Annotated in this window: 40 protein-coding genes and 1 tRNA gene (1 of these 41 running past the window's edge); 28 read left to right on the plus strand and 13 right to left on the minus strand. The window is 35.2% G+C overall.

Features of this window, described 5'->3' with window-relative positions; translation table 11 throughout:
* On the minus strand, positions 1 to 1812 hold the 5' portion of the coding sequence (locus RGRSB_RS01945) for a transglycosylase domain-containing protein (RefSeq protein ID WP_119259603.1). It extends 132 nt beyond the left edge of the window; only the first 1812 of its 1944 coding nucleotides appear in the window; its start codon is at positions 1810 to 1812; its stop codon lies beyond the left edge, outside the window.
* A gap of 217 nt (positions 1813 to 2029) precedes the next feature.
* Here RGRSB_RS01945 and thrB point away from each other — a divergent pair, with 217 nt between their 5' ends.
* The gene (gene thrB, locus RGRSB_RS01950; RefSeq protein ID WP_119259604.1) at positions 2030 to 2944 is read left to right on the plus strand and encodes a homoserine kinase; all 915 of its coding nucleotides are present in this window, start codon (positions 2030 to 2032) and stop codon (positions 2942 to 2944) included.
* A gap of 1 nt (position 2945) precedes the next feature.
* On the opposite strand, the gene RGRSB_RS01955 is transcribed toward thrB, so the two are convergent.
* Positions 2946 to 3027, minus strand: a tRNA-Leu gene (locus tag RGRSB_RS01955).
* 222 nt (positions 3028 to 3249) lie between these two features.
* Here RGRSB_RS01955 and RGRSB_RS01960 point away from each other — a divergent pair.
* Positions 3250 to 4452: an HhoA/HhoB/HtrA family serine endopeptidase gene (locus RGRSB_RS01960; RefSeq protein ID WP_119259605.1), complete on the plus strand. Its 1203-nt coding sequence runs from the start codon at positions 3250 to 3252 to the stop codon at positions 4450 to 4452.
* A gap of 1342 nt (positions 4453 to 5794) precedes the next feature.
* On the opposite strand, the gene RGRSB_RS01965 is transcribed toward RGRSB_RS01960, so the two are convergent.
* Positions 5795 to 7849 carry a DICT sensory domain-containing protein gene (locus tag RGRSB_RS01965; protein WP_119259606.1) on the minus strand — a complete coding sequence of 685 codons (2055 nt, stop codon included), beginning with the start codon at positions 7847 to 7849 and terminating at the stop codon, positions 5795 to 5797.
* Positions 7850 to 8621: 772 nt separating this feature from the next.
* Here RGRSB_RS01965 and RGRSB_RS01970 point away from each other — a divergent pair.
* The 7 genes from RGRSB_RS01970 (at position 8622) to RGRSB_RS10395 (ending at position 15114) form a co-directional block, all read left to right on the plus strand.
* Entirely contained in the window at positions 8622 to 9917 is a 1296-nt protein-coding gene (locus tag RGRSB_RS01970) for a DUF4912 domain-containing protein (protein WP_119259607.1), read from the plus strand.
* Positions 9918 to 10108: 191 nt separating this feature from the next.
* On the plus strand, positions 10109 to 10300 hold the full coding sequence (locus RGRSB_RS01975) for a hypothetical protein (RefSeq protein ID WP_119259608.1): 192 nt from the start codon (positions 10109 to 10111) through the stop codon (positions 10298 to 10300).
* 293 nt (positions 10301 to 10593) lie between these two features.
* On the plus strand, positions 10594 to 12564 hold the full coding sequence (gene recJ, locus RGRSB_RS01980) for a single-stranded-DNA-specific exonuclease RecJ (protein ID WP_119259609.1): 1971 nt from the start codon (positions 10594 to 10596) through the stop codon (positions 12562 to 12564).
* Positions 12565 to 12951: 387 nt separating this feature from the next.
* Positions 12952 to 13920: a tetratricopeptide repeat protein gene (locus RGRSB_RS01985; protein WP_119259610.1), complete on the plus strand. Its 969-nt coding sequence runs from the start codon at positions 12952 to 12954 to the stop codon at positions 13918 to 13920.
* A 31-nt stretch (positions 13921 to 13951) separates the two neighbouring features.
* Positions 13952 to 14221 (plus strand): asr0689 family protein, encoded by a 270-nt coding sequence (locus RGRSB_RS01990; RefSeq protein WP_119259611.1) that lies wholly within the window; start codon positions 13952 to 13954, stop codon positions 14219 to 14221.
* 12 nt (positions 14222 to 14233) lie between these two features.
* The gene (locus RGRSB_RS01995) at positions 14234 to 14458 is read left to right on the plus strand and encodes a hypothetical protein (RefSeq protein WP_119259612.1); all 225 of its coding nucleotides are present in this window, start codon (positions 14234 to 14236) and stop codon (positions 14456 to 14458) included.
* Between the two features lie 434 nt (positions 14459 to 14892).
* Positions 14893 to 15114, plus strand: coding sequence for a NifU family protein (locus RGRSB_RS10395; RefSeq protein ID WP_232014552.1), 222 nt, complete (start codon positions 14893 to 14895; stop codon positions 15112 to 15114).
* A gap of 2172 nt (positions 15115 to 17286) precedes the next feature.
* On the opposite strand, the gene RGRSB_RS09960 is transcribed toward RGRSB_RS10395, so the two are convergent.
* Positions 17287 to 17457, minus strand: a complete 171-nt coding sequence (locus RGRSB_RS09960) for a hypothetical protein (protein ID WP_172582013.1) — start codon at positions 17455 to 17457, stop codon at positions 17287 to 17289.
* 251 nt (positions 17458 to 17708) lie between these two features.
* On the opposite strand from RGRSB_RS09960, the gene RGRSB_RS02005 reads away from it, so the two are divergent.
* The 4 genes from RGRSB_RS02005 to RGRSB_RS11250 all read left to right on the plus strand — a co-directional run bounded on the left by RGRSB_RS02005 (position 17709) and on the right by RGRSB_RS11250 (position 20693).
* Complete coding sequence (locus RGRSB_RS02005) at positions 17709 to 18041, plus strand: hypothetical protein (protein ID WP_119260915.1); 333 nt, start codon at positions 17709 to 17711, stop codon at positions 18039 to 18041.
* Positions 18042 to 18185: 144 nt separating this feature from the next.
* Positions 18186 to 18923: a photosystem II biogenesis protein Psp29 gene (gene psb29, locus RGRSB_RS02010; RefSeq protein WP_119259613.1), complete on the plus strand. Its 738-nt coding sequence runs from the start codon at positions 18186 to 18188 to the stop codon at positions 18921 to 18923.
* A gap of 775 nt (positions 18924 to 19698) precedes the next feature.
* Positions 19699 to 20310 (plus strand): hypothetical protein, encoded by a 612-nt coding sequence (locus RGRSB_RS02015; protein WP_119259614.1) that lies wholly within the window; start codon positions 19699 to 19701, stop codon positions 20308 to 20310.
* A 290-nt stretch (positions 20311 to 20600) separates the two neighbouring features.
* The gene (locus RGRSB_RS11250; protein ID WP_476723609.1) at positions 20601 to 20693 is read left to right on the plus strand and encodes a hypothetical protein; all 93 of its coding nucleotides are present in this window, start codon (positions 20601 to 20603) and stop codon (positions 20691 to 20693) included.
* A 176-nt stretch (positions 20694 to 20869) separates the two neighbouring features.
* On the opposite strand, the gene RGRSB_RS02020 is transcribed toward RGRSB_RS11250, so the two are convergent.
* Together RGRSB_RS02020 and RGRSB_RS02025 are read right to left on the minus strand one after the other, a co-directional pair.
* Complete coding sequence (locus RGRSB_RS02020; protein ID WP_119259615.1) at positions 20870 to 21769, minus strand: 3'(2'),5'-bisphosphate nucleotidase CysQ family protein; 900 nt, start codon at positions 21767 to 21769, stop codon at positions 20870 to 20872.
* Positions 21756 to 22175, minus strand: a complete 420-nt coding sequence (locus RGRSB_RS02025) for a tetratricopeptide repeat protein (RefSeq protein WP_232014554.1) — start codon at positions 22173 to 22175, stop codon at positions 21756 to 21758. The genes RGRSB_RS02020 and RGRSB_RS02025 overlap by 14 nt, the downstream gene beginning before the upstream one ends.
* A gap of 1986 nt (positions 22176 to 24161) precedes the next feature.
* Here RGRSB_RS02025 and gcvH point away from each other — a divergent pair.
* Positions 24162 to 24557, plus strand: coding sequence for a glycine cleavage system protein GcvH (gene gcvH, locus RGRSB_RS02030; RefSeq protein ID WP_119259617.1), 396 nt, complete (start codon positions 24162 to 24164; stop codon positions 24555 to 24557).
* A gap of 1429 nt (positions 24558 to 25986) precedes the next feature.
* On the opposite strand, the gene RGRSB_RS02040 is transcribed toward gcvH, so the two are convergent.
* Positions 25987 to 27156 carry an S-layer homology domain-containing protein gene (locus RGRSB_RS02040; RefSeq protein WP_119259618.1) on the minus strand — a complete coding sequence of 390 codons (1170 nt, stop codon included), beginning with the start codon at positions 27154 to 27156 and terminating at the stop codon, positions 25987 to 25989.
* A 4251-nt stretch (positions 27157 to 31407) separates the two neighbouring features.
* Between RGRSB_RS02040 and RGRSB_RS02045 the strand changes: the two genes are divergently transcribed.
* Both RGRSB_RS02045 and rpiA read left to right on the plus strand, forming a co-directional pair.
* A complete protein-coding gene (locus RGRSB_RS02045) occupies positions 31408 to 31872 on the plus strand; it encodes an RNA recognition motif domain-containing protein (protein WP_119259619.1) in 465 nt (154 codons plus the stop codon).
* Between the two features lie 122 nt (positions 31873 to 31994).
* Positions 31995 to 32705, plus strand: coding sequence for a ribose-5-phosphate isomerase RpiA (rpiA, locus tag RGRSB_RS02050; RefSeq protein ID WP_119259620.1), 711 nt, complete (start codon positions 31995 to 31997; stop codon positions 32703 to 32705).
* Positions 32706 to 33765: 1060 nt separating this feature from the next.
* On the opposite strand, the gene RGRSB_RS10400 is transcribed toward rpiA, so the two are convergent.
* The 4 genes from RGRSB_RS10400 to RGRSB_RS02065 all read right to left on the minus strand — a co-directional run bounded on the left by RGRSB_RS10400 (position 33766) and on the right by RGRSB_RS02065 (position 38663).
* A complete protein-coding gene (locus RGRSB_RS10400) occupies positions 33766 to 34116 on the minus strand; it encodes a DUF3370 family protein (RefSeq protein WP_269460805.1) in 351 nt (116 codons plus the stop codon).
* Complete coding sequence (locus RGRSB_RS10685) at positions 34113 to 34184, minus strand: hypothetical protein (RefSeq protein WP_269460806.1); 72 nt, start codon at positions 34182 to 34184, stop codon at positions 34113 to 34115. Before RGRSB_RS10685 ends, RGRSB_RS10400 begins: the two co-directional genes overlap by 4 nt.
* A gap of 1879 nt (positions 34185 to 36063) precedes the next feature.
* Positions 36064 to 37404, minus strand: coding sequence for a tRNA (N6-isopentenyl adenosine(37)-C2)-methylthiotransferase MiaB (miaB, locus tag RGRSB_RS02060; RefSeq protein ID WP_119259621.1), 1341 nt, complete (start codon positions 37402 to 37404; stop codon positions 36064 to 36066).
* Positions 37405 to 37967: 563 nt separating this feature from the next.
* Positions 37968 to 38663, minus strand: a complete 696-nt coding sequence (locus RGRSB_RS02065; RefSeq protein WP_119259622.1) for a COP23 domain-containing protein — start codon at positions 38661 to 38663, stop codon at positions 37968 to 37970.
* Between the two features lie 430 nt (positions 38664 to 39093).
* Here RGRSB_RS02065 and RGRSB_RS02070 point away from each other — a divergent pair, with 430 nt between their 5' ends.
* A complete protein-coding gene (locus RGRSB_RS02070) occupies positions 39094 to 39756 on the plus strand; it encodes a DUF2301 domain-containing membrane protein (RefSeq protein ID WP_119259623.1) in 663 nt (220 codons plus the stop codon).
* A gap of 661 nt (positions 39757 to 40417) precedes the next feature.
* On the opposite strand, the gene RGRSB_RS02075 is transcribed toward RGRSB_RS02070, so the two are convergent.
* Entirely contained in the window at positions 40418 to 41266 is an 849-nt protein-coding gene (locus tag RGRSB_RS02075) for a DNA-formamidopyrimidine glycosylase (protein ID WP_119259624.1), read from the minus strand.
* A gap of 1156 nt (positions 41267 to 42422) precedes the next feature.
* On the opposite strand from RGRSB_RS02075, the gene RGRSB_RS02080 reads away from it, so the two are divergent.
* From RGRSB_RS02080 to RGRSB_RS02130, 11 genes are all read left to right on the plus strand, one after another.
* Positions 42423 to 42845, plus strand: coding sequence for an ATP synthase subunit I (locus RGRSB_RS02080; protein WP_119259625.1), 423 nt, complete (start codon positions 42423 to 42425; stop codon positions 42843 to 42845).
* 56 nt (positions 42846 to 42901) lie between these two features.
* Positions 42902 to 43648, plus strand: coding sequence for a F0F1 ATP synthase subunit A (gene atpB, locus RGRSB_RS02085; protein ID WP_119259626.1), 747 nt, complete (start codon positions 42902 to 42904; stop codon positions 43646 to 43648).
* A 327-nt stretch (positions 43649 to 43975) separates the two neighbouring features.
* The gene (atpE, locus tag RGRSB_RS02090) at positions 43976 to 44221 is read left to right on the plus strand and encodes an ATP synthase F0 subunit C (protein ID WP_085435268.1); all 246 of its coding nucleotides are present in this window, start codon (positions 43976 to 43978) and stop codon (positions 44219 to 44221) included.
* A gap of 258 nt (positions 44222 to 44479) precedes the next feature.
* Positions 44480 to 44911 carry a F0F1 ATP synthase subunit B' gene (locus RGRSB_RS02095; protein ID WP_119259627.1) on the plus strand — a complete coding sequence of 144 codons (432 nt, stop codon included), beginning with the start codon at positions 44480 to 44482 and terminating at the stop codon, positions 44909 to 44911.
* A gap of 37 nt (positions 44912 to 44948) precedes the next feature.
* Positions 44949 to 45485: a F0F1 ATP synthase subunit B gene (locus RGRSB_RS02100; protein ID WP_119259628.1), complete on the plus strand. Its 537-nt coding sequence runs from the start codon at positions 44949 to 44951 to the stop codon at positions 45483 to 45485.
* Between the two features lie 3 nt (positions 45486 to 45488).
* Positions 45489 to 46046, plus strand: coding sequence for an ATP synthase F1 subunit delta (atpH, locus tag RGRSB_RS02105; protein ID WP_119259629.1), 558 nt, complete (start codon positions 45489 to 45491; stop codon positions 46044 to 46046).
* Positions 46047 to 46094: 48 nt separating this feature from the next.
* Complete coding sequence (atpA, locus tag RGRSB_RS02110) at positions 46095 to 47606, plus strand: F0F1 ATP synthase subunit alpha (RefSeq protein ID WP_119259630.1); 1512 nt, start codon at positions 46095 to 46097, stop codon at positions 47604 to 47606.
* Positions 47607 to 47700: 94 nt separating this feature from the next.
* Positions 47701 to 48645: a F0F1 ATP synthase subunit gamma gene (locus tag RGRSB_RS02115; protein WP_119259631.1), complete on the plus strand. Its 945-nt coding sequence runs from the start codon at positions 47701 to 47703 to the stop codon at positions 48643 to 48645.
* A gap of 1070 nt (positions 48646 to 49715) precedes the next feature.
* On the plus strand, positions 49716 to 50396 hold the full coding sequence (deoC, locus tag RGRSB_RS02120) for a deoxyribose-phosphate aldolase (RefSeq protein ID WP_119259632.1): 681 nt from the start codon (positions 49716 to 49718) through the stop codon (positions 50394 to 50396).
* Between the two features lie 19 nt (positions 50397 to 50415).
* On the plus strand, positions 50416 to 51261 hold the full coding sequence (recO, locus tag RGRSB_RS02125) for a DNA repair protein RecO (protein WP_119259633.1): 846 nt from the start codon (positions 50416 to 50418) through the stop codon (positions 51259 to 51261).
* 127 nt (positions 51262 to 51388) lie between these two features.
* Entirely contained in the window at positions 51389 to 52786 is a 1398-nt protein-coding gene (locus RGRSB_RS02130; RefSeq protein WP_119259634.1) for an MFS transporter, read from the plus strand.
* Between the two features lie 691 nt (positions 52787 to 53477).
* On the opposite strand, the gene RGRSB_RS02135 is transcribed toward RGRSB_RS02130, so the two are convergent.
* Positions 53478 to 57467, minus strand: a complete 3990-nt coding sequence (locus RGRSB_RS02135; protein ID WP_119259635.1) for a magnesium chelatase subunit H — start codon at positions 57465 to 57467, stop codon at positions 53478 to 53480.
* Positions 57468 to 57671 lie beyond the last annotated feature (204 nt).

Here is a 57671-nt window from a genome sequence, read left to right on the forward strand (position 1 = left end):
CCCTCGCCCTAAAGCGCGGTTAGCATCATCCCCTACCCAAACTGCTGTGGCTAATTGAGGAACATAACCCACAAACCAAACATCACGTTCTGAATCCGTGGTTCCTGTTTTACCCGCGGCAGGACGGTCAATATTAGCTGCTCTCCCTGTTCCACTCGTAATAACTCCCTGTAAAACTGCCGTTAAGTTAGCCGTTGCCCAGGGATCTAAAACTAATTGGGGTTCTGGAGTATTGTCTAATAAAACATTGCCAAGACTGTCTGTGATTCGAACGATAGCTGTTGGTTTAGAGTACCAACCATTACTAGCAAAGGTAGCATAGGCTCCCGCTATTTCTAGAGGAGTGACATCTCCAGCTCCTAAGGGAAGGGAAGTGACCGCTTGTAACGGACTTTTAATTCCTATACGACGACAGATCTCAATAACTTTACTAACTCCAACCTTACTCCCGATAATCACTGCCGGAACGTTACGCGATTGTATCAAAGCAGTACGAATAGGCATTGGACCTCTATAATTACCTCCATAGTTTTTAGGACTATAGATATTTTTCCCATCGCGGAAACTTACAGGATTATCATTGACAATGGAGTCGGGGGTAAATTTGCCACTAGCAAAGGCAGCATAGTAAACAAATGGCTTAAAGGAAGATCCAGGCTGGCGACGAGATTGGGTAACACGATTTAGCTGACTTTTATTGTAATCAACTCCTCCTACGATTGCTTTAATAAAGTGAGTGCGAGGATCAACGGACACTAAAGCGATCTGTAAATCTTTAGCAGAAATTCCCCATCGCCGTAAGTTACGATAACCTTTTTCCACACTTTCTTTAGCTTTAAGCTGAAGATAATAGTCAACGCTGGTTTGAATCCGCATTCCCCCTTTTAGAGTAACTTCTTCGCCGAATTTATCCTCCAACTCTTCCATAACAGTGTCGGTCACATAAGGAAGTTTACTATTCTGCCATGCTGTAGGTTTACCCATTCTTAAAGGTTCTTTTTTTGCTGCTTCAGCCTCTTGAGCAGAAATCCATCCCAAACCCCGCATCCTGTCTAAAACCATTGCTTGTCTTTGTTTAGATTTGGAATAATTAATAAAAGGGCTATAGGTTTCTGGAGCTTGGATGAGTCCGGCCATCAAAGCCGATTCAGCTAAGTTTAATTCGGATGCCGGTTTATTAAAATAACTTTCTGCTGCAGTTTGCGCCCCATAGTTATTATGACCCCAATAGATATTATTTAGGTACATTTCCAGGATTTTATCCTTCTCAAAAACCTGTTCTACCCGGAGAGAAAGAACCGCCTCAGAAAGTTTGCGGTTAAAGGTTCGATCTGTCGACAAAAAGATATTTTTGACTAATTGCATGGTAATGGTAGACGCGCCTTCTACCACACCACCACTTTTATAGTTTACCCAAAGCGCGCGACCAATACTTGTGAGGTTGATCCCGTGGTGATGATAAAAGTGACTATCTTCAATCGCTAGTACCGCCCTTTTGAGTTCAGGAGACATATAGTTTAGAGTTGTCACTTCTCGGTTGGCTTCTTCATGAAGTCTCGATAAGAGCCGTCCTTTGATATCGTAGATATAAGTGGTTTCTGGTGGGGCGTAGTTATTTAGACTCCGAACGTCTGGGAGGTTGCGAAAGCTAATGGCAAGTCCAACGAGTCCCCCTGCAATAATGGAACTGGCCAACAAGGAGAGACTAAGTACAGTTCCCCCAGCTACTTTGACTACACCTTGCCTAAAGGAGGCTTTAGGAGAGGGGGGCTTGTTTGGATTAGTTTGTTGTCGAATAGTGCTAGACGACACGATAGTTTTACTTTCTCACTCCAAGTATAGGTTTATGAATTAGCGGGAGACCTGGCATAAATAAAGTTTTTTACAGGTAGCTTATAGGAATTTGGCCGAGATTCAATCCCCTAGTCTCATTTATTATGCCCTATACCCGAAATAAATTCCTAGCATTATGTCTATACACAAAATTTTCCATCATGTTAAGTAAGTTTTTTTTGATGAGGATTTGATTATGTCTACTGTTAAAGTTTCAGTTCCAGCGACAACAGCTAATTTAGGACCAGGTTTCGACTGCATTGGAGTTGCTTTAAACCAATATAACCACTTTAAGTTTAGTCCCATTGAATCGGAAAGCCCTAACCTAACTATTGCTATAACAGGAAAAGAAGCCCCAAAAGTAAATTGTGATAGCACTAATTTGGTTTATCAGTCTTTTCTTAGACTATATCAATACTTGGGACAAACGCCTCCTAACGTCGCCATTAATATTGAACTAGGAGTTCCTTTAGCTAGAGGGTTAGGAAGTTCAGCTACCGCTATTATTGGTGGTTTAATGGGAGGAAATCAACTGGCTGGCGAACCTCTTTCCTTATCCGAGATTATGGAATTGGCAATCACTATTGAAGGTCATCCTGATAATGTAGTTCCTGCTTTATTAGGAAATTGTCAATTATCTGTAGGAGAAGCAGGAAATTGGCAAATCTGCCCTATTGTTTGGCATCCAGATTTAGTTCCTGTAGTTGCTATTCCTAATTTTGAACTGTCTACTCAAGAGGCGCGAGCCGTTTTACCTACTAATCTAAGTCGCCATGATGCTATCTTCAATATTGCTCGTCTGGGATTATTAATTAAAGCATTAGAAACAGGCAATCGAGACTGGTTAATAATGGCGTTGGATGATAGGCTCCATCAGCCTTATCGTCAGACATTGATCAAGGGCTTTAATTCTTTGAAGAAAGCCTCCTTATCCGTGGGGGCTTATGGGGTGGTCATTAGTGGGGCGGGGCCTACAGTACTCGCCTTAACTTCTTCTGAGCATGCCAAGCAAGTATCACTTGCTATGACTAATGCATGGATGCATGCAGGAGTTGAAGCAGAAGCGCTATTACTATCGATTGATTTCGATGGTGCTAGGGTTGTCACTTAAATGCGGACGGCGAGACTTGAACTCGCATGGCACAAGCCACACGCCCCTCAAGCGTGCGTGTCTACCGATTCCACCACATCCGCATCGTAATCGTTAGCATATACTATCATAATCAAAGGCTAAAATACAAGGAAGATTTTAAACTATTCTTCAAGTTTTCTAATGAGTTGCCAGGAATTACCAGGGTAAAAAAGAAAAACACAGAAAAAAATATTAAAACAAGAGGCTAAGATCGAGCCTCCACCAGAAAACCCTGTAATAATTTTTAGACAGGGAACCCTGTATTTACCTCAAACTAAATAATCATGAGTATTTCCATCAAACAATTATGTGTCTACGTTGCACTCCTAGCTGTAGGTAGCAGTTTTGGATTGTGGAGAAGTCACTACACAAATCAACCATTGGTCACTCAGACGGTTCAAAACCCTCCAGTGGTTCCCACAAATCTGAATCCTTTATATTTTCCTTCTAGATCTTCGGGTGTAAATAATCTTAATTTTATTGCCAAAGCTGCTCAAAAAGTTGGGCCAGCAGTCGTTCGCATTGATGCAGCCAGACAAGTATCTAGTAATCGTCCCGACTCGTTTGAAAATCCTTTTTTTCGTCGTTTTTTTGGTAAGGAAATTCCGATTCCCAAGGAACATATTGAACGGGGAACGGGCTCAGGATTTATTCTTAGTGAAGATGGCCAATTATTGACAAATGCCCATGTGGTTGATGGAACAAAACAAGTTAAAGTGACTTTGAAAAATGGACAAATCTATCGAGGACAAGTATTAGGAATTGATAAAATGACTGATGTGGCTGTGGTCAAAATTGGAGCTACGGATCTGCCCACAGTTAAATTAGGGGCGGCTGAGAATTTACAACCTGGAGAATGGGCAATTGCTATTGGGAATCCTTTAGGGTTAGATAATACTGTAACGGTAGGAATTATCAGTGCTTTGGGGCGGTCAAGTTCAGAAGTTGGGGTTCCCGACAAGCGATTAAGGTTTATTCAAACCGACGCAGCTATTAATCCAGGAAATTCAGGAGGTCCTCTTCTCAATTCTAATGGAGAAGTGGTGGGTATCAATACAGCGATTCGTGCAGATGCTCAAGGATTAGGGTTTGCTATTCCTATTGAAACAGCCCAACGGGTAGCCCAACAATTGTTTATTAAGGGAAAAGCCGATCATCCTTATTTAGGTATTCACATGGTTACATTGGACGGAGAGTTACAAAAAGAACTTAATCAAGAGAATAAATTAGATTTTGAAGTGACTGAAACTAAAGGAGTTTTAGTAGTTAGTGTAGTGAATAATTCTCCTGCTGCTGAGGCTGGTTTTAAACCTGGAGATGTAATTTTAAAAGTTGGGGGCAAATCAGTAAAAACTGCGACGGATGTACAAGAACAAGTAGAGTTAAGTTCTATTGGAAAAATTCTTGATGTAGAGGTAATTCGTCAAGGAAATCCTAATTCTAAGACTTTAGCAGTATGTCCAGAATCTTTCCCAATTAATAATTAATATTCAATAGTTTCAATATTATTTAATAGTGGGTTGCCTTAGCTTAAAATTTTTTAATTGATTCTAATATCTATCGCCATTCAGCCCACCTTACACCGTCAATATTTAAAATAAACTATGAAAGAATAAGTAATTTTGTATCGCTATATTTAACTTATTAAAGTTAGGTTAATACTGCTTTAATTAGTGTTTTTTATAGGTTTCTTTAGCAAGAGATATTAGTTTGACAAAATTCAAAAATACGGTTGTAATTTTTAACAACTAAGTCAAAATACAATGAGGGTTAAGAATTATATAAAACGATAACCGCCAACGATCAAAACTAAAATAATTGAGCGAAAAACAGCATAACATAATACCAACCTACTTTTTGAGTCTAAATCAAGAGAGAGTTTTTTGGATAAATAAGTATGAGCAATTAATCAATTAACTAGGTAAACAACAAAATTTTAAACCACCTAATTTCTCGAATGCTTAATATAAAAAATCTCTTTGAGTGGTCGTTAACCATTTTAATCAAAAACATTTATCAAGTTAAACTTTATTGATCAATCTCACTAACTTTTACTCTATTTTCTATAGATAACGAATAATTAATTAAAATCCTTGCTTATAGCGCTTTTCAAATAGTTCTTGGGTGACATATCCTCGGTTCTATAATAATCAGTCAATCAAATCTTGCTTGAACCCAGAGAAAAGTTTACAGTCATTTACAAAGCTAATAATTTATCGCAGTCGTTTTTAGTTAAATAAAGTTCAAGTCTATAATACTATTCCATATAATTCTGGATAGATCCGACTAAGTCTTCAAAACTCGGTGCACTCTACTGCAAGATTGATAACAGACTTATATTGGAGTTTAATTAATAAAACTAATTTCTGTGTTTTCTCTCTTGCAAGTCTGTAAAAAATAGTGCAGTGACATCATTGTACAGGGCACAAATTCTACCAAATGATGATATTTGATTAGATTAGAAAATACCTTTCTGCAATGGGAAAGAACTTGCAATATATAAAATTTTTTTCATGGTTTAGAATAAAAAATCATAAAAAGTAATTACCATAGTTATGGCTTTATCTGTTCTCAACAGAATGATGGTACTGTTCAAATCTTTAATGAGGGTTATCTAGATTACAAAATACTTCAACGAGATTGGGACGAGATTTTATATTCATAGTAAAAATCTCGATAAATGCTGCTTCCTTTTCCACAAAACTTATACTTTAAATTAATAAAAATATTTTAGTAGTCCATACAGTAAATTAAATTTAGTAGATTTAAAAATCTCTAAAACACCGAGTTTTTAATAAAAAATCTCAAATTCTTTTAAGAGTCTTAGATTTAACTCGAACGATTACTGTCCATTGTTTTTTTAGTCCTTTTACAAGGAATAGTGTTGAGAAAAATAGGAACAGTAAAATGAAATTGACTTCCGAGATCTTTCCCATCTGATTCTGCCCAGATCTCACCGCCCCACCCCTGAACAATCTGACGACAAATAGCTAAACCTAACCCCGTTCCCCCTGTACTACGCCGTAATGCCCCTTCTTCTTGATAAAATCGATCAAAAACTGTTTCTAAACAATTGGGCTCAATACCTCGTCCCGTATCAGCTACCGTAACTTCTAAACTACCAGGATGAGTACTACTAACTTCAATGGTTACGCTTCCTTTAGAACTGGTAAACTTACATGCGTTGTCGAGTAATTTGGCTAACACTTCCACTAACCATTCCCCATCAGCTTGAATTAAGGGAAGTTCAAAAGTCACTAAGTTTTTAATGTTGGGTAAATTGCTATCTCGGTTACGGGACCTAACATTACTCAGAGATAGTTCAACACATTCAGCTAAATCTAAGGGTTCAGGATGCCATTCCACTCGTCCACTTTCTAACCGAGAAAGAGTCAGAAAATCTTGGACTAGCTTACGCATGCGTTCAGCATCTTGCAAGGCGGTATTAAGCATCACTTGACGCAATTTGGGAGACATGTCAGGTTCAGTGGCCAAACTTTCTAAACAAATTTGAATAGTAGACAGAGGGGTGCGTAATTCATGTCCGGTAATAGCAACTAAATTGGAACGGGTGCGATCGAGAGCTTCAAGTTGTTCATTAAGATCTTGTAGATTAGCATAAGCTTCAGCTTGAATTAAGGCCACACCAATTTGAGTGGTAATGGCATTAACTAAAGCCACATCTTCATCTTTCCAGTCCACAGGATTAGGACCACAGTGATGTAACTCTAACATCCCCAAAAGTCTTCCACGATATAGAATGGGGACTAGTAGCCAAGATAGGATCGAACACTTAATAACAAGACTTTGAAGAGATTTTGAATCTGAATCGGACTTTGTTCGGTTGAAAATGCGAGGATCATTATTTGCATCTTCAATCATCAAAGAATCACGCAACTCCATCACTTCCTGGAATAAGGGATTGTCGTGTAACGGCCAAGTCTCTCCTTTAATTGAAGCAATACCGGCACTTAAAAATTCATGTTGAATTGTAGCTGTGGTATCGGTTTCCCGACAGCGATAGACAAGACAACGACAGACTCCCAACCCTTCCCCTAATTTCTGAACAGCCAAGTGTAAAATTTCTTCAGGATCTAGTGAGCGTCGAATAGCAATGGTGACCGAGTTAATCAGACGTTCTTTATGTTCTTTGGAGGCTAGGGAACGGTTGGCCTTAAGCAGTTTATATTGACCAGCTTGTAGATAACTAACGAGGCGTTGCACAAAGGGATCAGGGTGTCTGTTGGGACAATCCCACGTTAAATTATTAACTTCTTTTTGTTTAAGATTTACTCCTTTTTGTTTTAAAGTGGTCACCGGTAAATATTTCTGGCGAGCTTGCTTGATTTTTGTCTTTAATTCCGGTCGATAAGCGAGAATCCGTCGTAACAAGGTATCCGCAGCCTGTTGACTTACTTGACGATCAAATGTCCAAATTCCTTCAAAACGTCGGCTATTGTCCATAGCTGAGCCAACACGGTCATTAGTATCATCATGGTTTATCCCAATGCGTTCTTGACATACTAAGCAACTCGCATAATCTTGAGCAATAACAATTAAGTTCCATTCTTGAGCCAAGCTGTCTGTTGATTCAAAGGCGATCTTTTCATAAACTTCAGAACTATTTTCAAAATCGGCTTCTGGAGCAGCCAATACATAAACCTGATCTGTTTTTTGGGCGATTCGCTGATATCGTTGAGCTTCTTGCCGATAAAACCGTTCTCGTTGAAAACTGGCAATAACTAGAGGATAACCTGAACCGGCTAAGACTTGATCTTCCATAGCATGAGATAAAGCTGTCAAGGAAGCCTTGAAATACATTTGAGGCCGCCAATAGGGGAAAATTTGCAACAGTCTTGTTAAAACCGATATTGAGTTGCTCATCGACGTCTTTTTGATATCTCCTGGCAAAATCGATGTCATATCGCCTTTATAGCCTTCATATTGCAATTATGTCCCCTTAAAGAGGGGTGTTGAACTATAAACAGAAAGTCTATGTTTAGAGTTACCCCTCATTGTAACGGGATTGCTATAGTGGCTAACGATAATGTTATTAGGATTCACTTAATTCTATGGACATAGCTTAGATAAGTTATTTTGTCCTTAAACTCCATTCTATTAGAAAAACTTGATGTATTCTTGTCATTAAATCTGTGCACATCCTCTATCTAGCCTAAAAGATCAATAATCACTCTTCAATCAACAAAAAGTTTTTGGATGTCTTTCTAGAGTTTCGATTCCAAGAATTTTTTCTGTACACTTTTACTCCTAATACGCTATTAAAATCACTAAATCTTCCCAAAATCCTTTTCGAGACAATGATGCTTTTTGAATCGGTCTTTTCATAACCTTATTATTGAGGGATTACAAAATTTGTCATTATTTTCTGATCTTTTAGGAAAAATTGGAGATCTTATCAGTAGTTGTAAATATCAAGAAAAATTGACAAAATAATCTCTCAAAGTCTGATAAATTCGTCAATGATCTTGTAAGTTAACGATCTCACTTCTTGACCATTTCCCCTATTTTTTTGTTACATAAAATTAAGCAAACGATCCCCACAATCCAAATTCTATGAGTTAACCATAATTCACATGAAACTCTTAAGACCTTACCAAGAGCTATTTGTTACCTACATCATCGGAGAGTGTATCTCATGGCGCAAGAGCAACCATTGTTAGAGGAAATGACCCTCAGACAGCTACGCAGAGTAGCTAGTGAATATAATGTCTCACGTTACAGCAGAATGCGTAAAGCACAATTGTTGTCTGCTATAAAACAACTTATTCAGGAACAAATTATTCAACAACCAAAAATAAAAAAAATGACAATAAGTCCAACATTCGTTCAGGAGGAACAGGAAATGGAAGCATCTAAATTTAAAATAGGTCAAGACGATATCGTAGAGGGACTTTCATCCTCTGTTGATGACGGGCTTGGTGATCTCCCCGATGGCTACGGAGAAAGCCGCATTGTTATTTTGCCTCGTGATCCGCAATGGTCTTATGCTTATTGGGATGTTCCCAATGATGCTAAAGAAGAATTACGTCGCCAAGGAGGACAACAGTTAGCCCTACGTCTTTATGATGTAACTGATATTGAGCTTAATTGCCAAAGTCCCCACAGTATCCAAGAGTACCTCTGTGATGAGTTAGCACGGGAATGGTATTTACCGATCCCGGTGAGTGATCGTGATTATGTTCTTGACATCGGTTATCGTTGTTTCGATGGACGTTGGTTGGTTCTCGCCCGTTCAGCTTCTGTTCATATTCCCCCTGTCTATCCTTCTGACTGGGTGGAGGACATCTTTGTTACTGTCGACTCAAACCAAGAACTCCAAGGTAAGACTGTTTACAATTTTGTTCCTCCCACTCACAGTCAAGCAATCCCCGGCGACAATTCTGTCTACGACGAAATTTTTGGTATGGCTCAGGGAGTTGAAGCTCAGCGCACGGCAGGTTCTGTGTTCGGTTCTGTACAACACCTCACAGGTTCAGTGGTTAATCCCTACGTTCATCAAGAAGTGGTTAGTCCCTACGTTCATCAAGAAGTGGTTAGTTCTTATGTCCTTCCTTCTGGTGTTGGAATGTGGGCAATTCCTACTATTTCTGGGGCGAATGTCTCCACTATGTCTGGTGTGTGGTCAGGAGTTCCTATTTCTACACTGCCCGGGTATCCCCGTAAGTTCTGGTTAGTGGCTGATGCTGAGTTAATTGTTTATGGGGCTACTGATCCTGATGCTACTGTTACCATTGGGGGTCACCCTATTGAACTTAATCCTGATGGTACTTTCCGCTTCCAGATGTCTTTCCAAGATGGTTTGATTGATTATCCTATAGTAGCCGTAGCTGTTGATGGAGAACAAACCCGTTCTATCCATATGAAGTTTAGTCGTAAAACCTCTGAGTCTCATGCTAATTCTAAGGAAGAAACAGTTTTGGAGTGGACTTGAACTTAGTCTATAACTCAAGACGATAGTTGCTTTTTTTAAGCATTCTTAAAAATTCGCCAACTTGATTGCTCCCGATGGATTCGTCGGGGGCTTATTTTCAAAAAATAGAGAAATTCTTAATTTCTGTAAGAGAACGTTAACCTCCCAAAATTCTATATTAAAATATAATAAATATTAACTTTCCTTAAGAGATGTTGAGCCCAATTTTAATATTTGATCTGGCTTTAGTTGCCTGGTCACTTCACTTAATGCAAGAAGCGGTTGACCAACAAGAATTCTCCTTAATGCTAGCAGGAACTTTAGTAGCTATGTCTGCTGCAGCAATGCTAGTGGTTTATTTTCTGATGGGGAACTGTTTAAGCTATCTAATTCAACTCCATTAGGTTTTCTAAAAATAGGTAGGAAGAATCCATAAATCTGAATGTGACAAACGACATACAAACAGAATAAAAAAATATTTATTTTCTCTTCTTCTATTCTCACAAAAGTTGATTGCGTAACATGTACTTTATGTTTGATTATAGTGTTGCACTTTCATTAAGTAATCAAAAAAAATCTCTAAAATTTTCTCTAGTATGGTATTGTCGTTAAAATTAAATCCCAAGAATTTTGAATAGGCTCTAAACTAATAATCTCCGATAATCAAGTAATCTCCAATAATTAAGATTTGATCCCGATGAAATTGCCCCATCAACGATGGCAAGTTGCTATTCCTAATCCCGAACAAGTCGAGCAACTGATCAAAACAACTGAACTACTACCTTTAATTGCCCAAGTTATCATTAATCGGGGTATTGAGACTCCTAATGATACCGCAATCTACCTCAATCCTGAAGCCCAAACTCTTCCTTTACCTTTAGAGGAATTTCCTGATTTAGAGATTAGTGTGAAATTATTAAAAGATGCGATTACCACAGAGAAAAAAATTGCTATTTGTGGGGACTATGATGCTGATGGTATGACTAGTACTGCCTTATTATTGCGTGCTCTCAGTCACTTGGGTGCTGATGTTTGCTATAAAATTCCCAGTCGGATGAAAGATGGTTATGGCATTAATGAACGTATTGTAGAATCTTGTGCTAATGAAGGAGTAGGGTTAATTTTAACAGTTGACAATGGCATTACAGCTTATGAACCGATTCAACGAGCGGTACAGTTGGGGTTAAATGTTATTATCACCGATCATCATAATCTTCCTAAAGAATTACCTCCAGCAGATGCGATTCTTAATCCCAAATTACTTCGAGAAACTTCTCCCTATCGTGGATTAGCAGGAGTTGGAGTAGCATATATTTTAGCAGTAACAACGGCTCAACATTTTGGGTTACTCAAGGGTTTAGTCGACCCATTATTAGAACTATTTACATTAGGAACTATAGCAGATTTAGTCCCTCTCGTTGGGGTCAACCGACGTTGGTTAAAACGGGGTTTACGGAAACTTCCTCACTCAAAATTAGCAGGAGTTCAAGCCCTCATGCAAGTTACCGGAATCAGTGAAGAACAAAAACAACTCAAACCTGATGATATTGGCTTTCGGTTAGGACCAAGAATTAACGCAGTAGGACGCATTGGTGAGCCTCAAATAGCTATTGAATTATTAACTACTGATGACTCTAAAATTGCATTAGAAAGAGCGATGCAATGTGAACAAATTAACAGTAAACGTAAGGACATGTGTGAACAAATTGAATTAGAAGCTATTCATTTAATAGAAGATACTCCAATTTGTTGGAAACGTGATCGAGTTTTGGTGGTGATTCAATCTCAATGGCATCATGGGGTTATTGGCATTGTGGCTTCCCGTTTAGTGGAGCGTTACGGAGTTCCTGTTTTTATCGGAACCTATGAAGAAAACTCTAGTCAAATTAGAGGATCTGCACGAGGAATTAAAGAATTTAATGTAGTTGAGGGATTGGATTTTTGTCAAGATATTTTGGAAAAATATGGAGGACATAAAGCAGCAGGTGGATTCAGTTTATCAGCTAGTAAATTAGAGGCTTTCAAACAAAGATTAAGCATCTTCGCCCATAAATGTTTAAAAACTCAACACCTCAAACCTTTAGTGATGATTGACGCTCAGGTTGATTTCGAACAATTGACCCCTAATTTATATCAGTCCATTGATCAACTTCAACCTTGGGGAATTGGCAATTCTCATCCAATTTTTTGGACTCCTAATATTTATATTGTTCAGCAAAAAATAGTAGGAAAAAATCATCTTAAGTTGGGAATTTCTCAAAATGATTATAATCAAGCAGAGATAGAGGCAATTGCTTGGCGTTGGGGTGAGTATTTTCCCTTACCTAAACGAGTTGATATTGCCTATAAACTAACAGAAAATTGCTGGAATAGTAATTATAAAATTGAACTAGACATTGTAGGAATACGATTACCATTGTTTTCTTTGTCCGATTCTGATCATAAGCCAGAAATCTTTCAATATCAAGGGCGAAACTATCAATGTAGTTTTTCTAAAACCGAGAAAGAATTAAGAATTAAAAATGATCGAGGAAAGGTATTAACAGTTAAAAGAGGACAACGACAAGGGTTCTTAGGAACAACGCGAGAAAATTTTCATAAAGTCGATATTACTCAGCCCCGCTACTTTAACTTGATTAAAACAGCCATGGTGGTTTTAGAGTTATGAATCCTCGATCTACCTAAATCTATTGAGTCAAATCGCTCAATCTTCATTTCCTATTATTCAGATGGCAGAAGAAAAATACATAGATAATTAATTGTTAATAAATAAAGTAGTTTTTTAGATTAAAATTTAGCATTTGCTTTAAAAATTGGTAAAAAAAAGCCTTAAAATATAAAGTTGCAGCCTACCATCACCTATGGTAGATTGTATTTAAATTTGCAAAAAAGCTAGTTTCTTTAGGAATAAAAACATAAAAAAGCTAAATTTTAAGGGTAAGTAAAGTCATCTGAACTAGAATTATTAATTAACTACTCTAAACCAGTTATTGTCTTTAGAAGTTGACTTAAGAATATTGCGATCTTTTGAATCCTACTAAGAGAGGTTAACTCTGTGATCATAACCTTAAGTGATGCCAACGTAAAAGCTGCTTTAGCTGCCATTGAATCTGATGGAGCTACCCTAGACGAAAAAATCGAGATGTTAATTGAAATAGCTATGGGGCTGCAAAAAAAGCCGAAGAATTCCCAACAATTCGAAGACGCGGTTTTTCTTTATCGTAGGGGATTAGAACTATGTCCTCCTGACTATCCCTTGTTACGAGCAAGATGTTTATCGGGAATGGGAACTGCATTGCGAACAATTCCTGCAGAAGGAGAGAGCTTACTCTTAGAAGCAAAAACTGCTTACGAAACCGCCCTTCCCATACTTGAAAAATATGCGTCTCCCGAAGAAGTCGCTGAGGTATACATGAACATAGGGGTTGTGCTACAAGGGTTGGTTCCCTTTCAAAAAGCAGCCATGCAAGATGCTATAAAGGCTTATCAAAAAGCGGCAAGAATATTTACTGGAGAGAATTACCCTCAAGAATTCTCCATATTACAAAATAACATCGCGATCGCTTATCTTTCAATGCCTCTAGCTCTGAACGGGGAAGAAATGTGTCAAGCCATTGCAGTTCAGTCTTTTGAAGCGGCTTTGAAATGGGTGACGCTAACCGATCATCCTAGCGAATATGCTATGCTGAATAATAATTTCGCTAACGCTCTACAATCTCTTCCGAGTGCTCATCCGATAGAAAATAACTTAAAAGCTCTAGCTGCATACAATGAGGCGTTAAAGGTTCGTACTCCTCAAGATACTCCCCTTGAATGGGCCAACACTATCTCAAATAAGGCGAACGTTTTGTTCAATTTACCTGATGATATTGAGCACCCTGAAAGGGGTAATCAAAGTAATCTTATAGAAGCTAAAACTTACTATCAAAAAGCTCAAGGAGTATTTAGTCAATACGGACAATGGGAACAAGTAGAGGTTGTGAAAAAAGCTTTACAAGATATAGAGGTACAATTAAGGAGTTAGTAATTTAATTTGTCTAAGGAGCGTAATTAAAATGACTGAAATTCTAGATAACTTAGGGACAAATCCAACCATTCATAATTTTTTTACAAATCTAATGATGGGAGAGATAACCTTAGTAACAGGCTTACTCTGGTTAGTAGTGGCTGCTATCATTTCTGTTATCAGTGGAGCTATCGGTGGAGTGTTATTGGCAGGTAAGGATATTGGCTATCAACTGTCTATCATGATGGGTAGTTTGTTGGGTCCCGCGGGGGTTATTCCAGTTGTTGTTATTGGACTTATTCTGTTGAGATTAGTGTAGGAGTTACAGATAATGTTAAGACTGACCTGGTATTCTGCAAAATTGTTTTTCAAAGGCAAATTAATCCGTAATCCTGGATATTTTTACAAACAATTTGCTTTGGGGTTTCTTATCGGATTGTTATTATTAGTTGGACTAGGTAAAATGGAAATTAATTTAGCTTTAGCTATTGCAGTATCTAGTCTAGTGACAGGAATGCTTATGCCTTTTTTGCTTAAAGATATAAAAATGCAGTGATTATTCGCATTTAGCTCTTCAGACTTTATAGTGGCTAGTCGTTAACTATTTACTATAGAGTCTCTGCTGTTAATCTATAAATCAATCTACCTTCACATTAAGACAAGTGAAGACTTTAGAAAGCCTAGTAGAAGAAGTTAGTCTCTGTAAACTAATAACATTCTAATGAAATGAGAATCAAAAGGTGATTGTTGAAGGGTTGAAAGGAACAGTTGAGGAATTACATAAGGAAGGGTTAACTCGTCTAAATTCGTGGTATTAAACGATAACTAATGGGTATATTGCCCCATGCAGTTGAAGATAAAATTGTTTATATATTATTACGTTATCATCAATTAATTAAACCTCCAACTCCGCCCCTAAAATAATATTTTTAAAAAGCATTAGGAGCTGTTCGATCAGGATTGGAAAGTCATAATGAGGATGTAGAATTAGTGGCGCTTGAACTACCTGAGAGTGTCGCAGTTCAACTGATGAGGACTTGTAAGAATTGTCCAGTTTCTGCCCTAACCTTAAAACGAGAAATTGAACAGGTGATAAAAGCCTATTGTCCTGAAATTACGAAGATCTTATCAGTTAACAACTCTGCAATAGTTAGTTATAAAGATAACAGCTATTTTAGTGGTTCATTTTCTTTATTCCAAAAGATAGGTTAAATATCTTTAACAACCATTGATGAGATATTCAATGAAGGAATTTCCCCGCTGGAAATTAAAAAATTAAAGTTTCTTTAAACAAGACAAGATGAGCAAGTAATTAGGTATGGCAATAGTTATAATCATTGAGCAATATCCTTAGACACTAGAGAAGTTGAAGATGATATTTTAAATTGCCCATATTATTGGTTTAAATATCGCTTAGCCACGGGATAATGTTTAACGGTACCTAGAATATCTCTGGAAGCTTATTCTGTTAAATGATATGGAGATCGCGTGTTGTTCCAAGTTTTTTCGGAAAAATGATATAAGCTATCCAGAAAACGATTAGTTTTAACTTTATATAAGAAAAGTTAATTGTTTAATAACAACTAATGTCTTAAATTATGCTAAACTGATAACGTAAAGCTAACCAGTAAACTGTTAAGTTTAGAAGTTTTTGAGACTGAGAATTGACATAATTTCTGAAGCTATAAGCTTTTCTTTGATTTATATTTAATATTTTCTACTTTTCCTTAATTTGTTCCTCCGTATAAGTAAACAATAATTCTTTTGAATATAACGCTTGATTATTCTTCATTTTTTTAGTTCGATGGATAAGCGTCTAAAAACTTATTTTTATAAATTTAATCGTTTTGAAACTAGTCTAATCTTTTTAGATAAATATTCTAAATATTTCTTTTAATTGGTATATTTTTAGTTGTCTTATGTTTAAAATTGCCAGAACAGTTTTTGACTAGTCTTTTAAGTCTTTTAACTTCACATTATAGGATTTTTATTTAGTTATCTAATTAAGATAAAACCCGTTTTATTATATCAAATTTATTTGCTATTTTTTTAGTCTGTGGCATTAATTTACTTAGTAAAAAACTTTTATAAAAAGTCTCTAATTATGCCGCATTTTTTTAAAATTCTTATTTCTATCCTTTCTGTACTAACTCTTTTACCTAAATCAACTAGCACTACATAACAACTCACTTGTTATTTAATCACATTAATTTTATTAATTACCAACCGTTTCAATATCTAAAGTTTGTTTATCTATAAATCTTAGATCAAATTATTAATTTTTTATCTATATTTTTACCGTTACTGTTTAGTGCTTTTTCAATATTTTTTTTTGCATTGATTATATCTCATATGACGACGATTAAATTTTAAATAGACCACTTTCTTTATAAGAAAAATTTATCTAACAGTTAATTTATGATTTTAATGAAGTTTTTTAGTATGTAAAATACAATAAATACAAGTTTTTGTTGTATTTATTGTTCTGATAAATTAAACTATTTCTAGTTTAATTTAAATCTAAATAATAGAAAATTATAATTTTTGATAAATTTAAAATTTATTTAACTTAGTTAAATAGTTGACGATATAAATCTAAAATAGATAGTAGTCCTTGTATTTATAAGATAAAATTTAGACACAAAAAAATAAAAAATAATCAATAATTATGTTTTTAAATTAAAAATATTTTATATTTTTACTATGGTAGTATATTAAATATATCTAATATAAAGTAGTATTTTTATTTATTTTAGATGATTGATGTTGTCTATTAATGCTTAACTTTTAAAGTTAATAACTCAAGGAATAAAATTAATTTTACAGTAAAAAATAGATAATCTAGGTCCTAAGATATTTATAAATAGTGATTAAAGTTAAAACTAATAATCTATACTTTTGATTTCCTGATCAACATTAATGACTTAAAAATAGATAGAACTTCTATATAATGAAAATTCGTTTTACATTAACTGATTCTTTTTTATTAGTTGTTGCTGGAAAAGCAACCATGTTATCATAACCAGAAGCTCACCTACGACCTTTAGAATTCAAAAAAGTTGTCCCACTATAAAAGATAACTTTAAAATCACCTTAAAAATCAGTCTTAAAACTGTTAATAATAAGCAAACCTATATTCCATTTACCCACTAGATTATTCATAATAAAAAAGAAGAAAATTTGTTTATCTCCAGGTCACTTAACAGTGATACTTTGAAACTTAATACCGCTTTCTATAAAATTAAGTACACTATTCTTATCAACAGCTATTTCAACGGCGATTTATTCTAAATTAATAGTCTAATCGGGTAGGAACTTACTAGGAACAAATGGAACTTTTTTGTGTTTGCTGACAAATTTTTTTAAAAAAATCTGTTTTTAGGGTTATAGACACAAATCTTCCACCACGTAAGTTATCCCTACCACGACAAGAATTGATCTCCGAGTAAATTTGAAAATTTTGAGAAATTTGTTGGCTAATCCCGTATTTATAATTTCATCATGGGTCAAATTCTGAGGATTAACTAAATTTACAGGTCTATCGCTACAAACCATTAACATCTCCAAACACAGTATCAGAAAGACAATAATTTAAAACACAAAGTCTTTCGTTCCACCTCGTTGTGTTCGTCTCAAATTAAAAATATCTTGTTCCTATAAGTATTTTTAGTGAAAAAGATAACATATAGCGTTTTAGATAAGTTACGTTAACAACGTCGGAGTCTACTCTACCAAAAAATCGTAACTACTCTCCTCCTCTTCCCTTTATCATGAAAATGATTGGGAAAAAGATTCAAGGAACAAGGATGACGCAACAAGTAAAACCACATGAAGCCAACTATTTGTATAATCAGCAAAACAGTTCACTGTCCCAACGTTTTCAAGAAATAGTGGACATTGTCGAAACCCTAGCTTCTGATTGTAAAGGCAATACCTATGACTTGCTGTCTTTATTGCGCATTTTAGAAACTTTACACCGACAAATTCGGTCAGATATGTTTGAACCTTCTTTGCCCGATACTCGTAAGAACTTATATGAAGTTCTAAGAGATATTGAAGAAACGGGAGGTTGGCCTTATATTGAACGAATGAAACTCCAAAAATTTCTTGAGCATTGGCTCAATTCGACCTCTTTCTAAATTTTGAGAGATGGCGAGAGAAAGACTCTAAGATTAGCTCGTTAACTTCCACTTAGTGGCTTGTTTTTCCTTGTCTTGGCAAAGAAGTCTTTACAAGGGACAATAGATCGCAGTTACTATCTCAATTAAATTTAAGTCTCTTTTGTGGATAAAGTTCGTACTGTTTCGGATACCAAACGGGATTTCTACACCCATCACGCCCGACCCATAAACTCTATTTACCGCCGTTTTATTGAAGAGTTATTGGTAGAGATGCACCTGCTCTCGGTTAATGTAGATTTTCGTTACGATCCCATTTATGCTCTAGGGGTTGTTACTTCTTTCGAGCGTTTTGTTCAAGGATATCGACCTCAAAAAGACAAAGACTCTATTTTTTCAGCGTTGTGTTATTCAGTTGGAGGCAATCCTGAACAATATCGACGAGAAGCTCGAACTCTCTTAACTCAGGTTAAAGGAATGTCGGTTTCAGATTTTATGGAGATTCTCAAAGCTGCTAGTTCACCAGTTCGCGGTGATGGAATATTATGTGAAACTTTACAAGCGATTGCTCAAAATTCTCGGTTTAAATATAGTCGTCTGTTTTCGGTGGGTTTATATACCTTAATAATGGAACTTGATTCTGATTTAGTCGAAAATCAGGATCAAAATAACCAAATTTTTGGTAAAATAGCCGAAGTGCTTCATTTATCTTTAGAAAAACTCCAAAAAGATTTAGATCTCTATCGTAGTAATCTTGATAAAATGGAACAGCTACTCGCTGTTGTTGAAGATACTCTCAAAGCAGAACAAAAAAAACGACAAAAAGCAACACAACAAACACAGACAACTGATTCTTCCGTTAATTCAAACAATGACTCTAAAGATGACTCGATTAACTCATAATAGATGTATTTACGCAAAGATTTAGCTAAATTTAACTGAGAAAAAGGGAAAAGGGAAGAGTTTAGAGAATTTGATTATCTTATTATCATCAGATAATCAACATAAAACTACAATTATCAGTTTAGACTTTTTACTTTTTTCCAATCCCTAATTCTTAATTTCTAATCACCTCTATAGTTGAAATTTTAATCCAATAAAAAAAATCAACTTTCACAAATTTTACTGGCAGATTACTCTTCTTGTTGATCGTTCTCTATTAATTACTACATTAATCTGAGTCTTCTATCTGATCCTAAGATATCAATTAAGATCTTCTAGGGATTCAGTTTATTTTTTAATAGTGATTTTATGAGAGAAGATATTTAGGAGATTTTGGAGGACTAATTTATATTTTTCTTAGAAATTTATAGATATTATCTATGTCAGTAACAGTTGTCTACTTTTTGTTTAAAACTGCTGCATTTGAGTTTATTTATAGGTAAAATACTCATAAAATATTAAGAATGGACACTATATCTATAGTAGTTAGTTAAAACCATAGTCTCAACTTTAGAGGGTATATAACAATTCTTACAAAGATTTATCTCCTATTGAGAATAATCTCAGTAAGAATTATTAAATTTTTTTAAAAAAAATACCCACTAGACTGAAGCTGACCCCAGCCGACAGTCAACTTCATTACAATAAACAATGATTATGCGATAAGCCCGAAGACTGAAGATACAATCTTTTGGGTCTGAGGGTGTGAGAAGATTAATTAAAGATTTTATTACTCATGGATACAGCTCGAATTCCCCAGCTTAAAAAATTGACATACGGTTTACATCAATGGTTCCCAAAACGAGTTTCTGACAGTCAACTTTGGTTGTTTTTCGTCATTCCCATTGTTGTAAGTTTTCCTTCGGTGAGTGTTTCCCAAAGTTTAGGAACTCTGCCCCCTCCCCCTCTTCTTCGAGTTCCTGAAAATGCAGTTCCTAATACTTCTACTGAACCAAGTTCTGAATTTAATAGTTTTATTCCAGTTGAGGTAGCTCCAGCCAAACCTATGTCCCCTATGAGCGTTCGTGAATATACTTTTCAAGCCCCCACTAGCCCCCCGTCTTCTGTCCTCATTACCCCTGTCCCCCCTAAAAGCTCGGCTTCATCTTCCCAATCAAACAAGACTCCTAGTCTCTATCGGGTAGAGGTTGTTGGTAGAAATACATCGGTTTTATCTCAGGTTCAAACTGTGGAGCCTCTCGCGTTTATTCGTCAAAGTGAAGGGGTTATTCATGCAGGGATATTTAAGCAATCCCAACAAGCTCAAAAACGGGTTGTTGAATTGCAGCGCAAAGGGCTATCTGCAAGTGTCGTTCGAGTTTATGAAAGTAAGGAACGACGTAATTAGATAGGTAAAAATCGCAAATAAGCAGTCAATATATTGTTGAATTAATCGTGCTAGAGGTCAATTTCCATTAACCTTTAGTACAACTCGCCGATGGAAATATAACTGAAAAAGATTGAAGTCTTAGCGGTTTTTAGTTTATTTAACAAATCATAGGAACCTCAATAGAATACATGTTAACCTTAATTTCTCTACGTTAATTTTTTTTGTAAGTATTTACTGTACTTATTTATATGAATAAATAAAAGTTGAATTAAAAAAGTAAAAACAATAATGCTGAGCTTTTTATTATCTTGTTCTTTATTAATTTGATCGTCGCCGCAGTAATCATGACCATAGCTCATTTTCATAGTGAACCAACTAAACCTATCCACGAGAGAAAATAGCCTTCTGAGTCCTTTGAAATCTTGTTTAAATCCATATCCTGATAAAGGAATAAGCTACAGAGCTCGTTCCCTTGTCTTTAACATTAATGTCTATGGTAGTCAAAATCTATCAATTAGCTAAAACCTGTAGAGGTCAAAAGCTGTTAACCGCTATTAACTTTTTCAAGTGAAAATTATTACTGCTTATCAATTTTAGCTAATAATTTGATAGCTTCCTGGCATAGAAGTTCATGACAATGACCATTACTGGCTATCAGTCCTCCCCATTGTTTAACATCTCCCTTGTTATAGGTTAGGGGTGTGCCATCAAAATTAGTGAATTTTCCTCCTGCTTCTATAAGTATCAACTCAGGAGCAGCGAAGTCCCAATCTTTAGGAGCAGACTTACCAGATAAAGAAACATAAACATCAGATTTTTGTTCAAGAATAGTAGAAATCTTTACCCCAACACTCCCCATATAGTTACAATCTTTCAACGGTAAACTATTGATCAATTTCTGAAAACGATCATCACGATGGGTTCGACTTACCACTAAGAATAAGTTCTCCATTTGATTGCGTCCTGAAACCCGAATAGGTTTAACTATTCCGTCAGGAGTTTCGACAAAAGTCCCCTGATGTTTAGCTGCGAAATATAATTTTTCAGCTTCAGGAATACCAACTACGGAAACAACAGGATGACCTTTATAAACTAGGGCAATATGTAAAGCATATTCCCCAGTTTTATCAATAAAATCTCTAGTGCCATCAAGAGGATCAATAATCCACACCCAGTCTTGATGGATAGGATCAGATTCTTGGTAAGTTTCTTCACTAAGATAACCAAAACTATCAGTATCAAAAACTTCTTGTAATTTCTCTAAAATATAGTGGTTGGCAGCCAAATCAGCCACAGTAACTGGTCCATCTTTTTTGTCTTGATTAACTCCTAGATTTCCTTGATTGGCTTCTCCTCGGTAGTAAGAACGAAGGATTTCAGCAGCTCCCCAAGCAACAGAGCGAACAACATCCAAAATTTCTTTTAAATTTTTTGTTTGTGTAGTTTCCAAAATATCCTCAACTTTACTTTTTGTCATTTTTAATTGTAAGAGGATGCCCTACCTGTCTTAAAAGTTTTTTAGTTTCTTGATAAAGAAAAGAATTTACCTGTTTTTTAAATAATTCCGCCGCCGTTTGTAGATCTCTAATAGCTCCAGGTTGATTATTTAAGACTAGACAAACTTTAGCTCTTTCGAGGTAGACTTCAGCTAATTCATTATCTAGACGTAAGGCATAGTTAAAATCAGCGATTGCTTGGGAATAGTCGTTGATTTTACTATAGGCAATGCCTCGATTGTAGTAGGCTTCTGTATCGTAAACATTAATGCGAATCACTTGAGTAAAATCTGCAATTGCCCCTTGATAATCCCCTTTAATCCCTTTTTCCATACCTCGAATCAAGATTTCTTCAAGGTTATGAACATCATTGAACTGTTGACTCAAAAAACAAACTTTCTGGAAAGAACTATAAAGAATACTATGTCCTTGCATAAAGGGTAAAACAATCAAGATCCCAAGATAGTTAAAATAAAATAAATTTATGATCATCAGGGTATGAAAGACAGTTTTTTATATGTAATGTTGAATACTTATGATTTTTAGCACATCTGGGAATTCTTAGAAAAAATAGACTGTTTAATCAAAATGAATTTTCTCCATACTCCTCTTTAAGGACATTGAGCAATTTACCCAATTTCTTTTTAGTAGCTAATTGATCGAGTCAGGTTACATTAATATAACTCAAATGCAGCAGGTATTGATTGAATCTCGAAATCTAGATCGCCTGTTTACAACATTCCTTGAATAGAGTGACTAGCAATCTATTCTACCTGACTTAATGTGACAAAATTGAAAGTTCATCAGAGGTAGGGGTTTCCTTGGCAGTGGCTATGATAAATTATAGTAATATTAATGTCCAAAATAATTTAGTAAAAGAATTATAATTAATGATTTGGTAACGTTAGGAACCTGTATGAATAGAAATAAAATAAAAAATAACTTAAAAATATATTAAGTAACGCAAATAATTTAGATTTTTTCTGATTTTTTCAAAGAAAAAAAGAATAAAAATAAATTCATAACCCTTAATTTTTAAGAAAAACTTTACCGCTATTCGAATTATTCTATTAATTAATAAAATTTACAATAAGGTTTTTTTAAAAAAGTTAATTTAACTAAAAATTAACCTGAAAAACAAAAGTTTATTATCAGTTACCGTCAAGAGCTAAAAAGAAGCCCAAAATAACTATAGCATGATACAAAAACAGTGGAATAGCTTTTAAAGACAATATTTATACATTCTCTAACTGTTTTAAAATTTAGGTAACATCTGTTCGAGCTAATCTGATTGTAAGATATTATCAGTTTTGTTTAAATTTAGAAAATTAGGTAAAAAATACTACAGTTCATATCCAGCTTCTTCTAAAAGTTTTTTCTTATAAAGAGTTACATTATTCACAATAACGATATATCTTGATTCTATTCTAAAAGCTAATTTTTTAAATAGTTAAGATTTCAATATGTTTTTACTGCTGGTCATCTTAACACTTATAAAGTGAAAAAAATAAAAAAGCTATTTTTTTCACTTTAAGCTTATCTGATTGAAACCCACTATAAACAATTTTAAAAAACTTCTGATTTCCTTGACCTAAAAATTTTAATAACCCAAACAGGCTATTGACTTTACTTTTTCTTTTTCTGGTAATTTTAACTTTAAAGTTAAAATTATTTGTGCAGCTTTGAATAAGGTACAGAACTGGGAATAATTTGAAGATGATATTGACATTAGTAGAGAAATGAACTTAGCTAAATTTTCAGCTTATATTGGTCTTAATCAAGAAATAAAGCTAATTCTTTTATCTATAAATAATTAACTAATCTAGGAGATTAAGAACTCCTGGATCAAAAACTTCAATTTATTTAGAAAATTATCGTGGAGTATTTTTTACATTAAGAGAGGTTAACAAGTAGTTAGGAATTCAATCCTTTTTAGATAATATCTTAACTTTTTATAAAGTAGATTTTGAAGAAATTGTATGGTATATCAACGCAACATAATATATAAAATATTTTACGGTAAACTACAACAGGAAAAAAGATAAATCGCTGAAAAACTGTAGTTTACCAAAACTATCCTAGTAAATGCTTTTTCTGCAGAGGTTTTTTAAAGAAATTTCGTATTTCTTCTCAAGAAAGCTTATTTATTAGTCTTTCTCATGAAAAGGGACTGACGTTCTTCTATTTATAAAATAAGAAAGTGTTGACCAAAGTATATCCATGAGAAACCGCAGATGATTGCAGATTTCTAAGAGCAGTTTGTATCTTATGCTACAAATTACAAGATTTATCTTAAAATTTGTAACAATAATTCTATCTCCTTCAGCATTAGCGGTGTTAAACTTACGTTTGCTGTGAATTTGAGAATAAAAAATGGACTTGGAATATCCCGATGATCTAAGATACTTAGACTCCCATGAATACATTCGTTTAGATGGGGAAATTGCTACTATTGGCATTAGTGCTTATGCGATAGAACAACTTGGAGATATAGTGTTTTTGGAATTACCCGAAGTAGGAGATTCCATAGAGGTTGGAGAAGTTTTTGGGGCAATTGAATCAGTAAAAGCGGCTGAGGATCTCTATCCTCCCGTATCAGGAACTGTAGTAGATCGCAATGAACAGATGGTTGAAACTCCTGAACAGATCGCTGATGACCCGTACGGAGATGGGTGGTTACTCAAAGTTCGGGTTGAAAACCTTGATGATCATTTGGACAATACTTTATCTGCTAGTGAATATCAAGCTCAAGTAGAAGGAGAAGAATAACATTATTGATATGTTACTTTGCTATAAATGAACCAAAACAAAGGTGTTCTCGTTGTAGAGAACACCTTAAAATCAACTTGGAATGTTTGCTATAAATGATAGAAGCTGTCAAAGCTGTGGGGATTTGCTCACCACTAGCTAAATCTAAGGGGGAGTTGTGAGCGTCGCGCTATTACATTATTTTCATTCTTCCAATTCCTGCACGGTTTAAGATATTAGTCTAGATACTCATCGTATAATTTTAAGAATCAAATACTGATTGGTCGAAATTAAATCAATTTAAAGTTAAAATCCATTATGTTTACTTCCATAGTTATTAACCAGATACTAATGACAGGCTATGCTCCTAAAAAAAATAAGTGTAAATTGCAGCTATTATTAAATAATATATATTGAAAGATTAAGTGAACAAAATAACTGTTAATAGTCATACTATTATAGTTTTCTTTTTCTTATTTGAATTTGTAATTATATTTCTGAGACTCAGAATAAAAAACGATATTGTACCACTAAATATACCGGCGACTCCCAACAAATAAAATTGGTGTATCAAGATATTATATTTTGATTGAAACACAACCATAAAACTAGAAGTTCCACAGCGAAGGATCCTCACTAATTAGGATAGAGAAGAAAAACGGTGGTTGTCGTAGAAATATATATACTATAAGTCATAAAAATTCAAGAAGCTATCTCTAAACGGTTAATAGAGTTCTCATTGTTTTTACCTTTAACAAAAAATTCCAATCTGAGAATAGAAAATTACTAACGAACAGAGATTTTATTTGTACAGCAACTCATCAAAGGAGGTTATTTACCAAATGTAATAAAAATGCAATCTAATAGTTTTAAATAAAGAGATAACGGCTTCAGAAATAATATTATTTCTCTTAAGAAAAGAAACTGCTACAATTTTGCTGAAACTATCAATATCCACAGTCAAATAAAGAGTGTTTTAGCTAATAAAAATTGCAATAAAAGTAATAATAAAACAAATAATTGTAGTGGAAATAGTGAGAATAAAAATAACATTAAACAAATCGATATATAGATATTTATTAGTGCTAGTAACCAACTAATAAAATTGTTTATATAAAAATATATTTTCTCTAGTTTATAAAGTTATTACGAGAAAATAATTGCTTCATCACAACATTTAAAATCTGTAATTTAGCAATAAATACGTTGTCCGAATCTCTACTCTAAAGTAGATTTATTTCTTTAGTCTATGATCAACTATTTTCCCTTTTTTGTAAAAAAAATTTTTTTATAACTATGTTCTTTATTGTTACTTTAATAATTTAAAACGGTTGATTAAATTTTAAACTCAACTATATTTACTTGAATTTTATCAAAGATAAAAGTGATTTTTATCGAAAAACTACTTTCCAATGTAGAGTTTATAAACTGCTATTTTATTTTACTTCTGTTAACTATTTCCCGTTCGCTTTAAAACATCTTCGGCTGATAGACCATCCCCTTGATAACCAAAGTACCATAAGGCGGCTGCGGCTTGAGCGCGAGTTACAGTTTTTTTAGGTTGAAACAACATTGTATAACCAAAGACACGGCGGACGTTCCCCTGTTCTCCATTTTGGAAATCAGCATATAATCCCCGTAATCCTATAGGACCAATTTGAGTAGTATCTTGAAATCCCCAAGTTTCTTTAATCCCATCAATAGAAGCTTTAGGTAGACTTCTACCCATGTCTAAAGGGACTTTCCAAGTAATTAAATCAGACCGTGTTAAAAATTCATCAGGACGGAATAAGAAAGTGTTACTGTCTCCTGTAAGATGCGAAGAAACTAACCCTGCCTCGGCTAATCCTTGAATTACGGGAAAATCAGCGTCATTTGAAGGAACATCATTAAAAGCCGGTTTAGCATTTTTTAACCCTAAACGGATTTGTTGCTCAGGGGAATCTTGATAAAATTTATTTTTAGCCTTGACTAACCATCGTGCATATTCTCGACGAGTAATCGGTTCATTAGGGTGAAATTGGTTATTTTCTTTAGCGGTTAAAATACCCAAGTTTGCTACGTCTTGAACATAGGGACGTAAAGCTTCAGGAACTTGATTAAGATCAGAAAAATTAGCAGGTTTACTAGTAACAGTTGAAAACTGGTTAGACGAACCATTATTTAATTGAGTGGTATCAGCCTGTTTATATTCAAGGGTGAATTCTGTTGTTGATTTTCTAGGGAATAGAGACAGTCTAATTTTTAGATTATCTTTTTGAGCAACTAATGAACTTTCTTCAGAGTTAGACGAAAAAGGCTGAATAATTTCCCATTTTTGTAACTTTAATTGCTGTCGATAAAAATTCTTAATTTCCTCAGTAGGTTTATCAGTTTTCCAACTAGCTGCCCCATTATTTTCTGTGATTTCTTGAGTTATTTCTTGTAAAGTAGCTTGGGGATATTGGGGGATTTCTGAGGGAAAATTATTCGGAAGTTTAATGGTTGAATTTTGGTGAGTTTCTAAATTTTTTGTGAATTTAGGATTTGCAGAAAATCGACCTTCCAACCCCTCGATTCCACTACACGCTGTTAATAGTCCTATTAAGGAAATCAAAATACTGTAACGTATCACAACCATAAGCCTAGACAATACCTCAAGAATGAAGAGTTCGTCTATCTAGACTAACGCATTGCAGCAAAAGTAGAGGAAGTAGATATTATGTTCCTTATAAATATCTAAAATCAAATTATTATTTTTTATTTTAAATATTAATGTTATTACAAAGCAAGCAACAAAATAAGTAGACAATTTTAAATAAAGTTAAAGAAAAATGAATTACTTTATATCTCTATATCTACTGAAATAGAGATATCGTCATATTATTTTAATATATTTCTATTATAGATAATATAAGATTATTTGTTTTACTTTATGATACTATTTTATTTAAGCGAATAAATTTTACTATATTTTAGGTATTTTTTTTATTAAAAATTATGTTTTTTGAAATTTAGGTAATCTTTTATGTTATGCTGAAAGGCAAATTATTATTACTCATAATGTTTCTTGTTTTTTTATAAAAAATCTTTTCTACTTCACTAGAAACTTTTTTTATCCTCTTATATTTAAATATATATTTATACTTTTGTTCTCATTCTATAGAATATTTTTGGATACGAGTCAACCTTAAGAATTTCTACTATCCTAATTGTGTTAGCTATAATTTTCCTAATTAGAAATAATGAATATCTAGTGAGTACTCCTTTTAACTACTTTTCTATTTTGTACTTATTTTAAATTTATTAACTTACTCAATTAATATTGGAGTCAACCCATTCTAATAAAGTAATCTTAGTTATTAACTTTTAATTATTAGTAAATACAAAAAAATCTTTTTTTCTTTTAACATATTTATTAACCTACTAAATAAATAAACTATAGCTAGCCTAAAAAAGCTATGATAAGCTCATAATAATAAAAATAAAATCATTAATTAATAGAGTTGCTAAAGCTTCAATAATTTTTTTAAAAAAAGTTATAGGAGAAGTATTGTAAGTTATTAATTACTCTAGAATAGATTTAAACATAAATAGAATTGATATTTAAATTTGTATTAAAATCCTATAAAATAGGATTTTAATCACTAATAAAGTAGCCAATATCTCTCTAAAGAGTAATTTTACTAAACTTTATATATTAAATTATAAATACAAAAAAATAATCTTTAATATTTTTTCTTTAAAAGAAATTAAAATGTACTTATTTCTTGTCTTAATTTATATTAATATTTATTGTGTTATTTTTTAAATAAAATTTAATAAAAACCTAATAATAAACAATTTTTAAATTTAAAATAAAGTATAAATATAACTAATAAAAACTTATATTTTTTGTAATTTAATTAATAAAAAATTATATCAAAAAATGAATTAACTGTTACAAGATTGCCTTGGGTATAAAAAGGTTTTTACTTTGAAATAAACATTTTTCATATATCATATAATTAATACATAAATAAATTCACATAACAGTTAGCTTAAAAAAAAACCTAAAAATATAACTAAAACAAATGAAGTAAATGAACAAAACATAGAAACAATATTTAAATATTTTACCTACCCCAAAAAAATATATATAAAAACTTAAAGTTTTAAGCCGTTCACAATTAATAAAATTCCACTAAGTGAAGTACAACAACATTATTATCTAATGTTAATAGATTTAGACCAAATAAAGAAGTAAATATAGAAATTATACAAACATAAAAATCTAAATAAATAGTGAAATAAATAGAATTTTAGAAAAAGAAATCTTGACTAAAATTAAAGTAATTAGTTTATATATTTAGTAACTGTATAAGAATAAAATTAATAAATTTTTAAATAAATTATTACTTTAAAATAAAATGGCATGAAATATATTTAGGTAATTAAACATTAACTCATTTAATGAGATTTTTTTAAAAAATTTTAAATAAGAAGTCAAACAGCTTAAAATACCAGTGAACAATAAAACCTCTTTTCAGGTTTTTATTAAGGGAAAAAAGCTAAAATAAACCAGAAATATAGAATTTAGCTAGTTATCTTAAAACTATACCAATTAGCTGATTGGTATAAAAAAATAGGCGTTGGATTAAAAAAATTACTGTTTATTTTAATTAACAAATAAATCAAGATAGAGTAGACGGCGTTGATAATTAATTGAAGTCAATAAAAAAAGAGCCTATTAATTCAGGAATTTTGTCAATTATTAACTGCAATTTTTGTTGAAATTAACATTTCAACAATTAATTATATATCGTAAGTTTAGTTGTTTCGAAATAAGGTGAATAAATTCTAGTTTAGATATTTTAATAGTAAATTATGATTATCTTTAAAAGACACTTGTATTTAAGATATAAAACTATTTATCAATTAGCTTTTTACATTTTATTAATTTTTATTAAATAAGAAAATTATTAAACATTAAAAAGTTAAAAAAAAACTTATTGATTGTATCAAAAAATAATAAAACCTAGTAGTCAAATTTAACAATTTAATGAGTTTTTTTAATTAAAAACCTGGATTATTGCTCACTTTATTTAAGTCTTAAACATCTTAATAAGAGATAATAAAATGATATATTTTTTGTATTTTTTCTTAAAACTTTAACTTTTCTGAAGTGTTTTAAACAAGCGATTTTTCTATATTTTAAAATATTCAACCAACTGGTACTCTTTTTTGTTGATTGAAAATTATCAATTTTTAGCTATATCTATCATTAAATCTAATATCTCAGATGAGCGATCACAGCCTAAAAATTTAGATTTAGCTATCTAAACTGCTATTTTGATAATTTCTTTTTTTTATTAGCTTTCTACTTTTTATTTTCAACGCTCAAACAATCACCTTACATTTTAGTACACCTCATATTTAAGTTCATCTGTTAAGGTGTGACTCTTACCTCCACAATCAGATTATTTGTTTTAAGTTCGACATGAGAATCTTATTTAGAGAACTAGAAAAAGTTAGAAGTCGAAAAAACTATAACTCCAACCTTTTAACTTTATAAAAATCTTTTTACCGCCTTGAAGAAGCACTCAGATGCAATTACTGAATTTTTTAGTAAAACACCGGCTTTTTCCGATACTGAAGACAGATTAGGAAAAGAACCTTCCCCCAACCCGACTCTAATTATATCTTTTGTCTATTGCTGTCTATATATTTTCTTCTATCTCTATAAGAGAATTCACACTATATCTAAATATATTTTAGGAAAAAATATTTAGATATTCAATTAATTTACAGGAAGTTTTTTATGTGGTTATTTCTATTTGAAGATTTTAGAAAAAAACTTCTACCATGAATAGAAAATAATATTTCTACACCTGTTATATGTCCTTTATCAAAATTAAAATAGTTGGAAATAGGTTTGACCTGAAACAAAAATTTTTTAAATTCCTACTCACTATACTAGATAGTTAGAATCAGATCCTAAATGATAGGATATCACATAATCAACCCTTACATGGTACTTAACAAATAGTTAACAACTTATTTTCACTCTAAACCTTGAAATTTGTTCCGCAAACACTGAATCTACAACAGTCATTGTAACCACAACTTAAAAGCATTTGCGTTCATAGTTAACTTCTTCGTTTAAAGACTATGTTACTGACAACATTTGTCTTAATCATTAGTAGCTATAACGCCTACGTCAGAAATTACAAAGCTTATTCTTAGTTCATTTAAACCGCTTTATTTTACATCTACTTCATCTCAAACTGTTGCGTTAAGCTAAAATCAGAAGATGTTGACTTTATACAGACTTCTTAAAAAAAGTAAAAACTTCATTTATACTACCCCAATGAAGTTAATCTCTCATAAGATAAAGCAATGTAACAAAAGCTTAATAAAATGTCTGGCTTATAGGTTTTTAACTTCATGAATTTTTAGCTTTGATAGTTTTTTGTACCAAATCAATAACCTCTATAAGTCGATGAAACGCGTACACAACATTATTTTTGGCAAGACCTTTTTCCAAAATTTACTCAGCATGAACAAAATATATAAGTAAATCTACTCAAAAAATCAGAAAGTTTGAATAACTTTCTTTCAAATCATTTAACGAATACTGTAAACAATCTGTAATAATCTAAAAGGGCAGTGTATTTTAAAGTCCCTATTCATTGGCAGAACTGTTCAAGATTGAAACAAAATCGTCAGTGATCACCCCATCAGCACAGTTAGAGGTAAGGCAATTTTGACGGCACGAGCCAATATGACTAGCAAAAATCTGGTTTTTTTGGAAATGCGTCTCTGGAAAATCTCTACGTAAGTCATATTCGATATGGCTGATCAGTGCTAAACCAATGAGTTTTTTCTAAACCAATCAATGGAGGTATATCCCATGCCCATTCGCTTATATGTCGGTAACTTACCCAAAGAACCTATCGAACGCCAAGCTTTGCAAGAAATGTTTGCTGATGCTGGTGAAATTATGTCCACCAAAGTAATTAAAGATCGCAAAACGGGGAAATGTCGAGGGTTTGCTTTTGTCACTGTAGCCACAGATGAATTGGCCGATGCGTTTATTGAGAAATATAACGGTCAACCTTTCATGGACAGTTCTCTCAAGATTGAAAAAGCCCTACCAAGAGCTAAAAACATAGGCAAAGAAGAAAAACAAGAGGAAAAGTTTACCCAAACTTCGGCTCCAGCTCCAAAATCATTAGCGAAAAAAGGTGGTGCAAAAAAACGGTCTCGTGCTCAAGGCAGTGGTAGTAGTCCCTCTGGCGATAGCTTTCAACCTGATCCTCGTTGGGCTGATGAATTAGCTAAGCTTAAAGAAATGCTGGCTACTTCATCTAATTAGAAGAATGCTAGGGTAAAGGGTGGGTTTATAAACAATGATTGATTAAGTAATTACTCATCCTCTATTCTTGAGGTTGAAATCTAAAGACCCAGACAAATAGTCTGCTGTTAAGGAGTTTAGCCATGTCAATAACTAATGATCCTGTTGTGCTCATGAAACAAGAGGTGGGAAAAGCCGCTGTTGCCCGTGTTCAATCTGATTCCATTGTCGGGTTAGGAACGGGCTCGACGACGGCCTATGCTATTCAATACATTGGAGAACGCCTCAAATCAGGAGATTTGAAAAATATTGTTGGGGTGACGACTTCTTTTCAAGGAGAAGTTCTAGCCAGAAAATACAATATTCCCCTAACTACCCTTGATGTGATTGATCACATTGACATTGCAATTGATGGCGCCGATGAAGTTGATCCGCATAAAAATTTAATTAAGGGAGGTGGCGCTGCTCACACTCAAGAAAAAATAGTAGACAGCTTAGCCAAATTTTTTATTGTGGTAATTGATAGTAATAAACTAGTAGATAAATTGGGCTCAACTTGTCTGTTACCTGTGGAAGTAATCCCCAAAGCGGTAACTCCTGTTATGCGTCAATTAAAACGACTGGGAGGAAAACCAGAACTACGAATGGCAATCAAAAAAGCCGGACCTGTGGTTACAGATCAGGGAAATTTAGTTATTGATGTCAAATTTGAAGAGATTAACAATCCAGACGCCTTAGAAGTTACCATTAACAATATTCCAGGGGTACTAGAAAACGGTTTGTTTGTTGGGATAACTGACGCAGTCTTAGTAGGGGAAATTATCAACGGTAAGCCGATAGTACGAGAACTATAAACTATAGCTGTTTTTTCCTAATTAATATCGATCCCCCCGTTTCTCACAAACGAGGGGATCTGTGCCACCTGACTGTTTTTTGGTTTGTGTCAAGACAATCGTATTTAATAAAATTAGTGTGTTATGGAGAATAAACAGTAAAAACTGTAAAAAAATATTTATCCCCGATTTGAGTACATAAGAACCAAAAGACTTCTAATTCAAATAATGACTCTGTACATCTTGAAAGAGATAAGAATTGTAAACATCAAATAATCCTGCAACTTAGCTACGAATAGTGCCTATAGTCAATATTCCTTGAATAAGATAGCCATCATCAAAAACCAGTAGAAACGTCAGCAGTTCTGTTATAGCCAACTAAGCTCAGCAACTTCAGGAATATGACAAACAGCTAACAATTATAATTGATTCTACCCTTAACAACAACAGAGGGGTCATGAAGCCCAACGATGCAGTTAACAAAGTAAGTTAGACACAATGATAATCTTCGAATAAACAAAACATGCTTCAGTTCAACTAAACGAATCGTATTTACTTTTCTTTTATAAAAAAGTAATCCTTTTGTCCAGAACGTAATACCGAAATATCTTTAATTTTTATTAAAAATCTTGGTGGATATATCAAATGATGAGCTCGAATCATGGCTCATGGTATGTCCAATGACATTCATAAAATCCAGTATAAAATTTATAGACGCTCATGGTATAGAATCGATTTCATCTAAGCTATATTATCTTTAATAGAGATAATATAGCTTTTTAGTCAAAAAAACACCTTCTTTGTTCTGTGTTTCCTATTGCTTTGAACTATTCCCTGTTTTCACAGTCAACACTTGAGGGAGAGTAACATCAGGGGAATAGAGAAAGTTTATCCTGACCAGTTTCCATAGTTAGGGACGAATCGTTTGTTTTACAAAGGGTTTGCCAAATTTACATTTGCTCAAGATAACGTACGCTAATTAGTCCTTGAAAAAAGACCTGTCAAGTAGGGAAGAAAGGAAACTTAACCTTCCAATTAGTTTATTCAGTTGAATGGAAACTTGTAGTATAATTGTAACTGTTTAGATTTCTGAAGTGGAATTATACAAAGGGAGTGTCAGGCTGTACTGTATTCCATAATTACCATAAGCTTGATAAGCGGTGTTGAGATAATGGACTAACATAGGAGCGCTTTGCACTTGCTTAGTACCTAGAGTTCCTCCTTGTAGGGAGCATAATGGGTAAGAGATAGCTGAACTTTTAAGAGGAATGGTTAACCCATTTCCTTGATTTGTCAGTCTTCCTTGCCAGATAGAGCCTAAAGAGACACCTGCTATTCGACCATAAATAATGGGTTCAATCTCAGGGCGAGTAGCAGGGCAGTCACGGGAAAGGAAGTCACTAAATTTCCATTTTGTAGAACTGTTTTCTATTCTTGTAAAGTAGGTGGTCGTTCTTCTCCGTTTTTATCAAGAGGAGCAAATTTTGCTAAACTCGCCATATAGACATTACCATTAGTCTCAAGACGAACATAATGTAGATCGTCCGTTTAAAAGAGGATCGAGATCTTTAACGGGAATAGGCAAATTCATTCACATTCGACTTTGCCTTCCATGAAGGATCAAATAAGGAGAAAAAATCTCCTCGATGTTACCTTCTGTCTTTTTATAGTTATCAGTTAAGTTAGTCCTAGATTAGGATAGTAATGTCTTGATGATTGTTTGTATAGCGCTAATGGTTAAGTATTTCCAGTAGACTCAACTTGTTGATTTACAACTGGTAGCTCTAGCAATTAGTATCCTGACAAGAATACTTTTGATCAGCACATTAGCCTCTAGAATTACTAAATTAAGTTTAAAAATTTAACTCTAACCAGACTTATAGACTTTATTTCTAGGAAATGGCTTACGTTAGTTACTGATGAAGTTTTCTATCAAACTATATCTGAGAGTCTAATGTATAACTCGATCACATAGGGTTAATTAAGGTTCTATGTCAAGGGAAATATAGCCCAAAGTATAGTCAAGATCAAAAAAGTGGTAAAACCATCTCCCGAGACTTATGGCTAAACTAGTGTCGCTAAGGTTTTTATCCTGATATACTTCTCTTGCTCCCGGAGAAATTTTTTTTGATGTTACCCCCTAAAAACTTGAAGATCATCTCAAATTTATTAAACATTAGGGATTAACTTTTATTAGCCTTAATTTACTTCTATTAAGATCTACAAGAAAACATTTATGTGCCTAATAAACTCATCTTACTAGACTTTGATGATGCTTATTAGGGTAATCTTTCATATATTCTCTTACTAAGACACTACAGTTATTCTGCTGTGTTCTTACTGTATTTCAAGAAAATAAAAGATAAAATAAAACAAGCTGATTAAACCCGGCTATAACTTCGAGAAATGGCTAACAATTTGTTAGTAACTATTGCTTTTTATACTACCAGTCATTCTCCCTAATTTAAGGAATTTGTCAGATAATCAACTATTTCGGACGTTAATAAACTCTAAATAAATTCTTAAGTAATTACAAACTCCTATCTGTTCTTTTACATCTCCTAGAGAAAGAGCAGAATATCTATTAGTTTTAATTAGTAATTACTTAAGAATTTATTGTCTTTTCTCGATCTTAATCAAATCTTAATAGATACTTATATTAGACACAACCCGTAAAAATTTTAGCAATTTGTTCAATTTTACTATGCTTAGACATAGAACTTTCTGGGGTATTTATCAATCGGGACAGCTTATAATTGGAGTTTTTAAAAATAAGGTGGATTTGAGAAAAAGTAATGTCTAGATTAGGGGTAAGTATCTTCTTAGGTTATCAGAGAGAATTTTTAGTTGGTTATATTTCTCATACCGTCTTTCATGTGGTGATGTTTCTACCGGGAATTCCCTCTTAGTAAATTTGGTCGAATCACACTTATTGGAAGAGAATCGATGAAATAAATTCCTGTAAATTGTCCCTTGTGAGTAGGTAGAAAACAGTACAATAACATCATTGCCTAGGGAATGAGCTCTACAAAATTATGATAGCCGACCAAATTAAAAAATACTTTTTCTCAATAGATAAGGACCTGTGATGTATAACTTTTAAGAAAAGTATCTCTTTTTTTAAAAAAACCTTCAATTAAAGAACAAAATAACAGTGTTGTTCAAATTTTCGATAGAAATTATCTATATAACTAAGTAATCCAGTAAGATAAGGATAAGATTGTATATTCATAGCACCAGACCTCAATAGATTTTGCTTCTCTTTTCCTGCTTAATTCTTCGTCCAACTTTCAATTATAAAATCAGGTTTTAAGTCAAATATTCAGTTCAATATAGCTAAAGCCCTTGCTTTACATTGCCTTGGATTGCAAAACAGTTTTTAATCTAAATTACCTGTCAAACTAAACGCACGAGCTTCAGTGATTTTAACTTCAACAATTTGACCTTTTAATTGATTAATGTTACCCCTAAAAAAGGTTAAACGATTACCCTGAGTTCGCCCCATTACTTGGGTTTTATCTTGTGGGTTTTGTCCTTCTACTAATACCTTTTCCATACGTCCTAAATACCGTTGTGATCTTTCCGCAGCTTTTTGTGCTACCAAGTGATTGAGACGTTGTAGGCGTTCGCTCTTAACGTCTTCACTTAATTGATTCTCCCACAAAGCTGCAGATGTTCCAGGACGGGGGGAATAAGCTGCCGTGTTGAGTTGATCAAATCCAATATCAGCGACCAATTTTAAGGTCTTCTCAAATTGTTTTTCTGTTTCTCCAGGAAACCCCACAATAGCATCAGCACTAATGGAAGCGTCGGGCATAAGATCCCGAATTTTAGAAATAATTCGGCGGTATTTCTCTTGGGTATAACCCCGTTTCATAGCTTTGAGTATTTCATTATCTCCTGACTGAAAGGGAATATGGAAGTGTTCGCATACCTTAGATAATTCTTGACAAGCAACTATTAAACGTTCAGTAAAATAACGAGGATGACTTGTAGCGAAACGAATGCGCTCAATTCCAGGAATATCATGAACAGTGTAAAGTAAATCTGTTAGGGTGTATCGATGTCTACCCGTTTGTGTCACTCCCGGTAAATCTCGTCCATAGGCATCAATATTTTGTCCTAAGAGGGTAACTTCTTTGTATCCTTGTTGTCCTAAGACTTTTATCTCTTTTAGAATCTCTTCTGAAGTTCTCGATTGTTCCACACCACGTACATTAGGAACCACACAATAAGTGCAACGTTCGTTACAGCCATAGATAATATTCACCCAAGCAGTAATAGTACTTTCTCTACGGGGTTTTGTGATATCTTCAACAATATGGATGGGTTCAGTGGCAACTACTTGATTACCATCATAGACTTGTTGTAGTAGATCTTCTAGACGGTTAGCGTGTTGTGGTCCCATAACTAAGTCCAATTCAGGAACCCGACGCAGGATTCTCTGTCCTTCTTGTTGTGCGACACAACCAGCCACTACTAGGGTTAAACTGGGGTTTTTATGTTTTCGTTTGGCCTGTTTTCCCAAGTATGAATAGACTTTTTGTTCAGCATTATCCCTGATGGTACAGGTATTGTAGAGAATTAAATCAGCGTTGTTAGGATTTTCTGACCAAACGAACCCCATATCTTCGAGGATACCTGCCATGCGCTCCGAGTCAGCTTTGTTCATCTGACAGCCAAAGGTAATTATATGGTAGTAACGTGGGGAAGAAGCCATAGCTTAGGTTGTAGACTAAATATTTTTTTAGAAGAGTCTAGTCCCCTATTATAATCTGTTCATCATCTACATGACTTGTCCTAAAAACTAAAATAGACGATACCAGCTGAAATTGGACAACAAAACCACTAAACTTCAAACTAACTTTCAGTGAAGAATATTAACAACTAAGATGGGAAAGATCGTAATTAGTGTAGTAGGTTTTAGAGAAAAAAATTCTTAATATTCGTTCAAGATTTCCTTAACTTATGGACGTCGCCAGCGTCGTGATCTTGATATTTCCGTAATCTAAGCGGAACAAGCATTATTTTTAAGACCAACTAGTTCGATTGAAGGATTGTTTTGTAGTGGAGATTCTAATTTATAGATATATTGGTGATAGGGAGAAATTTAAGTTGTTTGTCATCATAAGTAGCTACTTGTGATTGTTCCGGGAGAAGAGAGGAATTGCTTAAAAGTAAAAGCAGAGAGCAGCATAAGAGCTTACTCTCTAGCAAATTAACCGAATCAAATAGGAAGGAAGTAATCACACAATTGGAATGTTTTTTTTCCGAAATCTGAGATTATTCCACAACAGGAGGTAATTCCCCAACAGCAAGTTCAGGACCACCAATTCCTTCAGCAATACCGCCAGAAACACCAATCTTGAATTGGGTTAGGGTTGTAGCTGCGTGCTGTGCGTTCTCAGGCTTGAGGGTGAAAATTACGTTTCTGGTAGACGCATTTTCGGGATCATGAGAAAGGAAGATTACCCGTTCTCCATTAACTTTCCCCACTAAGCTAGATTCGCTAAGTTGTGCTACCTGTTCGGGGGTAACTAAACCAAAGGCGTAGGAAAGATTGGTTAAGCGAGCACTAACGGTTTGACAACGACTTTCAGGAATGTAAGCTCCATCAGGATGGCTGGAAGGCAGGGTTGCTGTCCAAACCATCATGGGCTGACTATCTAGACCGTACTCAGCAGAAATATCCTCTGTGGTATAAACAGGATAGTGATCAGGATCCATTGTTTCCCGTACTGCTTTTTCTACAGTTGCGTAGCTTCCGTCCCCTTGAGCTTCACAGGTAAAAACAACCTTTTCTTGAATATGGGGAATCACTGCGCGGTTGCTGTCCCAATCTACACTAGAAGGAAATCCTTCTGAGACCATGTTATACTGGGGATATTTAGGATGAGCTTGGGCTCCAGAAATTGTGCTTAGTAAACCAAGGGTGGCTAATGCACTTGCCGCAACAACTTTAACTGAATTGTTAACCATTTTGACCTCCAAAGAGTGTAAGAAGCAGTGATTAATAGCTACTGCTATATTTTTATAAAACTTCCTATTAGCTAAAAGGCTTTAGGATAGTTCCACTTCCTCACCTCACACATTACGTCGTACAGGTCGTCAACCGTCGCGCCTTAACTTACGCGCCTTGTCTACAACTATAGACATCCTAACCTTATCATTATGTTCAAAGCTTACAATCATAGCATTATTTTACAATTGAGTTAAGAAACTAAGATTCCCCTTCTTGCATCAGTTCCTGCTAACCCAAAATGGTCCAAGACCGGATGCTAGTGCAAAGAAAAGGGATAATTTTTAAACTTAATATCGGTTTTATGATTTAAGAGGTCGGCTCTATAATTTAAGAGGGAAAGAATAAAATTTAGGAGTTAAATTGAGTTAGAATTAACAAAAAAATATTATGAGTACTAAAACTGAACAACTAGCCGTTTATAAAGGACAATTTGGGGAATTTATTATTACTCAAAATGATCGCATAGAGGTCATTATCTATCGTTTGGGGTTATGTTTAGCGGCCTTCAGCTTTGGGATTGCTACCCTTTTGGTGTTGATCATTGGAGAACAACTCTGGGTACTAAACTTGCTAACCCTATTATTTATACTGTTTTCAGTGGGATTAGGGATTAGTTTAGCAACTATTCATATTTATCTCCGTGCTCTCCATCGACTATTACAGGTGTTTTGGATGATTGGGACAATCACGGCATTAATTATTGCCTGGCAAAGTCCTGATCCTCTAGCCCTATTTGTCTACAATCATCCTTCAACCTTATTCGGGATTGGTTTTACTTTTGCTGCTTTAACAGGGATCTTCTTTAAAGAAGCCTTTTGTTTTAATCGTTTAGAAACCAAATTTATGACCTTTTTAGTTCCCAGTCTCTTGTTAGGTCATTTAACAGGAATTCTACCGGTTGTGGTAGAAGCAGTATTATTAGCCATTTGTGGATTTTTATTTATTATTTTTGGTTCACGCAAAGCGATTCAAGCTATCCCCCCTGATATTGGTGATAAATCTGTATTCACCCATCTTGAACAACAACGCTCTATATCACTATCATCGTAGTGAATGGGTCGGAGATGAAGTTAACCTTTTAACTCTTCAGGTTTTTCTATCCTTCAACAACCATCAGAATTATGTCACATACAGATAAAGGACTTCAGTGAATATCAACTTTTTGAGGCTGATGTTTGGTTATGCTGTCAATAAGATTCGGAGCTATTCAAGGTAATTTCTATAATCAATTCCATCGTTAAAGCCAACCGAACTGCTACTTTAATTATGGCGTTTAAGGACTGATTGTCTTAGTTGAATTTAGAAATTACGAAGGCAACTCTTTATTCATATCATGTTTATACCTGAGACATTTGGTCTGCCGATATCAACAAAACATAAAAATAAATAGTTTAATATTGTACATTTTGTATTTTACCAAAAACTTTAAGGCAAGATGTAAAGCCCGTAGGACCAGTATAGAATAGGACCACTTCAAGGCTTTGAATTATGGGCTCACTAGTTACAGGAATTGTTTTAGCAATTTTGTGCTCCTATAACGGAGTCTTAAAATCTGAGTTCTCAGGATTTAGGTCCAAACGTATCTTAGAAAGCTTACAACATCGACTTTTCAGACCATGGCAGCCCCAACTTTCATTGGTCTTTATAAGGGATAGAAATTAGAAAAAGTAGTATGAGAAGTATTTTAAAGGGCAGAAGTGAGTGTTACAATTTACCTTTGACATTGTGGACAGAAGTGAGTAGAACGTCCTCCCAATTTTAAACGCTCAATGGCTATTCCACAAACTCGACAGGATTCTCCGGTGCGACCATAGACCCAGGCAATCCTTCCATAATTACCCTTTGTTCCCGTCAATCCTCGAAAATCACTAAAAGTCATCCCTCCTTTTTCGATAGCCTCTTTCAATACTTCAATAATTGACCTTCTTAACTTTTGGAGTTGTTTATGGTTTAAATTTTTAGCCATTATGGTCGGTCGAATGCCACTCTTGAATAATGCTTCATCTGCATAAATATTTCCTAATCCTGCCACAATCCCTTGATCTAATAACAAAGTTTTAATATTGCGTTGACTAATTCTTAATTTTTCAATTAAATAACCTAAAGAGAATTCCTCAGAAAAAGGTTCAGGACCCAATTTTTTTAACCCCGTGATAATTATTTCTGGGTTTTGGTTTGGGGGAACCCACCATAGCCTACCAAAAGTGCGAATATCAACAAAACGTAACTCTTTATCTTTACCACAAAACAAACGTAGGCGCGTATGGGTCTGTTGCGGTTCAAGTTGATTCAACCACAACAACTGACCGGTCATTCGTAAATGAATGCCTAAAAAACCTCCATTTTCACCCGACTCTTTTTTCAATCTTCCTAATAAATATTTTCCTCGTCGCTCCCAACCATTAACAGTGACATTGGTGATATTAGTCAAAAATTCCGTAACTGACAAAGGATGAGCGAGAGTACGATTCAGTAATACTTCGCCACCTCGTATTGTTATTCCTAAAGTTAATCGATTAAGTTCTTTACGAACAGTTTCTACTTCGGGAAGTTCTGGCACAATCTTATCCTAAAAATTATGGTTAGCAACAATAGTCCAGTCCTAGTAATCTTAATTTAAGAGTGCTTCCTTCGTAATAGCAAGGGATTTTTCCTTGGCGGATACTAAAAAATACGATGTTTAATTTTTTACAAGGACAAAAAAGTTGCTAGTGTCAATGCCACCAAGACTGCCACTAGAGTTATCATAATTAATTCTATATAAAGCTGGCGATAATCAGGATGGATGATTCCAGATTTGTCAACACCAGCAACAGTTTCTATATCTTCCGGGATTATCTAATCCTCCTAATAGATACTATTAGATAGTAGAATCTTAATGATCAAAATTTTAAGTTTTATTGTAAATTTGACTATATTACCTCAACAAAATTAAGTGAAGTGTCTCCAAAATCTTGAAAACAGGAAAGTTTTAACTAATTAAAGTCTAAAGTTTTTCGACGAAAGTAACGTACTTTTGTGCTCATAGTTCTAGGTTGAAGGCTAATTTGGTAGCTGTAGTGGGAGCTATCACTAACCCAATAAATTATTCAAGTTGGTTGTAAGTTCAGTAAATTTTGAATTCCCAATAGTTAAGAATCTAAATTTTTCAACGTTGCGCTTAAGATCCAAACGGTTGCAATGTTTTAGGCTCGGATTTGGCACACCAAGGGGAATTCTTCTGACTTTGTAATGGATCTCAATAATTTGGATAAGTCACTATGTTCTATATTAGTTGGAATGGATGGTAGTTCAAATCCCAAAGACTATAAACATTAGACTGAGTATGGGTACTCATAAGGTAGGGATAGGTCAGTTAGAAATCACTAACAGTCGACTTAATTCGGCTTATACTTGAGAAACGTACGATTAATTTTTCGCTATTATAATTTTTTTTTACTCATCAAAATTTCTCTATCTTCTTACTTACAAGAGTTTGCTATAAAAAATATTGACTAAGAAAAAACAGTTTTATGCTTAAGTAGTTCATTAGAAGATTGGGCAGTTACAGTGTGGTATCAGCAATTAAAAACAATCTTGACGGATTATAGTGATCCCAAGAATCCCTCACCTCTAGTGAAGGGAGTGTCAAAACAGGTACCCTTCCATGATATCATTGCTGACGGTTCGCTATTGGCTTCATGGATTGATTCTAATAGCTTCATTTGTCTAACACTATGCCTGTGATTGATCGTCAAACCCCGACGGCTGAAACCGTTTCCCCCTCAGTTGATCCTATGAGAGATTACTATCGATTGCAACGCACTTTGTTGTTATTGAGTTTATCTCTTACGGGGATTATTTTTATCTGTGTCTGGACTGCTTATTCCCTAGATACAGCTCTTAACTACTTGATAGGAGCTATTGTCGGCATTGTTTATTTGAAACTATTAGCCAGGGACGTAGCACAACTTGGTTTAGTCCATAAACGGATGGGGAATAGAGGGATGGGGTTATTTGTGATCTTAATTGTTGTGGCTAGTCAATGGCAGAAAATGCATGTCCTCCCAGCTTTTCTGGGATTTCTGACTTATAAAGCCGCCATAATCGCCTATATGCTCAAAAGTGTTTTAACACCGGAATCTGAGCCAAGGTATTAGGGCATCGAGGAAATTAACCATTCTCGTATTTTGATTAAGTAAATAAATCTCACCGAATGACAATGTTAGATGGTTTGAGTTTTGTACAAACATTTCCTCTTGCTTCATTAGAAGTCGGTCAGCATTGGTACTGGGAAATTGGGAACTATAGGGTACATGGACAAGTATTCATGACCTCCTGGTTCGTGATTAGCCTCTTGGTGATAGCATCTTTAGCCGCCACTCAGAATGTGCAACGCATCCCCAATGGAATGCAAAATTTTATGGAGTATGTCCTAGAATTTTTGCGAGACTTGGCTAAAAATCAATTAGGAGAAAAGGAATATAGGCCTTGGTTACCCTTCATTGGGACCTTGTTTTTATTTATCTTTGTCTCCAACTGGTCAGGTGCGTTAGTTCCTTGGGCGTTAATTAAACTTCCAGAAGGAGAATTAGCTGCTCCTACCAACGACATCAATACCACTGTTGCCTTAGCACTACTAACTTCTCTAGCGTACTTCTACGCTGGTCTAAGCAAGAAAGGATTGAGCTATTTTTCTCACTATGTAGAGCCAATTCCTGTTCTCTTACCAATTAAGATCTTAGAAGATTTCACCAAGCCTTTATCTCTAAGCTTCCGTTTGTTTGGAAACATCCTCGCGGATGAATTAGTGGTGGCGGTATTGGTCTTCTTAGTGCCTTTGTTCATTCCCTTACCTATTATGGCCTTGGGGTTATTCACAAGTGCGATCCAAGCCTTGGTATTTGCCACCTTAGCGGGGGCTTATATTCATGAGGCGATCGAATCTGAAGAAGAACATTAATTCTTACATAAGGTATAAAGCAATGATCGAGTGTCGTAAATTGAATAGGATCTGTTATTGAAATATGCCCAAAACATAGGACAATATCAGATGGGTTCATTTTTACAATTCAACATTGATAATTGCTGAACTCTTCAAGCACATAGGGGTTGACTAGTGGGGCTTTTTTCCTCGAGAATTCAGAGAGCGCTCCGCCGTACGACGACGGAGCCAGCTCTAACCTTCGGTCAATAACTATTCATTGCTTGGGAACATCACCCTCCGTGGTTGTTAATCTAAACAACTCACTCCGAAATTTGTACTGTCAATAAAAAAGGAAGAATCACAATGAATCCAACTATTGCTGCTGCTTCAGTTATCGCTGCCGCCCTCGCTGTCGGTTTAGCGGCTATCGGACCTGGTTTTGGACAAGGTAATGCTTCTGGAGAGGCAGTTTCTGGGATTGCCCGTCAACCAGAAGCAGAAGGCAAAATCCGGGGTACTTTACTTTTAAGTTTAGCGTTCATGGAATCTTTAACCATCTATGGTCTAGTTATTGCGCTAGTTTTACTTTTCGCTAACCCCTTTGCATAAGCGGTTTTGAAACAGTAGAGACGCGCGCTGTGTGAAGACAAAAAGCAAAAAGAGACGATACAGACCTTACTGCTTTTACTAATGTCGGCTCAGACAACATCGGGTGTAGTAAATCAAAAAAAGTTTGTATTAACTTGGCTACTTGTGACTTCAATCATTGTCTCGTCTCTACTGATTCCTCCACCATACCAACCAGAGATTCGTTAGCCGCTTGAATCTTTTTTGTTTTGACTGAAACATTAATGGGAACCGCAAAAAATGTTTGATTTTGATGCAACTATGCCTTTAATGGCTTTACAATTTGTTCTCTTGGCAGTTGTCCTCAATGGAATTTTTTACAAGCCCTTGAGTAAAGCATTAGACGAGCGAGCAGATTATATCCATCAGAAAGAGACTGATGAAAAAAAGCGTCTAGCTAAAGCTAAAGAATTGGCTCTAGAATATGAAGCGCAGCTTGCCGATGCGCGTAAGCGGTCTCAAGAAGTAATCGCACAAGCTCAGGCTGACGCACAAAAAATTGCAGCCAAAGCTTTAGCTAATGCTCAACGAAAAGCCCAAGAGGAAAAAGAGAAAGTTGCCCAAGAAATCACCCAACAACGCCAAGAAGCACTGGGTGTTCTAGAACAACAGGTTGATATCCTAAGCCGTAAAATTCTAGAAAAACTTCTAGGGCCTGAATTTGTAAATTAAATCTGCCATCGATTGAGTTTTCACTAGCAAAATACGTATGATCGATTCTTTTTTTATATTAGCTACAGAAGCCCATGAGGCCAGTCAAGGTGGGTTCGGCTTAGATTTTAATCTTCTAGAAACGAACCTTCTTAATCTTGTTATTCTCATTGGGGTGTTGGTATTCTACGGCAGCAAAGTTTTGGGAAATATCTTGAGTGAGCGGAGATTGCAGATTGCTGGTGCTATTCAAGAAGCTGAGGAACGTCAACGCAAAGCAGCCGATGCTTTGGGAAAGGAACAGCAGAAATTAACGCAAGCTCAAGCTGAAGCTAAACGAATTTGTCAAAGGGCTAAAGACAGAGCTGCTACTCTAGCTAAAGAAATTGCTGAAAAAAGTAGGCAAGATGTGGAGCGTCTTAAAGAGACGGCTGCAGCCGATCTTAGTAGTGAGCAAGAACGAGTCATTGCTCAATTGAAAAAACAAATTGCTCAAATGGCTATCAATAAAGCGGAAAGCCAACTCAAAGAACAGGTCAATGAGGATATGCAACATCTCCTAATCGACCGTAGTATCGCTCAGTTAGGAGGTTGATTAATGAAAGGTTCCCTCATTAGTACTGCGATTGCTGAACCTTACGCTCAAGCGTTAATGTCAGTGGCTTTGAACCACGATCTCGCCGATGCCTTTGGGGAAGAATGCCGGTCCTTAGTTGCCTTATTGGAAGAGTCTCCTGATTTGGAAGCATTTATTGCATCCCCAGTGATCAAAGAAATAGACAAAAAAACTGTTTTGAGACAGATCATGGGAGAAGGAGCTAATTTTTATCTACTCAATTTTATGATGTTGTTGGTAGATAAACGGCGGATTATCTTCCTTGAAAAAATTTGCCAGCAATATATTGCCCTATTGCGGAAGTTGACCAATATCGTTTTAGCCGAAGTTACTTCAGTCAAAGAATTGAGCAAAGAACAAAGTGAGTCTATAGCCAACAAAATTGAAGAACTTACTGGTGCGAGAGGCGTAGAAATCAAAACGAAAATTGATCCTGACTTGATTGGGGGTGTCACTATTAAAGTAGGGTCTCAAGTCTTTGATGCCAGCCTTCGAGGACAACTACGCCGTGTCAGTCTTAGCTTAAGCGGTATCGCTTAGGTTATTTGTGTTTCATTGTATCCATTCGACTTCTAGAACAACTTAACTATGGTTAGCATCAGACCCGACGAAATTAGCAGCATTATTCGCCAGCAAATTGAATCCTACGATCAAACTGTAACAGTTTCTAACGTGGGAACAGTGCTTCAAGTAGGAGATGGAACTGCCCGTATTTATGGCTTAGAACAAGCCATGGCTGGAGAACTTCTTGAATTTGAAGATGGAACTATCGGAATCGCTCTCAACCTTGAAGAAGATAACGTTGGGGCCGTATTAATGGGAACCGGTCTTGATATTCAAGAAGGGAGTACCGTTAAAGCTACTGGAAGAATTGCCCAAGTTCCCGTAGGGGAAGCAATGATAGGACGGGTGGTTGATTCCCTAGGTCGTCCTCTTGATGGTAAAGGAGATATTAATACTTCTGAAACTGGTCTAATCGAATCGATGGCCCCTGGGATTGTTGCTCGCAAATCCGTTTGTGAACCTATGCAAACAGGAATTACAGCTATTGATGCGATGATTCCTGTGGGACGGGGACAACGGGAATTGATTATCGGTGATCGTAAAACGGGAAAAACGGCAATTGCGATTGATACCATCATTAATCAGAAGTCCGAAGACGTAATCTGTGTCTATGTAGCGATTGGACAAAAAGCATCTACTGTCGCACAGGTGATAAGAACCCTCGAAGAAAATGGTGCGATGGACTATACCATAGTCGTCGCCGCTAACGCAAATGATCCAGCCACATTACAGTATCTTGCTCCCTATACGGGAGCCACCCTTGCTGAGTACTTTATGTATAAGGGCAAGGCTACCTTGATAATTTACGATGACCTCTCCAAACAAGCTCAAGCTTACCGTCAGTTATCTTTATTACTAAAACGCCCTCCTGGTCGGGAAGCTTATCCTGGAGATGTGTTCTATATCCACTCTCGCTTATTGGAACGTGCTGCAAAACTTAGCGACAATCTCGGTGGGGGTAGTATGACAGCGTTACCCGTGATTGAAACCCAAGCAGGTGACGTTTCTGCTTACATTCCTACGAACGTAATTTCTATCACTGACGGACAGATCTTCCTTTCTAGCGACTTGTTTAACTCAGGTTTCCGTCCCGCTATCAATGCAGGGATTTCAGTAAGTAGAGTAGGATCTGCGGCTCAAACCAAGGCTATGAAAAAGGTCGCTGGTAAATTGAAACTAGAATTAGCACAATTTGCTGAATTAGAAGCGTTTTCCCAATTTGCCTCTGATCTAGATACCGCTACTCAGTCTCAACTATCACGGGGTCAACGGTTACGTGAAGTATTGAAGCAACCTGAAAATTCTCCCTTAGCAGTGTGGGAACAGGTAGCAATTTCCTATGCAGGATTAAATGGTTATCTTGATGAAGTTGCTGTGGAGAAGGTGACTAAATTTACCATGGGACTACGAAACTATATTAAAACCAGTAAAGCAAGATTTACTGAGATCATTGGAGTCGAGAAAACACTTACTGATGAAGCAGAAAGCCTCCTCAAAGAAGCTATTGAGGAATATAAACAGGCCTTTGCAGCGTAATTTACCATAAGTCAGTGGTTAGTCATTTCCTAACGAACGAGAAGGGAGGCTAACCACCCACGATTCCTTATGAATAATTAATCCAAAAAAAAATATGCCTAACCTCAAAGCTATCCGTGATCGGATTGAATCCGTCAAAAATACAAAAAAAATTACCGAGGCTATGCGTCTGGTAGCCGCCGCTAAGGTTCGCCGGGCTCAAGAACAGGTAATGTCTACTCGTCCTTTTGCTGATAATTTAGCCAATGTTCTTTATAATTTGCTCAACCGTCTCAAGTATGGGGATGTAAATCTCCCCCTATTGCAACAAAGACAGGTCAAAACTGTAGCTATAGTTGTTGTCTCAGGTGATCGGGGGTTATGTGGTGGATATAACTCTTATGTGATTCGTCGTGCAGAACAACGCAAAAAAGAATTAGAAGCTCAAGGACTTGATTATTGTTTCATCACCATTGGACGTAAATCAACTCAATATTTTTCTCGTCGCGAAGTTCCCATTGCAACTAAGTATATAGGACTAAATCAAATCCCTACAGCCGATGAAGCTGGATCTATTGCTGACGAGTTATTATCTCTGTTTTTGTCGGAAACAGTTGACCGAGTGGAGTTAATTTATACTCGTTTTGTTTCCTTGATCAGTTCTCGTCCTGTGATTCAAACTCTGTTACCTTTGACTCTTCAGGGGTTGGAAGTTGAAGACGATGAAATATTCCGCTTAATTACCCGTGAAGGGAGATTGCAGATAGAAAGAGAAACGATTACTCAAGAGCTCGAGAGTTTTCCCCAAGACATGATCTTCGAACAAGATCCCTTGCAAATTCTCGATTCCCTGTTACCTCTATATATCAACAACCAATTACTTAGGGGATTGGAAGAAGCATCGGCGAGCGAATTAGCAGCTCGAATGACGGCGATGAGTAACGCGAGTGATAATGCTGGACAGTTAATTAACAGTCTTACTCTATCCTACAACAAAGCGCGTCAAGCAGCAATTACTCAACAGTTAATGGAAGTGGTTGCTGGTGCTAATGCTTTGTAGGAGTTAACTATTAGAACAATTTAATAATCTTTCGAGCGTTTAGAAATTTTTCTAAACGCTTGTTCTTTAACAAATAGCAAACACCTTTGATGTCCTATCTATCTTAGTGTTAGAATATCGTCAGTTGTCTAAGTTGACGATAGTATACGAGGCATCTCGCCAGAGAATATATCCCGATACTAAACAAAAGCAAGTATTAGTTAAAACCTTTAGGTGATGTCGGTAATGTTGGGAATGTTTATTTTTCAGACTGACTCATGCAAGAAAAATTATTAAAAGACAAGTAGAAATTTATCGAGGAAGTTGTTCAAAGTCTTTTGTCAGGACTTAAAAAAGAAATTCTTAGCTGAGTGATACTTTTTTTCAGTGCTTATAAGCATTTACAAGTTGTGGCTTTAAGTCTATTGTGGTCTGTCTAATATATCTTCGACAAAATAAAAAAATCAATAAAACAAAACAAGCTATTTTACAAGCACAAAAAGAGTACACTCGTCAAAGGAAAGTTAGTTGCCAAGATCCCTCCCACGAGCTCTAGATGTGAAGTGGATTTCTGCAAAAACTATCACATTGTTTAATCAATAAAAACCAAGTAATTGCTGTGAAAAACGACTAAAAGGCATAAGAAAAAACCAAAACTATCTATACGCTATTCGTGATTCTAGTTAAGTAATGTTCTGTGCAATACTTAAGTGTAAGGTAGAAAACAAAGGAAAGACTTACATTAGAATTGACAGATTCTTCTCTAGTTATAAGATATATAACAGTTGTATAGATCAAGCAAGCAGATTGCCTCTTAATTTTGAGAATTAGACTTACGAATGTTACAAAACTCACTATAATTGAGACATAAACACATCAATAAACGCTACAAATCAAGTCTTACGTACACTGTCGCCATGGAATGGTGACACTTAGTCGAGGAAGTATAATATGGCTAGGAATAAAATCTATTATTTCTTGGAAGCAACTCCCAATGAAGTTAGAAGCCTCAAATATAATCTTTGATTTGGGTGGGGTAATTCACGTCACAATATACAATATAAAGGGATAGTTCTAAGAGAAAAACAATTATGACTGTAGTAAATTCAGAAATTGACATTGCCAGTTATATTGATCATAGCTTACTCAGTCCTACAGGGATTGTCCAAGAGGTAGAACAGTATTGTCAACAGGCTGATCAGTTTGGCTTTCCCACTGTCTGCGTATATCCCTCGATGGTACGTAAAGCAACCGAATTACTTAAAGGGAAGCAAACCCAAGTTTGTACAGTTATTGGCTTCCCTACAGGGGCAACCACCTCAGCTGTTAAACTTTATGAAGCCAAAGAGGCAGTAGAAAATGGGGCAACGGAACTCGATGTAGTAATCAACCTGGGATGGTTAAAAACTGGACTTTCTGATAGAATTTATCAAGAGATTGCTGAAATTTGTGCAGAAACGAAACAAACGGTTAAAGTTATTCTCGAAACTAATTTGTTGACAGATACAGAGAAACGACTCGCTGCCGAAATTTGTATGGATGGAGGGGCGACTTATTTAAAGACTAGTACTGGATGGTTTGGAGGGGCAACAGTCGCTGATGTAAGTTATCTCAACCAACTGGCTAAAGGACGAGTAGGTATTAAAGCTTCTGGGGGTATTCGGACTCTGGAACAAGCTTTAGCCCTAATCGAAGCAGGGGCAACTCGTTTGGGGACTTCCCATGGGGTAGACTTAGTAAGACAACAACGTGAGCCAGTCCGGGATATTTAGGGGATTTTAACAAAATCTAATGAGTCGAATTTATAAAACCACAGGGATTGTCTTAACAAGAACACCTTTTGGGGAGGCTGATCGTTTAGTAAAAATTCTTTCACCAGAATTCGGTTTAATTCGGGCAGTGGTTCCAGGGGCAAGAAAATATACATCAAAACTAAGCGGACGTAGTGAGTTATTTGTAGTTAATGATTTATTAATAGTTAAAGGGCGATCACTTGATCGAATCATTCAAGCCGACACCTTAAAATTTTATCCCAGATTAAGTGGAAATTTAGGTAAATTGGCTGCTAGTCAGTATTTAGCTGAATTAGTTTTGTCTATAGCCTTAGATGAACAACCTCAACGAGAACTTTACGAACTCCTCAACGAACATTTACATCGCCTCGAAGAAATCTCATCTGGTCAAAGTTTACATAGTTATTTAGCCCAAGGGGTGTTTCATATATTGGTAATCGCGGGAATTAGTCCTCAAGTTCACACTTGTTGTTTAACTAATGAAACGTTATCAGCCGACTTTAACAATCCTCATTGGCGAGTGGGGTTTAGTTTTAAAGAAGGAGGTTTGATCAAATTAACAATTCCCGAATCTTTCTTATCAACTCAACAAGAATCCTCTAAAATTACCCGGACTTTAATTAATCAACAACTAAATGCTTTAGAACTAAGTCTTTTACAACAATTAGGACATCCTTATCTCCCACAACCACGAAAAATCTTACCTCCAGAGTATCTCAATAATTTTCTATCTCTAGCTTGGGTTCACATTGAATATCTGTTACGTAATTATGCCCAATATCATTTAGGTAAATCTTTTCGATCAGCCGATCTCATCGATACTTTATCTCCATTGGAGTTTTAAGGTTTAATAGGATTGTGTGATTAACTACAAAATTAATTGTTATCCTCGCAATTGAGTCAAGTAAAATCCCTATTTATGAACCTTAAACTAAGCTATTTCCTCCCCCCAAGATTCTTCACCTAACTCTATGGATCGCCAATCTACCTCTTCTAAGCCACCAATGAGTCAGGGTTTTCTCCCTATTCTGCAGAACCCGCGTTTTTTAACGCTTTGGGTTGGACAAATTTTCTCTCAATTGGCTGATAAAGTTTATCTGGTCTTGATGATTGCCTTAATTGCCGGTCACTTTCAAGGAGAGAATCAACCTATTAGTGGTTGGGTATCAGCGATTATGATTGCTTTTACTATTCCGGCGGTTTTGTTTGGTTCGTTTGCTGGGGTTTACATAGATAGGTGGTCAAAAAAAGGGGTATTAGTTATCTCTAATTTTGTACGAGGGGCATTAGTTTTCGTCATTCCTCCCCTAATCTGGTTATCCCAAGATCAAACCTTGGCGTTACCTGTCTCTTGGCTTCCTGTCTGGTTAAGACAGTGGCAATTCCAAGTTCAAGACAACTTTTTTGTTCCTTTGGGATTTTTATTCATATTAACGTTAACTTTTGTAGATTCAACTATTACCCAGTTTTTTGCCCCAGCAGAACAAGTTACTATTCCTTTGATTGTTGAACGCCGTCATCTACTTTCTGCTAATTCTCTCTTCACTACTACCATGATGGCTATGACTATTATCGGTTTTGCTATTGGAGATCCTCTATTAGAATTGGCTGCAACATTAGCTAAGTTCGTGGGATTGTCTTGGGAATTCGGTAAATCTTTAGTTGTTGCCTTATCTTATCTGTTAGCGGGTTTTATTTTAATTTTTTTAAGGACAGGAGAAAAACGAGAACACTACGAAAAAGAACGCTCCCATATATTGAAAGATATTCGCGACGGTCTTCATTATCTCAATAATAATCATCGAGTTCGTAATGCTTTAATTCAACTGGTAATTCTCTTTTGTATTTTTGCCGCTTTGTCAGTATTAGCTGTCAGGATGGCTGAAACGATTCCCGGGCTAAAAGCTGAACAATTCGGATTTTTATTGGCTTTTGGAGGCTTAGGAATGGCTTTTGGGGCAGGTATTTTGGGAAACTGGGGTCAACAGTTTAGTAAAAATCAATTAGGATTGTGGGGATCGTTGGGAATGACAGTTTCCTTGGTAGGGTTATCCTTGTCTATAGATAATCTATGGTTAACTCTGTTGATGACCACATTTTTAGGATTATTTGCAGCTTTTGTCGGAGTTCCGATGCAAACGGTGATTCAGTCAGAAACTCCTGTTGACATGAGGGGTAAAGTGTTTGGTTTACAAAATAATGCGGTCAATATTGCTTTGTCTTTACCTTTAGCTTTAGCCGGTATTGCAGAAACTTTAGTAGGTTTGAAACCTGTCTTACTTGCTTTAGCTGGATTAGCAGTTGCAGGGGGAATTCTCACAAGAAATATAGGGAAAAATGAATCTGGTAATAAAAAATCAGAGTTGTAATTGATTTTTTTCTTCAATGATATTTTATAAGGCTTCTATAAATTTAGATTGCTGCACTAGCCTATCTATTATAAAATCACTATTAAATAAGATTTAAAAGACCTATTTTGTAAGTTTTGGAGAATACGCTCATAATAATGATTTCTAAATTAGAAAGAATGTTGAAAGTAACATATTATATTAAAGTAATCTAATATGGTAGATTCTGCCGTAAAAAGAAGACTAAGTTTATTTCTTATGCAAAGAAAACCATAAAAAATTAATCAGATAAAATTTCGGTAAACACGAAGTTTACACCATTAGGGCAGAGATCATTAATCTAAATAACAAATATTCTTGATTTAAATTTATTCTTGATTTAAATTTTAAATCAGATAATTTATATTTGAAAAGTGTCGATAATAAAACAATTAAAAAAACTGTAAAAAACATAGAAATGGAATGAATTTATGATCCATAAAAAACATAAATGACTTAGTATGTAGTTCTGTCCTATTTAGTAAAGGTTTGAAAAGTTTAATGATTAACAATCTTTCTAAAGAAAGGAAAAAAATTATCTAATATTTGAAACAAGCTTTAGATAATTTTAAAAAATCTTGAAATAATTAAGAATATCTAAACTATTTAAAATAAACATGAGAAAGAATACTTCTCTGATTAAACATTCCCTCATGAATTAAGTTATTAAAATCTAACCTACTCCTTCAATCTTATTTTCAACCTCTTGATATAAATTTTGTAACCTTTCCAAGTTTTCTGCTGAAGTTTCCCAATAACCTCGTCCATGCACTTCTAGCAAAGTAGATACTATTTTTCGGAAAGAATTAGGGTTTAAATTTATTAGACGTTTACACATTTTCTCGTCTTCAATAAAAATTGAATTCACATTTTCATAAACCCAATTATCTACTGCATCAGCAGTTGCAGACCATCCCATTGTATTAACTAAACGCTTAGAAAGTTCTCTTACTCCTTCATAACCATGAGATAACATACCTTCGTACCATTTAGGGTTTAATAACTTAGTACGTGTGTCTAAACGAACAGTTTCAGGGAGAGTACGAACTTGTGCATTAGCAGTGGTTGTATCCGCAATATATGAAGCAGGTTTTTTGCCATCTTCCCGTAAACTAGAGACAACTTTTGTGGGATCAGAATCAAAATAATGTGAGACATCCGTTAAACTTATTTCTGATGAATCTAAGTTTTGGAAAGTAACATCAGCAGTTTTTAAAGCACATTCAAATATCTTGCGGTTATTTTTCATTACTCCTGGATTATCAGAGTCAAACGCAAAACCTTTACGATTTAGGTACATATTTTGCAATTCTTTTTCTTCTTCCCAACTGCTATTTTCTACCGCCAAATTTATATTAGAAGAATAGGAACCAGAAGCATTAGAAAATACACGGGTTGCTGCTTCACGAAGATTGATTCCCAATTTATCTGCTTGTTCTAAAGCGTGTTTACGAACGTAGTTTATCTCGATAGGTTCGTTCGCTTCTGCTGCCATTTTAACCGCTTGATCTAATAAATTCATTTGGTTAATAAATAAGTCACGAAAAACACCAGAACAACTAACCACCACGTCAATACGCGGTCGTCCTAATTCTTTGAGAGGAATTAATTCCAATTTATTGACTCTTCCTAACGCATCTGGAACAGGCTTAACTCCTACCATCCACATGACTTGTGCCAGGGATTCACCGTAAGTTTTAATATTGTCAGTTCCCCATAACATACAGGCGATAGTTTCGGGATAATTTCCTCCGGTTTCATTCTTTTGACGTGCTAATAACTTATCTACAACTATTCTAGCGGATCTAACTGCTTCTAAGGTAGGAATAGATTGAGGATCCAATGCATGGATGTTTTTACCTGTTGGCAAAACGTTTGGGTTACGAATAGGATCTCCCCCAGGTCCAGGTAAGACATATTCCCCTTCTAATGCTTTAAGCAATCCTTCTAATTCATTATTAGCACAAAGCTTTTCTAAACAAAATTCTAGATATTCAAATAAAGATCTTAACGCTTCTTGATCGATATTTTTATATCCTAATTGATGTAAAGTTTCTACCCAAGGAACTTTTCTACTTATTTTAAGAAAACTCAGTTTAGAGACAAAAGAAACTCGTCCATCCGCATTTACTTGTGCTTGAATTAAAGAAGTAACTGTTTCACGGGTAGCGAGGGTAATTTGTTGTAACAATTCAACATCCTCTAAGATACCGCGGTCACTATTTTGATAAATTTCCTCAATATCTCGTCCTAAAGTGTTAGCAATAATGCGAGGTAAAGAGATAATTTCTTCTTCTTTACGATCCAAAGAAGCAATATTGACTAAAGTTGCAATCGCTTCTTCTGCGGTGGGAGGTTTGCCAATGATATGCAGTCCACATGGTAATAAACGGGACTCAATTTCTATCAATTTTCGATAGGTAAAACCGACAATATTATCGCGTTGTTCTGATGTCATGTCTTTAGCATCGGTATCAGGTAATTCAACATCCTGATCCAAATTAACTAATCGACATTTATCCATAATTGTGTTAACAATGGCAATTCCTCGACCATTATCTTTGAGAGTTTGATAAGAACCAATTAACTCACTTAATTCCTTTAACCCTCTGTATAACCCCGCATTCTCAGCAGGAGGAGTTAAATAAGATATGATTTCTGCATAACTACGACGTTTAGCAATAGTTGCCTCACTAGGATTATTCGCCGCATAATAATACAAATTAGGAATCATGCCAATGAGAGTATCAGGATAACATTCTCCTGACATTCCTATCTGTTTTCCTGGCATAAATTCCAACGATCCATGGGTTCCGAAATGTAATACTGCATCCGCTTTCCAAACTTGGTTTAAATAAGTGTAATAAGCTGCAAATCCATGATGAGGACTAGCAGATTTTGAAAAGAGTAACCGCATAGGATCTCCTTCATAACCGAAAGTTGGTTGAACTCCAATAAAAACGTTACCAAACTGTTTTCCGTAGATTAATAAATTCTGTCCATCACTGTTTAAATTTCCAGGAGGAAGACCCCAGTTTTCCTCTAATCTAACTGAATAGGGAGTTAACTGTTCGTATTGTTCAACGGACATTCGATAGGCTATGTTTAACTCTGGGGAAGCATATTCTGCTTGTGCATCGTGGAGCACTGCTTCCATCAATGCTTTGGGAGAGTTAGGTAAGTCTTCTACCCTGTAACCATTGCTTTTCAATGCAGTCATTACTTCATAAATAGACCCGAAGACATTCAAATATGCGGCGGTCCCTACGTTTCCTTTATCAGGTGGAAAACTAAACACAGTAATAGCCACCTTTTTCTCTAGTTTAGGTTTTTTCCGTAGATTAGCCCATTTTATCGCTCGTTGGGCGACTGCTTCGATGCGATCCTGTAGTGCAATCGCTCTTCCCGTATTTCCGTCCCGTCCTGAGAGAATAATAGGTTCGATCGCCCCATCTAATTCAGGAATAGCTATTTGTAACGCTACTTGGACAGGATGTAATCCCAAATCACTTTCTTCCCATTCTTGGGTGGTTTGAAACACAAGAGGCAATGCACACATATAAGGACGGTTAATGCGTTTTAATGATTCGATTGCTTTTGGATGGTCTTGACGAGCTGGACCTCCAACTAAAGCAAAACCTGTCAAAGAAACCACTGCATCGACAATAGGAATTGTTTTTCCCTCTTTACTGTAATCTAAGAAATAAGCATCCACCGGTTTAGAAAAGTCTAATCCTCCTGCAAACACAGGAAGCACTCGTGCTCCCATAGCTTCTAATTCCTGCACTGTAGCTACATAGTGAGCATCGTCCCCAGTTACCAGATGAGTTCGTTGCAAAATTAATCCAATACAGGGGGCTAAAGAGTCTTTTAAACTATTGGAAATATCGATACGACTATTGAACCATCTTAAATAAGAAGGGACATCCTTAAACATTTCCATCGATAAAGGATGCCAAATTCCCATGTCAGGATAGACTACCGGATCCTGATAGTTAACGGTTTTATCTTCAAGAAGACCTGGATAGGAATATTTATGAGCCAACATCACCAGAAAATTCTCTAAATTTTCTGAAGATCCTCCCAACCAATATTGGAAACTCAACATAAAATTACGAGCATCTTGAGCTTTTTCAACTGGAAGATACTTCAAAATTTGAGGCAAAGTCCGCAACAGTTTCAACATAGCATCTTGGAACCCTGCACCAGAATTTTCCTTCCGCTTCCGCATAAATTGGGAAATTGCATTCTTAGACTGTCCCAACTGAGCCATAGAAAAACTGCCTAATTTGTTTAAGCGCATTACTTGGGGCATTGAGGGGAAAACCACCACAGCATCTAAATTATCCCGATGAGGTTCCACCGCATTTACAACTTTATCCGCTAAATCTTCAATAAAAATTAAAGAAGCAATAAATAAGTTAGTATCTGCCACTTCACGCTTAAATTCTTCATAGTTCTCAGGATTTCTCAGTTCTTCAATTAAATAACCACTAATTTCTATAGCTAATTTAGGGTTATTTCTATTGATTGCTTCAACGGCTGCCGAAAGGGAACTTTGATACTGTGGTTCTAAAACGACATAGACCACCTTCAACAAAGAACGACCATTAATTGCCTCCGGAACGATATGGCGAATGGTGGACTTCACATGAGTAAACATCTATTACAGTACTCCTTAATTTTATGATGGTCTAAACGCTGTAAACCCTTAATCAGAGTCAGCAAAAAATTTGACAGGACCCTATATGTGTTTCTACCAAAAATAGTTATCAAATGAGCAGTATCTCGAGTATTTGACATAATTTGTAAAGAATTATAGAATACTTCTTTACAAAAATTTATATACTGACGATAGTAGTTTCTC

Origin of the sequence: cyanobacterium endosymbiont of Rhopalodia gibberula (assembly GCF_003574135.1) — a bacterium.
Taxonomy (GTDB): domain Bacteria; phylum Cyanobacteriota; class Cyanobacteriia; order Cyanobacteriales; family Microcystaceae; genus Rippkaea.

Excerpts from the sequence above, each read along its gene's own strand:
- thrB (WP_119259604.1), top strand. The coding sequence starts at position 2,030 with ATGTCTACTGTTAAAGTTTCAGTTCCAGCGACAACAGCTAATTTAGGA.
- RGRSB_RS01960 (WP_119259605.1), top strand. The coding sequence starts at position 3,250 with ATGAGTATTTCCATCAAACAATTATGTGTCTACGTTGCACTCCTAGCT.
- RGRSB_RS01965 (WP_119259606.1), bottom strand. The coding sequence starts at position 7,849 with ATGAGCAACTCAATATCGGTTTTAACAAGACTGTTGCAAATTTTCCCC.
- RGRSB_RS01970 (WP_119259607.1), top strand. The coding sequence starts at position 8,622 with ATGGCGCAAGAGCAACCATTGTTAGAGGAAATGACCCTCAGACAGCTA.
- RGRSB_RS01975 (WP_119259608.1), top strand. The coding sequence starts at position 10,109 with ATGTTGAGCCCAATTTTAATATTTGATCTGGCTTTAGTTGCCTGGTCA.
- recJ (WP_119259609.1), top strand. The coding sequence starts at position 10,594 with ATGAAATTGCCCCATCAACGATGGCAAGTTGCTATTCCTAATCCCGAA.
- RGRSB_RS01990 (WP_119259611.1), top strand. The coding sequence starts at position 13,952 with ATGACTGAAATTCTAGATAACTTAGGGACAAATCCAACCATTCATAAT.
- RGRSB_RS01995 (WP_119259612.1), top strand. The coding sequence starts at position 14,234 with ATGTTAAGACTGACCTGGTATTCTGCAAAATTGTTTTTCAAAGGCAAA.
- RGRSB_RS09960 (WP_172582013.1), bottom strand. The coding sequence starts at position 17,457 with ATGGTTTGTAGCGATAGACCTGTAAATTTAGTTAATCCTCAGAATTTG.
- RGRSB_RS02005 (WP_119260915.1), top strand. The coding sequence starts at position 17,709 with ATGACGCAACAAGTAAAACCACATGAAGCCAACTATTTGTATAATCAG.
- RGRSB_RS02015 (WP_119259614.1), top strand. The coding sequence starts at position 19,699 with ATGGATACAGCTCGAATTCCCCAGCTTAAAAAATTGACATACGGTTTA.
- RGRSB_RS02020 (WP_119259615.1), bottom strand. The coding sequence starts at position 21,769 with ATGACAAAAAGTAAAGTTGAGGATATTTTGGAAACTACACAAACAAAA.
- gcvH (WP_119259617.1), top strand. The coding sequence starts at position 24,162 with ATGGACTTGGAATATCCCGATGATCTAAGATACTTAGACTCCCATGAA.
- RGRSB_RS02040 (WP_119259618.1), bottom strand. The coding sequence starts at position 27,156 with ATGGTTGTGATACGTTACAGTATTTTGATTTCCTTAATAGGACTATTA.
- RGRSB_RS02045 (WP_119259619.1), top strand. The coding sequence starts at position 31,408 with ATGCCCATTCGCTTATATGTCGGTAACTTACCCAAAGAACCTATCGAA.
- rpiA (WP_119259620.1), top strand. The coding sequence starts at position 31,995 with ATGTCAATAACTAATGATCCTGTTGTGCTCATGAAACAAGAGGTGGGA.
- miaB (WP_119259621.1), bottom strand. The coding sequence starts at position 37,404 with ATGGCTTCTTCCCCACGTTACTACCATATAATTACCTTTGGCTGTCAG.
- RGRSB_RS02065 (WP_119259622.1), bottom strand. The coding sequence starts at position 38,663 with ATGGTTAACAATTCAGTTAAAGTTGTTGCGGCAAGTGCATTAGCCACC.
- RGRSB_RS02070 (WP_119259623.1), top strand. The coding sequence starts at position 39,094 with ATGAGTACTAAAACTGAACAACTAGCCGTTTATAAAGGACAATTTGGG.
- RGRSB_RS02080 (WP_119259625.1), top strand. The coding sequence starts at position 42,423 with ATGCCTGTGATTGATCGTCAAACCCCGACGGCTGAAACCGTTTCCCCC.
- atpB (WP_119259626.1), top strand. The coding sequence starts at position 42,902 with ATGACAATGTTAGATGGTTTGAGTTTTGTACAAACATTTCCTCTTGCT.
- atpE (WP_085435268.1), top strand. The coding sequence starts at position 43,976 with ATGAATCCAACTATTGCTGCTGCTTCAGTTATCGCTGCCGCCCTCGCT.
- RGRSB_RS02095 (WP_119259627.1), top strand. The coding sequence starts at position 44,480 with ATGTTTGATTTTGATGCAACTATGCCTTTAATGGCTTTACAATTTGTT.
- RGRSB_RS02100 (WP_119259628.1), top strand. The coding sequence starts at position 44,949 with ATGATCGATTCTTTTTTTATATTAGCTACAGAAGCCCATGAGGCCAGT.
- atpH (WP_119259629.1), top strand. The coding sequence starts at position 45,489 with ATGAAAGGTTCCCTCATTAGTACTGCGATTGCTGAACCTTACGCTCAA.
- atpA (WP_119259630.1), top strand. The coding sequence starts at position 46,095 with ATGGTTAGCATCAGACCCGACGAAATTAGCAGCATTATTCGCCAGCAA.
- RGRSB_RS02115 (WP_119259631.1), top strand. The coding sequence starts at position 47,701 with ATGCCTAACCTCAAAGCTATCCGTGATCGGATTGAATCCGTCAAAAAT.
- deoC (WP_119259632.1), top strand. The coding sequence starts at position 49,716 with ATGACTGTAGTAAATTCAGAAATTGACATTGCCAGTTATATTGATCAT.
- recO (WP_119259633.1), top strand. The coding sequence starts at position 50,416 with ATGAGTCGAATTTATAAAACCACAGGGATTGTCTTAACAAGAACACCT.
- RGRSB_RS02130 (WP_119259634.1), top strand. The coding sequence starts at position 51,389 with ATGGATCGCCAATCTACCTCTTCTAAGCCACCAATGAGTCAGGGTTTT.
- RGRSB_RS02135 (WP_119259635.1), bottom strand. The coding sequence starts at position 57,467 with ATGTTTACTCATGTGAAGTCCACCATTCGCCATATCGTTCCGGAGGCA.